Origin of the sequence: Pseudomonas sp. xss_2 (assembly GCF_043104195.1) — a bacterium.
Taxonomy (GTDB): Bacteria; Pseudomonadota; Gammaproteobacteria; order Pseudomonadales; family Pseudomonadaceae; genus Aquipseudomonas; species Aquipseudomonas urmiensis.
The window spans coordinates 57294-109605 of record NZ_JBICKL010000091.1; the positions used below are offsets into that span (position 1 = coordinate 57294).

Annotated in this window: 50 protein-coding genes (1 of these 50 running past the window's edge); 25 read left to right on the forward strand and 25 right to left on the reverse strand. The window is 62.6% G+C overall.

Features of this window, described 5'->3' with window-relative positions; all coding sequences use genetic code 11:
- The 8 genes from gltB to pilM form a co-directional block, all read right to left on the reverse strand.
- Positions 1-1250, reverse strand: the start of a protein-coding gene (gene gltB / locus ACF8K2_RS23320; protein WP_186556574.1) for a glutamate synthase large subunit. The gene continues 3196 nt to the left of window position 1, outside the view; the window shows 1250 of its 4446 coding nt (coding positions 1-1250); it begins with the start codon at positions 1248-1250; its stop codon lies beyond the left edge, outside the window.
- Positions 1251-1624: 374 nt separating this feature from the next.
- Positions 1625-3241 carry an AAA family ATPase gene (locus ACF8K2_RS23325; RefSeq protein ID WP_186556573.1) on the reverse strand — a complete coding sequence of 539 codons (1617 nt, stop codon included), beginning with the start codon at positions 3239-3241 and terminating at the stop codon, positions 1625-1627.
- Positions 3242-3256: 15 nt separating this feature from the next.
- Positions 3257-4354 carry a 3-dehydroquinate synthase gene (gene aroB / locus ACF8K2_RS23330; protein WP_392467889.1) on the reverse strand — a complete coding sequence of 366 codons (1098 nt, stop codon included), beginning with the start codon at positions 4352-4354 and terminating at the stop codon, positions 3257-3259.
- Positions 4355-4452: 98 nt separating this feature from the next.
- The gene (aroK, locus tag ACF8K2_RS23335; RefSeq protein ID WP_186556571.1) at positions 4453-4971 is read right to left on the reverse strand and encodes a shikimate kinase AroK; all 519 of its coding nucleotides are present in this window, start codon (positions 4969-4971) and stop codon (positions 4453-4455) included.
- Between the two features lie 4 nt (positions 4972-4975).
- Positions 4976-6247: a type IV pilus secretin PilQ family protein gene (locus ACF8K2_RS23340; protein WP_312151418.1), complete on the reverse strand. Its 1272-nt coding sequence runs from the start codon at positions 6245-6247 to the stop codon at positions 4976-4978.
- Positions 6165-7166 (reverse strand): pilus assembly protein PilP, encoded by a 1002-nt coding sequence (locus ACF8K2_RS23345; protein WP_392467892.1) that lies wholly within the window; start codon positions 7164-7166, stop codon positions 6165-6167. Before ACF8K2_RS23345 ends, ACF8K2_RS23340 begins: the two co-directional genes overlap by 83 nt.
- Before the next feature lie 11 nt (positions 7167-7177).
- Positions 7178-7714, reverse strand: a complete 537-nt coding sequence (locus ACF8K2_RS23350) for a PilN domain-containing protein (protein WP_392467940.1) — start codon at positions 7712-7714, stop codon at positions 7178-7180.
- The gene (pilM, locus tag ACF8K2_RS23355) at positions 7714-8598 is read right to left on the reverse strand and encodes a type IV pilus biogenesis protein PilM (RefSeq protein ID WP_392467894.1); all 885 of its coding nucleotides are present in this window, start codon (positions 8596-8598) and stop codon (positions 7714-7716) included. The genes ACF8K2_RS23350 and pilM overlap by 1 nt, the downstream gene beginning before the upstream one ends.
- Positions 8599-8760: 162 nt before the next feature.
- On the opposite strand from pilM, the gene ACF8K2_RS23360 reads away from it, so the two are divergent.
- Positions 8761-11217 (forward strand): penicillin-binding protein 1A, encoded by a 2457-nt coding sequence (locus tag ACF8K2_RS23360; RefSeq protein WP_368972847.1) that lies wholly within the window; start codon positions 8761-8763, stop codon positions 11215-11217.
- 122 nt (positions 11218-11339) lie between these two features.
- Here the strand turns inward: ACF8K2_RS23360 and ACF8K2_RS23365 are convergent, their stop codons facing one another.
- The 3 genes from ACF8K2_RS23365 to rpmE form a co-directional block, all read right to left on the reverse strand.
- Entirely contained in the window at positions 11340-12608 is a 1269-nt protein-coding gene (locus tag ACF8K2_RS23365; RefSeq protein WP_186556568.1) for a malic enzyme-like NAD(P)-binding protein, read from the reverse strand.
- 179 nt (positions 12609-12787) lie between these two features.
- Positions 12788-13609, reverse strand: coding sequence for a thermonuclease family protein (locus ACF8K2_RS23370; protein WP_392467899.1), 822 nt, complete (start codon positions 13607-13609; stop codon positions 12788-12790).
- 2 nt (positions 13610-13611) lie between these two features.
- Positions 13612-13827, reverse strand: a complete 216-nt coding sequence (gene rpmE / locus ACF8K2_RS23375) for a 50S ribosomal protein L31 (RefSeq protein WP_029614303.1) — start codon at positions 13825-13827, stop codon at positions 13612-13614.
- A gap of 179 nt (positions 13828-14006) precedes the next feature.
- Between rpmE and ACF8K2_RS23380 the strand changes: the two genes are divergently transcribed.
- From ACF8K2_RS23380 to ACF8K2_RS23390, 3 genes are all read left to right on the forward strand, one after another.
- A complete protein-coding gene (locus ACF8K2_RS23380; RefSeq protein WP_186556566.1) occupies positions 14007-16226 on the forward strand; it encodes a primosomal protein N' in 2220 nt (739 codons plus the stop codon).
- A 202-nt stretch (positions 16227-16428) separates the two neighbouring features.
- Positions 16429-18165, forward strand: coding sequence for an arginine--tRNA ligase (gene argS, locus ACF8K2_RS23385; protein WP_392467902.1), 1737 nt, complete (start codon positions 16429-16431; stop codon positions 18163-18165).
- 1 nt (position 18166) lies between these two features.
- The gene (locus tag ACF8K2_RS23390) at positions 18167-18865 is read left to right on the forward strand and encodes an SPOR domain-containing protein (protein WP_186556564.1); all 699 of its coding nucleotides are present in this window, start codon (positions 18167-18169) and stop codon (positions 18863-18865) included.
- A 41-nt stretch (positions 18866-18906) separates the two neighbouring features.
- Here ACF8K2_RS23390 and ACF8K2_RS23395 read toward each other — a convergent pair whose 3' ends face one another.
- Complete coding sequence (locus ACF8K2_RS23395) at positions 18907-19326, reverse strand: NINE protein (RefSeq protein WP_368972850.1); 420 nt, start codon at positions 19324-19326, stop codon at positions 18907-18909.
- Positions 19327-19495: 169 nt separating this feature from the next.
- On the opposite strand from ACF8K2_RS23395, the gene ACF8K2_RS23400 reads away from it, so the two are divergent.
- Entirely contained in the window at positions 19496-20125 is a 630-nt protein-coding gene (locus tag ACF8K2_RS23400) for a C40 family peptidase (protein WP_186556562.1), read from the forward strand.
- Positions 20126-20223: 98 nt separating this feature from the next.
- Here the strand turns inward: ACF8K2_RS23400 and ACF8K2_RS23405 are convergent, their stop codons facing one another.
- Positions 20224-21222, reverse strand: coding sequence for a type IV pilus twitching motility protein PilT (locus ACF8K2_RS23405; protein WP_392467905.1), 999 nt, complete (start codon positions 21220-21222; stop codon positions 20224-20226).
- A gap of 65 nt (positions 21223-21287) precedes the next feature.
- Here ACF8K2_RS23405 and ACF8K2_RS23410 point away from each other — a divergent pair, with 65 nt between their 5' ends.
- From ACF8K2_RS23410 to ACF8K2_RS23450, 9 genes are all read left to right on the forward strand, one after another.
- Complete coding sequence (locus ACF8K2_RS23410) at positions 21288-21974, forward strand: YggS family pyridoxal phosphate-dependent enzyme (RefSeq protein WP_186556560.1); 687 nt, start codon at positions 21288-21290, stop codon at positions 21972-21974.
- Between the two features lie 38 nt (positions 21975-22012).
- On the forward strand, positions 22013-22831 hold the full coding sequence (proC, locus tag ACF8K2_RS23415; RefSeq protein WP_392467907.1) for a pyrroline-5-carboxylate reductase: 819 nt from the start codon (positions 22013-22015) through the stop codon (positions 22829-22831).
- 10 nt (positions 22832-22841) lie between these two features.
- Positions 22842-23432 (forward strand): YggT family protein, encoded by a 591-nt coding sequence (locus tag ACF8K2_RS23420; RefSeq protein WP_186556558.1) that lies wholly within the window; start codon positions 22842-22844, stop codon positions 23430-23432.
- 87 nt (positions 23433-23519) lie between these two features.
- On the forward strand, positions 23520-24659 hold the full coding sequence (locus tag ACF8K2_RS23425; protein ID WP_186556557.1) for a homoserine O-acetyltransferase: 1140 nt from the start codon (positions 23520-23522) through the stop codon (positions 24657-24659).
- A 7-nt stretch (positions 24660-24666) separates the two neighbouring features.
- Positions 24667-25287 carry a methionine biosynthesis protein MetW gene (gene metW, locus ACF8K2_RS23430; RefSeq protein WP_186556556.1) on the forward strand — a complete coding sequence of 207 codons (621 nt, stop codon included), beginning with the start codon at positions 24667-24669 and terminating at the stop codon, positions 25285-25287.
- 26 nt (positions 25288-25313) lie between these two features.
- A complete protein-coding gene (locus tag ACF8K2_RS23435) occupies positions 25314-25748 on the forward strand; it encodes a DUF4426 domain-containing protein (RefSeq protein WP_392467911.1) in 435 nt (144 codons plus the stop codon).
- Positions 25745-26341 (forward strand): RdgB/HAM1 family non-canonical purine NTP pyrophosphatase, encoded by a 597-nt coding sequence (rdgB, locus tag ACF8K2_RS23440; protein WP_186556554.1) that lies wholly within the window; start codon positions 25745-25747, stop codon positions 26339-26341. Before ACF8K2_RS23435 ends, rdgB begins: the two co-directional genes overlap by 4 nt.
- Complete coding sequence (gene hemW / locus ACF8K2_RS23445) at positions 26338-27552, forward strand: radical SAM family heme chaperone HemW (protein ID WP_392467913.1); 1215 nt, start codon at positions 26338-26340, stop codon at positions 27550-27552. Before rdgB ends, hemW begins: the two co-directional genes overlap by 4 nt.
- 9 nt (positions 27553-27561) lie before the next feature.
- The gene (locus ACF8K2_RS23450; RefSeq protein WP_016393360.1) at positions 27562-27888 is read left to right on the forward strand and encodes a DUF3392 domain-containing protein; all 327 of its coding nucleotides are present in this window, start codon (positions 27562-27564) and stop codon (positions 27886-27888) included.
- A gap of 261 nt (positions 27889-28149) precedes the next feature.
- Here the strand turns inward: ACF8K2_RS23450 and trmB are convergent, their stop codons facing one another.
- From trmB to ACF8K2_RS23470, 4 genes are all read right to left on the reverse strand, one after another.
- Positions 28150-28872 (reverse strand): tRNA (guanosine(46)-N7)-methyltransferase TrmB, encoded by a 723-nt coding sequence (gene trmB / locus ACF8K2_RS23455; RefSeq protein ID WP_186556553.1) that lies wholly within the window; start codon positions 28870-28872, stop codon positions 28150-28152.
- Between the two features lie 9 nt (positions 28873-28881).
- A complete protein-coding gene (locus tag ACF8K2_RS23460) occupies positions 28882-29676 on the reverse strand; it encodes a thiazole synthase (RefSeq protein ID WP_186556552.1) in 795 nt (264 codons plus the stop codon).
- 52 nt (positions 29677-29728) lie between these two features.
- Positions 29729-29929 (reverse strand): sulfur carrier protein ThiS, encoded by a 201-nt coding sequence (gene thiS, locus ACF8K2_RS23465; protein ID WP_099814494.1) that lies wholly within the window; start codon positions 29927-29929, stop codon positions 29729-29731.
- A 102-nt stretch (positions 29930-30031) separates the two neighbouring features.
- Entirely contained in the window at positions 30032-30403 is a 372-nt protein-coding gene (locus ACF8K2_RS23470) for a DUF423 domain-containing protein (protein WP_392467916.1), read from the reverse strand.
- Between the two features lie 64 nt (positions 30404-30467).
- Between ACF8K2_RS23470 and mtgA the strand changes: the two genes are divergently transcribed.
- Positions 30468-31178, forward strand: coding sequence for a monofunctional biosynthetic peptidoglycan transglycosylase (gene mtgA, locus ACF8K2_RS23475; RefSeq protein ID WP_392467918.1), 711 nt, complete (start codon positions 30468-30470; stop codon positions 31176-31178).
- A gap of 154 nt (positions 31179-31332) precedes the next feature.
- Here mtgA and rpoH read toward each other — a convergent pair whose 3' ends face one another.
- From rpoH to ftsY, 4 genes are all read right to left on the reverse strand, one after another.
- Positions 31333-32187, reverse strand: coding sequence for an RNA polymerase sigma factor RpoH (gene rpoH, locus ACF8K2_RS23480; protein WP_186556549.1), 855 nt, complete (start codon positions 32185-32187; stop codon positions 31333-31335).
- Positions 32188-32299: 112 nt separating this feature from the next.
- The gene (gene ftsX, locus ACF8K2_RS23485; RefSeq protein ID WP_312152797.1) at positions 32300-33325 is read right to left on the reverse strand and encodes a permease-like cell division protein FtsX; all 1026 of its coding nucleotides are present in this window, start codon (positions 33323-33325) and stop codon (positions 32300-32302) included.
- Entirely contained in the window at positions 33322-33993 is a 672-nt protein-coding gene (gene ftsE, locus ACF8K2_RS23490) for a cell division ATP-binding protein FtsE (protein ID WP_186556547.1), read from the reverse strand. The genes ftsX and ftsE overlap by 4 nt, the downstream gene beginning before the upstream one ends.
- Entirely contained in the window at positions 33990-35561 is a 1572-nt protein-coding gene (gene ftsY, locus ACF8K2_RS23495) for a signal recognition particle-docking protein FtsY (protein WP_392467921.1), read from the reverse strand. Before ftsY ends, ftsE begins: the two co-directional genes overlap by 4 nt.
- 232 nt (positions 35562-35793) lie before the next feature.
- Here ftsY and ACF8K2_RS23500 point away from each other — a divergent pair, with 232 nt between their 5' ends.
- The 5 genes from ACF8K2_RS23500 (at position 35794) to ACF8K2_RS23520 (ending at position 43105) form a co-directional block, all read left to right on the forward strand.
- On the forward strand, positions 35794-37149 hold the full coding sequence (locus ACF8K2_RS23500) for a pitrilysin family protein (RefSeq protein ID WP_186556545.1): 1356 nt from the start codon (positions 35794-35796) through the stop codon (positions 37147-37149).
- On the forward strand, positions 37142-38638 hold the full coding sequence (locus ACF8K2_RS23505) for a M16 family metallopeptidase (RefSeq protein WP_392467922.1): 1497 nt from the start codon (positions 37142-37144) through the stop codon (positions 38636-38638). Before ACF8K2_RS23500 ends, ACF8K2_RS23505 begins: the two co-directional genes overlap by 8 nt.
- Entirely contained in the window at positions 38638-39240 is a 603-nt protein-coding gene (gene rsmD / locus ACF8K2_RS23510; RefSeq protein WP_392467924.1) for a 16S rRNA (guanine(966)-N(2))-methyltransferase RsmD, read from the forward strand. Before ACF8K2_RS23505 ends, rsmD begins: the two co-directional genes overlap by 1 nt.
- A 94-nt stretch (positions 39241-39334) precedes the next feature.
- Positions 39335-42052 carry a M16 family metallopeptidase gene (locus ACF8K2_RS23515; RefSeq protein WP_392467926.1) on the forward strand — a complete coding sequence of 906 codons (2718 nt, stop codon included), beginning with the start codon at positions 39335-39337 and terminating at the stop codon, positions 42050-42052.
- A gap of 60 nt (positions 42053-42112) precedes the next feature.
- The gene (locus ACF8K2_RS23520) at positions 42113-43105 is read left to right on the forward strand and encodes a hydrolase (RefSeq protein WP_392467929.1); all 993 of its coding nucleotides are present in this window, start codon (positions 42113-42115) and stop codon (positions 43103-43105) included.
- 37 nt (positions 43106-43142) lie between these two features.
- On the opposite strand, the gene ACF8K2_RS23525 is transcribed toward ACF8K2_RS23520, so the two are convergent.
- Together ACF8K2_RS23525 and ACF8K2_RS23530 are read right to left on the reverse strand one after the other, a co-directional pair.
- Positions 43143-43997 (reverse strand): sulfurtransferase, encoded by an 855-nt coding sequence (locus ACF8K2_RS23525; RefSeq protein ID WP_392467931.1) that lies wholly within the window; start codon positions 43995-43997, stop codon positions 43143-43145.
- 35 nt (positions 43998-44032) lie between these two features.
- Positions 44033-44698 carry a TetR/AcrR family transcriptional regulator gene (locus ACF8K2_RS23530; RefSeq protein WP_392467933.1) on the reverse strand — a complete coding sequence of 222 codons (666 nt, stop codon included), beginning with the start codon at positions 44696-44698 and terminating at the stop codon, positions 44033-44035.
- 147 nt (positions 44699-44845) lie between these two features.
- Here ACF8K2_RS23530 and ACF8K2_RS23535 point away from each other — a divergent pair, with 147 nt between their 5' ends.
- From ACF8K2_RS23535 to ggt, 4 genes are all read left to right on the forward strand, one after another.
- Positions 44846-46276 carry a coniferyl aldehyde dehydrogenase gene (locus ACF8K2_RS23535; RefSeq protein WP_392467934.1) on the forward strand — a complete coding sequence of 477 codons (1431 nt, stop codon included), beginning with the start codon at positions 44846-44848 and terminating at the stop codon, positions 46274-46276.
- Between the two features lie 220 nt (positions 46277-46496).
- Positions 46497-46976 (forward strand): pantetheine-phosphate adenylyltransferase, encoded by a 480-nt coding sequence (coaD, locus tag ACF8K2_RS23540; protein ID WP_186556538.1) that lies wholly within the window; start codon positions 46497-46499, stop codon positions 46974-46976.
- A 110-nt stretch (positions 46977-47086) separates the two neighbouring features.
- The gene (locus ACF8K2_RS23545) at positions 47087-47338 is read left to right on the forward strand and encodes a YfhL family 4Fe-4S dicluster ferredoxin (protein ID WP_011531711.1); all 252 of its coding nucleotides are present in this window, start codon (positions 47087-47089) and stop codon (positions 47336-47338) included.
- Positions 47338-49020, forward strand: coding sequence for a gamma-glutamyltransferase (ggt, locus tag ACF8K2_RS23550; RefSeq protein WP_392467937.1), 1683 nt, complete (start codon positions 47338-47340; stop codon positions 49018-49020). The genes ACF8K2_RS23545 and ggt overlap by 1 nt, the downstream gene beginning before the upstream one ends.
- Positions 49021-49165: 145 nt before the next feature.
- Here the strand turns inward: ggt and mutM are convergent, their stop codons facing one another.
- Positions 49166-49978: a bifunctional DNA-formamidopyrimidine glycosylase/DNA-(apurinic or apyrimidinic site) lyase gene (gene mutM / locus ACF8K2_RS23555; protein WP_186556536.1), complete on the reverse strand. Its 813-nt coding sequence runs from the start codon at positions 49976-49978 to the stop codon at positions 49166-49168.
- A gap of 3 nt (positions 49979-49981) precedes the next feature.
- Positions 49982-50800, reverse strand: coding sequence for an HDOD domain-containing protein (locus ACF8K2_RS23560; protein ID WP_186556609.1), 819 nt, complete (start codon positions 50798-50800; stop codon positions 49982-49984).
- Positions 50801-51093: 293 nt separating this feature from the next.
- On the opposite strand from ACF8K2_RS23560, the gene ACF8K2_RS23565 reads away from it, so the two are divergent.
- Positions 51094-52290 (forward strand): class I SAM-dependent rRNA methyltransferase, encoded by a 1197-nt coding sequence (locus tag ACF8K2_RS23565; RefSeq protein ID WP_312155971.1) that lies wholly within the window; start codon positions 51094-51096, stop codon positions 52288-52290.
- Positions 52291-52312: the final 22 nt, after the last annotated feature.

Here is a 52312-nt window from a genome sequence, read left to right on the forward strand (position 1 = left end):
TTGTCGATGGCGTCGGTGTCGAGGATCTGCCCGGTCTCGGTGTCCACGGCAAAGATCTGCCCCGGACCAACCCGGCCCTTGGCGACCACGTCCTCTGGTTTGTAGTCCCACACGCCGATTTCCGAGGCGAGGGTGATGTAGCCGTTGCGCGTGGTGACCCAGCGCGCCGGGCGCAGGCCGTTGCGGTCGAGCAGGCAGACGGCATGGCGACCTTCGGTCATGACGATACCGGCCGGGCCGTCCCACGGCTCCATGTGCATGGAGTTGTATTCGTAGAAGGCGCGCAGGTCGGCGTCCATGGTCTCGACGTTCTGCCACGCTGGTGGCACCAGCATGCGCACGCCGCGGAACAGGTCGATGCCGCCGGTGACCATCAGTTCGAGCATGTTGTCCATGCTCGAGGAGTCCGAACCTACGCGGTTGACCAGCGGGCCAAGCTCTTCGAGATCGGGAATCAGGTCGTTGGCGAATTTGGTGCGACGGGCCATGGCCCAGTTGCGGTTGCCGGTGATGGTGTTGATCTCGCCGTTGTGGGCGAGGAAGCGGAACGGCTGGGCCAACGGCCATTTCGGCAGGGTGTTGGTCGAGAAACGCTGGTGGAACACGCAGATCGCGGTTTGCAGGCGTGGGTCATCGAGGTCTGGATAGAACGCCGCGAGATCGCGCGGCATCATCAGGCCTTTGTAGATGATGGTCTTGTGCGAGAAGCTGCAGATGTAGTGGTCGCTGTCGTGGGCGTTGGCCACAGACGAGCGACGACGGGCACTGAACAGCTTGATGGCGAACTCTTGGTCGCTCAGGCCTTCACCGCCGATGAATACCTGCTCGATCTGCGGCAGGCGCTCCAGGGCCAGGCGGCCGAGCACGCTGGTGTCGATCGGCACTTTGCGCCAGCCGACCAGCTTCAGGCCAGCGGCGAGGATCTCGCGGTCCATGTTTGCGCGCGCGGCTTGCGCTTTAACCGGGTCCTGGTTGAAGAACACCATGCCTACCGCGTACTGCTTGGGCAGCTCGACGGCGAAATGCTCTTGGGCCACGGCGCGCAAAAACTGATCGGGCTTCTGCATGAGCAAGCCGCAACCGTCGCCGGTCTTGCCGTCGGCGTTGATCCCACCGCGGTGGGTCATGCAGGTCAACGCCTGCATGGCAGTTTGCAGAAGGTGGTGACTTGGCTCGCCCGTCATATGGGCGATCAGGCCGAAACCACAGTTGTCCTTGAATTCTTCCGGATGGTACAGACCTGTTTTCATAGACACATTCTCACCAGGTTCACCTCTCGACGGAGGCAAATCTCTTTTTAGTACAACCACTTACCATCCACACCGGTCGAATGCCAGCTTTTTTGCGGGGGGCAACGTGAAACCATTGTTGCACAGCGACAGTGAAGCTCACAAATTCTAACGACGAATCGTTGTAAATTTATGTCGCAATTTTGAATGTTTTTGACCTGTCACCGTGGTACGGCATTGATCGGAGTCTGAAGCGTTTCAGCCTGGACTGCAAGAGAGGGCTTGTGGCCGGCAGTCTGGGACAGAAAAGCCTGCCGCGTTTGAACGCAGCAGGCTAGACGAAAGTCAGGAGTCGCTCAGCATCTGGGCAGCGGGGTGGTGCCGCCCGGAAGGTATCAGCGAGCCGTAGCCAGCTCTTGTTGGACGCTGGCAACGGTACGTGGCCAAGGTTTACCAGCCTGGACCTTCGCTGGCAAGTTCTTGATTGCCGCAACCGCTGCATCACGGTTGGCGAAGTTGCCGTAAGTGACGACGTACAGTGGCTTGCCCTGCAGGGTTTTCTTGAAGTAGCGATAGTCGCCACCCTGCGCTTTGACGAACGATTGGGCCGATGCCTCGGAGCTGGTGCCGAGGATCTGCACCACGTAATTGCCTGGTTTCTGGCCCGAGTACCAGCCGCTGTTGCCACTGCCACCGGCAGCAGGTTTAGCCGCAGGCTTGGCGGTTGCAACCTGAGTCGGAGCTGGCGCGGGCTTGGCAGGCGCTACCGGTTTGGCCGGCTGGGTTGCAACAGGCTTTGGCGCAGGCGCAACCGGCTGGCTTGGCGCGCTGGCGATTGGCTGCGCAGGCGCCGCAGCTGGCCCCGCAGGAACACCTTCAGGCGGCGCAATGGTGGTAACGGTCGGCGGGTTGGCGGGTTGTAACGCAGTGTTGCCAGCTGGACCGCCCTCTTCGCCATCGCCCATGCCTGCGGCCTGGGCTAGCGGCTCGCGCATGACCGGCTGCGACTGACCTACCAGCGGCAGTGGCATTGGCTGGGAGGAGCCGGAGAACTCGATGGCAGGGTTGCCATTGTTGGCCTGGGCGTTGCCCGGCTGGCCTTCACCCAACGGCAGCTGGGCCTGGGCCGCAGGCGCGTCGGTAGGGGCTTTATCGGCGCCCTTCTTGGGCATCAGGACCGCCGCAGCAACGGCGACCACTACGACAGCAGACAGCGCGAGCACGTGTTTTTTAGGCATTTTGAACCCCATGGATGGTCGCTTCGCCGTACTGCGGGTGGCGATCATGGCTTCGATCAAGGTATCGCGGGCGACCTGGTTGATAGTGCCAGGCCAGCCGTCCGAATGTTCATGGATATCGACGATCTGTTCAGCGCTGAACACCTCGATGCCCCGGCCAGCGCCCTCCAGGCGTTGCTCCAGATACTCGCGGGTTTCTTCCTCGCTGTAGGGGGCAAGCTCGATGACGTGGAAACGATCACCATCAGCATTGAGCTCATCCAACCCTGCGATCAGCGAGGGCTCACCGAACAGGAACACGTGCGGACGCCCTTCCGGAACCCCCGCCGCCAACTCCAGCAACGCTTGGAGTGCCGACTCGCCGAGTTGTTCCGCATCGTCCACCAACAGATAGACTTCCTGGCCGGTCAGCGCCAGTTGTACCACCTGGGACAGAATGGCTTGCACCTCGGCCTGGGCTACCCCAAGCGCCTGGGCCACCTGGCCGAGCACGCTGGCAGCATCGCTGGCGCCACGGGCAGAAACCACCACGCTCTGTACCGACTGTTTGTTGGTGCTTGCCACCAGCGCCTGGCGCAGCAGGGTCTTGCCGCTGCCCACCGGGCCGGTGACTACCAGCATCAGCTGGCTGTAGCGGGCCAGGTGATGCAGTTGCCCCAACACCGGCTTGCGCTGGGCGGGGAAGAACTTGAAGCCGGGCACACGCGGCGCGAACGGATCGTGGCTCAGTTGGTAATGGTCGAGAAACGCCTCATCGGCATGCAAACTGGTCATTGCGCTGTCACAACCTCAAAGCTGGGCCACGATCGCGCGGTAATCCGCTGCCAGCGTGGCCTGAAGGATCTCTTTCGGATAGTCGTCGGTAATCACGGCTTCGCCCAGCTGGCGCAACAGCACCAGGCGCAAGCGACCGTCGAGAACCTTTTTGTCGACCGCCATATGCTCCATGAAATGCGCCGGGGTCATTTCCTGTGGGGGCACCACCGGCAATCCTGCGTCCTGCAGCAGGCGAATAGCGCGATCACGCGCCGGCTGGTCGATCCAGCCCAGGCGCATGGACATTTCCAGGGCCATTACCGTGCCTGCTGCCACGGCTTCGCCGTGCAGCCAGACGCCGTAGCCCATGTGGGTCTCGATGGCATGGCCAAAGGTATGACCCAGGTTGAGGGTCGCACGCACGCCAGACTCACGCTCGTCAGCCCCGACCACCGCAGCCTTGGCCGCGCAGGAGCGGCGAATGGCCTCGGTCAGGGCAGCGTTATCCAGGCCACGCAGGGCCGTCATATTTTCTTCGAGCCAGTCAAGGAACGGCTTGTCGCAGATCAGGCCGTACTTGATGACTTCGGCAAGCCCTGCCGACAGCTCGCGCTCTGGCAGGGTCTTGAGGGTAGTGGTGTCGATCAGCACCGCATTGGGCTGATAGAAGGCACCGACCATGTTCTTGCCAAGCGGGTGGTTGATGCCGGTCTTGCCGCCAACCGAGGAATCGACCTGGGACAACAGCGTGGTCGGCACTTGAATGAAATCGACACCGCGCTGATAGCAAGCGGCAGCGAAACCCGCCATGTCACCGATCACCCCTCCGCCCAGTGCGACCACGGTGGTACGCCGATCATGGCGTGCGCTGAGCAGGCCATCGAAGATCAGTTGCAGGGTTTCCCAGTTCTTGTAGGCTTCGCCGTCGGGCAGCACCACATGCACCACCGAGTAGGCGCCCAGGGTGCGACTCAAGCGTTCGAGATACAGCGGCGCGACGGTCTCGTTGGAAACGATGGCGACTTGCCGGCCGGCAATGTGCGGTGCCAGCAACTCAGGCTGGTCCAACAGGCCTTCGCCAATGTAGATCGGGTAGCTGCGTTCGCCCAGATCGACCTTTAGTGTCTGCATGTATCCCCACAATGTGCTTGGGCGCGGCATCGCCAGTGCAATCCGCGCGGTAACGTTGAACCCTGCCTCGGCATTGGCTGCCGAGGATAGTCCCCGGCTCAGCGGGGCGGCAACTTCTCCAGGCGCTCGAGGATGTCGAGCACCACCATGCGCGGTGGCCGTTCGTCGGTTTCCACCACCAGGTCAGCGATCTCGCGGTAGAGCGGATCGCGCGATTCCAGCAGCGCACGCAAGGTCGCCTCGGGATTGGCTGTGCGCAACAGCGGGCGATTGCGATCACGTGCGGTGCGGCCGACCTGCTGCTCCACCGAGGCGTGCAGGTAGATCACTCGTCCGCCGGCGTGCAGTGCCTGGCGATTGGCCTCACGCATCACTGCGCCGCCACCGGTGGCCACCACCACGCCGTCCAGCTCGCAGAGTTCGGCGATCATCGCCTCTTCACGATCACGGAAACCCGGCTCGCCTTCCTTGTCGAAGATCCACGGGATATTGGCGCCGGTTCGCAGCTCGATTTCCTTGTCGGAATCCTTGAACAGCAAACGCAGCTCTTTGGCCAAAAGGCGACCGATGGTGCTTTTACCAGCACCCATGGGGCCTACAAGTATCAAATTTCGCACAGAATCAACGACTCACAGCAATCGCCTGGTCACTCATGATACGCGGAGTCAGGAAGACCAGCAGCTCGGATTTTTTCTCTTGTAATGCATCGCGTCGAAACAGCCGCCCAACATACGGCAGATCGCCGAAAAATGGCACCTTGTCGACTACATTGTTTTGCGAAGTCGAGTAGACGCCACCGATGACAATGGTTTGGCCATCAGCCACCCGGACCTTGGCATTGACCTCGTTCTTGCGAATCGGCGGTACGTTGTTCAAGGCATTGACGAAGTCTGGCTCGTCCTTGGTCACCTTGACCGTCATGATAACGCTACCGTCTGGCGTAATTTGTGGGGTGACCTCCAGCGACAACGATGCCTCGCGAAAGGAGATAGAGGTCGCGCCGTTTCTGCTGGTCTCCTGATAGGGCACCTCGGTGCCCTTGAGGATGCGGGCAGTCTCCTTGTCTGCCGTAACCACTTTGGGCTGGGAAATGATCTCGCCATTGCCGCTTTTTTCCATGGCACTGAGCTCAAGATCGAGCAACGTATCGCCACGCAGCAACCCCAAACCCACACCGGATGTGGCGCGATCGACGCCAAGGTCGACAAACAGGCCGTTAGTCAGCTGCGCATCGCCCGCCGAGAATGACGCGCCCCAACGCACACCCAGGCTTTTCTCGTAATCGACATTGGCCTCGACGATGCGCGCCTCGATCATGACCTGACGCACAGGCACATCCAGTTGCGCGACCAAGCGTCGCAACTCTTTGAGTCGCGCTGCCGGCTGGTGGGCAACCAAGGTGTTGGTGCGCACATCCACGCTCAGGCTGCCGCGCCCAGCTTCTCCCGCTTCGGCGAGCGTGGCCCGCAACAGCTCGGCAAGTTCGCTCGCCTTGGCGTGATGGATGGGCAGCAGCTCGCGAACCAGCGGCTGCAACTGTGCATCGAGCTCCAGCCCCAACTGCGCCTCGCGTGACTGCCCCGCCAACTCGGCCACTGGCGCTACCAGCAGGACACTCCCCTCTTGGCGCCGGGCCAGCCCCTTGCTGCGCAGTACCAGGTCCAAGGCCTGATCCCAGGGCACCTGCTCCAGCCGCAAGGTGATGTTGCCAGTGACCGAGTCGCTGACCACCAGATTGATCCCGGCGTAGTCAGCCAGCACTTGTAGGATCGAGCGCACTTCTACGTCCTGGAAGTTCAACGACAACGGTTCACCCTCGTAAGTCGCCGCTGACGCCCCCTGAATCCACAGGATCATTGCCACTACCCACACCGACAGCTGCTTCACGCTCATCCTTGACCCCTTTGCCCGCGCGCTTCCTGAGCGCGAGATACGTCGACCGGTGCTGCCAGGCACCCCCGAGGAACACTCGTTCAAGCACTTCTATCTGGCGCTCATCGATGCGCGTGACGACGCCCTCATCCCTGCCCAGGGGATCGCCCACCTTGACCCGATAGATTCGGCCCGCTGACCACACCAGCGCCTGCGATTGGCCAGCACGCGAAAGGCTGCCGACCATTTCCAGTTGTGCCAGCGGCACCCTGGCCAAACCATCCACTGCGAGCCTCGATGACCAAGATTGGAACGGATCTGAGCGAGGCGCCTCGGTGGCTTCCCGGGCTGGTTCATGAGCCAGCGACAATGGCAGCGGCAGCGTCTGCCCGGCGTGATAAGCCTGAACCTGCAGACGCATCCGCAACACGCCTGTGCGGCCCTGCGCTGCTTCCAGGCGCAGCCCTGAGGGGCGCAACAAGCGCATTTGCCCCAGCCACTCGTCGAGCCACATGCGCAACGCCGAATAGCTACCCATGACTTCAATCTGCAAAGGCGCAACCCAATAGTCGCTGGCCTGGACCTCCTCCAGCACATCGAGCCGTTCGAACGACAGTCCATGGGCGTGTCCGGAACTGGCCAATTGGTCGAGCAGATCACTCATGCCCTCTCCCGCCGCGAGGCGCCAACGGGCGTCTTGTAGCTGGACTTGGCTATCAGCCAGCGCGGCCTTGATAGTCGGCAGATCCTGCATCTGCTGCGACTTTTGCGCGTGCGCCCGCGCCAACTCGACGAGCACCTCAGAACCCTGCCGATACGATTGCTGTGGCTCTTGCAGTCGTAACAGCCAGCCCAGGCCCAACACCAGCAAGGCGGGAGCAGCCAGGGCCGCTACCTTGAACGCTCGAGAACTGACAGCAAGCCCCTGCCATTCGGGCAACCACGCGCCAATCACCTGGAAAGCGCCGGCAAACGGGCCAGCAGCAGGAACTCATCGCCCTGGGAATGCGCCTTGATTTGCTTGAGTTCCAACCCTTCAAGTAGCCGTGACTGTTGCAGTTCGCGCATAAACTGAGCGACCACAGCCGAAGACGCCGCCAGCCCGGTCAATTCAAGCTGCCCGTCTTGCAAGGACAGGTCGGTGAGTTGCAGCCCGGCCGACAACGCCCTTTCCAACTCGGCGAACAGTCTTGGCAGTACGCCCTGGTCCACCCTCAAGGCCGCCAGGGCGGCTGATTGTGCCAGCGTGCGCTCACGCGCCTGGCGCAACTGAGCAAGGCTCTCCAGTTGTACATCCAGCTGCGCGAGGCCAGCTTGGCGCTCAGCAATCCTTGAGGCTTGCTGGAGCCCACGCTGACGCGCCATATGGTCCAGCACCATGACCGCGCAAAGCGCGAACAGCAGGCTAACCACTAGACCACGCTGAAACCGTCGCACTGCCGCCAGTCGCTGTCGCTCACGCCAGGGCAATAGATTGAGGCGAACCATCATTGCCCTCCTCCCAGCGCCAAGCCGCAGGCCAGTGCCATGGACGGCGCGAACAAAGAGAGTTCTTTTACATCCGCCCGCACCCCATGTAGAGCGCGGAACTGATCGCAAGGTATCCCCAAGCGCTGCTGTAAGCCGTCGATCCAGCCAGGCTCTATAGGTTGCGTTGCAACCATCAGCCCCTGGGGGGTGGCACCACGGAAAAGCTGGGCAGCCCGCGCCAGACGCGCTTCGCAAGGTTCAGATGGAGCAAAGCGCACCTCCTGACGTTGCGGCAAGCCCGTGTCAGACCAGGTATGCAGAGCTGCACCAGCCGATTCAATCCGCAGCAAAGCGTGGTTGCCAGCCGGTAGAACCCGTCGCAGGGCGATACTGTCGACCTCCACCGCTACGGCCTGCAAACCTGCCTCTTCAAACACCTGCTCCAACAGCTCGAGTGAGCGCTGACGACAGGCAGCCACCAGGACATCCACATGCCCCTCAGCCTGCGGCGAAGCGCCCATTACCTGAAAATCCATGGCCAGGTCTTCGAGTGGAAAAGGAAACAGCCGCTCTGCGTCTGCGAGCAGCCGCTCCTCCAGCTGCGCGGCGGTCAGCCCTGCCGGTAGAGAGCAAACCTTGCAGATCACCTCAGCACCAGGCAGCGCTACGGCGACTTGCTGGCGCTTGCAGCCACTGCGCAGATAGGCGCTGCGCAGCGCTTTGATCAGTGGCTGATAGTCTTTTGACCAATCTGCGTGCAATGGCACGTCCAGCGCTTCTTGCGCCCAGGCGAGTACCCGGTAGCGCCCTTGTCGACGCTGCACTTGCAGCATGCGTATCGAATCATGGGCTATTTCCACCCCCAGTAGTGAACCGGCATCCTTGCCAAAGCGTCCAAGCATCGCTGCCTCCCTGCTCCATCGTCGCCAAACCGCGCCCACCGATCCGGCGGCCAGGGCCGGCCGGTCGCCCGGAAAGGCGAAAAATGCTTATAATGCCCAGCGTTTTTTTCTGTCCGCCGGACCCGCGTGCAATCCACTTCTCAATCTGGACACCCCAAAGCCTTGATACGCCTGCTGAAGTTTTTCTGGTGGTCTTTCGTCGCAGTCATCTGTGCGCTCGTACTCGGTCTGAGCGGTGCGTTTCTGTATCTTAGCCCCAGCCTGCCTTCGGTCGAGTCGCTACGAAGCATCCAGTTGCAGATCCCCCTGAGGGTGTACAGCAGCGATGGCAAGCTGATTGCCGAGTTCGGCGAAATGCGGCGGTCTCCAATCCGTTTTGCGGAAATTCCCCCACAGTTCATTCAGGCGCTTCTGTCAGCCGAGGACGACAATTTCCTCAATCACTATGGCGTCGATCCGAGCAGCTTGATGCGCGCCGCGACCCAGTTGGTGAAGTCTGGTCACATCCAGACTGGCGGCAGCACCATTACCATGCAGGTGGCGAAGAACTTCTTCCTCACTAGCGAGCGCAGCTTCTCGCGCAAGACCAACGAAATTCTCCTGGCCCTGCAGATCGAACGTGAGCTGACCAAGGACGAGATCCTTGAGCTGTACGTCAACAAGATCTACCTGGGCAACCGCGCCTACGGCATCGACGCCGCCGCACAGGTCTACTACGGCAAATCGATCCGCGATGTCAGCCTGGCGCAGATGGCCATGATCGCCGGCCTGCCCAAGGCGCCGTCACGTTTCAACCCGCTGGCCAATCCGGTGCGCGCCAAAGAGCGCCGCGACTGGATCCTGGGCCGCATGTACAAGCTGGGCAAAATCGACGAAGCCAGCTATCAGGCCGCCTTGGCCGAGCCGCTCAACGCCAGCTATCACGTGCCAACCCCGGAAGTGAACGCGCCCTACATCGCCGAAATGGCCCGCGCCGAAATGGTTGGCCGCTATGGCAGCGATGCCTACACCGAAGGTTTCCGCGTGACCACCACGGTGCCGAGCGACATGCAGAACATGGCCAACAATGCCGTGCTCAATGGCTTGTCCGACTATGACGAGCGCCATGGCTACCGCGGGCCGGAATCGCGCTTCCCCGGCAAGACCCATGCAGCCTGGCTGCAAGAGCTGAGCAAGCAGCGTACCCTCGGCGGCCTGGAGCCGGCCATCGTCACCCAGGTCGACAAGGCTGGGCTGAAGGTACTGACCCGCAACGGCGAAGAGCAGGATGTCGCCTGGGAGACCATGAAATGGGCCCGGCCGTATCTGAACAACAACGCCCAGGGCCGTGCACCGCAGTCGCCGGCAGACGTGGCCCAGATCGGTGACCTGATCCGCGTCCAGCGCCTGGAAGAAGGCAAGCTCAAGTTCAGCCAGGTGCCTGCCGCGCAGAGTGCCCTGGTCACCCTCGACCCTTATAACGGTGCTATCCGCGCCCTGGTCGGCGGCTTCTCGTTCGAGCAAAGCAACTACAACCGCGCCATGCAGGCCAAGCGCCAACCGGGCTCGAGCTTCAAGCCGTTCGTTTATAGCGCGGCCCTGGACAACGGCTACACCGCCGCCAGCCTGGTCAACGACGCACCGATCGTGTTCGTCGACGAGTACCTGGACAAAGTCTGGCGACCGAAGAACGACACCAACACCTTCCTCGGCCCGATCCGCATGCGTGAGGCGCTGTACAAGTCGCGCAACCTGGTGTCGATCCGCCTGCTGCAAGCGATGGGCGTAGACCGCACCATCGATTACATCGCCAAGTTCGGTTTCAACAAGCAGGACCTGCCGCGCAACCTCTCGCTGGCGCTGGGCACTGCGACCCTGACGCCCATGGAGATCGCCACCGGCTGGAGCACCTTTGCCAACGGCGGCTACAAGATCAGCCCGTACCTGATCGAGCGCATCGAGAGCCGCAGCGGTGAAACCCTGTTCACCGCCAACCCGGCTCACGTGCCGCAAGGTGGTGGCGAAGACCAGGCCGGCATTGCCGCGCCAGAGCAGCCGATCAGCACCGTCGCCATGCCGGGCGAAGCGCCGTCGGCCCTTGGCCAGGTCGCGCCTGCCCCGCAGACACCGGTGATTGCCGAGCAGATCATCGATGGGCGCACCAGCTACATTCTGACCAGCATGCTTCAAGACGTGATCAAGCGCGGTACCGGGCGCCGCGCCTTGGCGCTGGGCCGTACTGACCTGGCAGGCAAGACCGGTACCACCAACGAGTCCAAGGACGCCTGGTTCTCTGGCTATAACGCTGATTACGTGACCACTGTGTGGGTCGGCTTCGACCAGCCGGAAACCCTGGGCCGGCGTGAGTACGGTGGTACGGCAGCGCTGCCGATCTGGATGAGCTTCATGGGCGCCGCCCTCAAGGACAAACCGAACCATCCACCTGCCGAGCCTGAGGGCATTCTCAGTCTGCGGGTCGACCCGGTCAGCGGTCGTGCGGCTACGCCGAATACGCCCAATGCCTACTTCGAGCTATTCAAGGCTGAAGACTCGCCGCCGTCGGTGGATGAGCTGGGCAATGGTGCAGCGCCGGGCAGCCCGCTGCCAGCGGATGAAGCGGCGCCGATGGATTTGTTCTGATACCGGCCCGGCCTCTCCTTATCAAACGACGCTAGTATTTGGGGCTGCTTTGCAGCCCCAAAATCCCCACAAAAAAGCCCCGGCTCTCGCGAGCCGGGGCTTTTTCATGACGCTACGGACAATCAGCCGTTGAACACGTCATCCACGCTTTTCAGCGGGTAGTGCTGCGGGTACGGCAGGGTCGCCACGCCGCTTTCGATCGCGGCCTTGGCCACGGCATCGGATACCAGAGTGATCAGGCGTGGGTCCATTGGCTTCGGAATGATGTACTCTCGACCGAATTCCAGGGCCTGAACGCCGTAGGCCTCGCACACTTCCTTCGGCACTGGCTGCTTGGCCAGGTCTTTGAGGGCGATTGCAGCGGCGATCTTCATCTCTTCGTTGATGCGCTTGGCGCGAACGTCCAGGGCACCACGGAAGATGAACGGGAAGCCCAGTACGTTGTTGACCTGGTTCGGGTAGTCGGAGCGACCGGTAGCCATGATCACGTCATTACGCGTGGCGTGGGCCAGCTCAGGCTTGATCTCTGGGTCCGGGTTCGAGCAAGCGAACACGATCGGGTTGGCAGCCATCGACTTCAGGCCTTCAGGGCTCAGCAGGTTCGGGCCGGACAGGCCAACGAACACGTCTGCGCCTTGCAGGGCGTCGGCCAGGGTGCGCTTGTCGGTAGCGTGGGCGAACTGGGCTTTGTACTGGTTCAGGTCGTCGCGGCCAGCGTGGATCACGCCGGTACGGTCGATCATGAAGATGTTCTCGACCTTGGCACCCATGCTGACCAGCAGCTTCATGCAGGAGATAGCGGCAGCACCGGCGCCGAGGCAGACGATCTTCGCCTCTTCGAGGGTTTTACCAGCGATTTCCAGGGCGTTGATCATGCCGGCCGCGGTGACAATGGCCGTGCCATGCTGGTCATCGTGGAAGACCGGGATGTCGCACTGCTCGATCAGGGTGCGTTCGATTTCAAAGCACTCAGGCGCCTTGATGTCTTCCAGGTTGATGCCACCGAAGGTGATCGAGATGCGGCGCACGGTGTCGATGAACGCTTGCGGGCTTTCCGACTCGACTTCGATGTCGAATACATCGATACCTGCGAAACGCTTGAACAGCACGCCCTTGCCTTCCATGACCGGTTTGGAGGCCAGTGGGCCGAGGTCACCCAGGCCAAGAATGGCGGTACCGTCGGAAATCACTGCGACCAGGTTGCCCTTGCCGGTGTACTTGTAGGCCAGCTCTGGATCACGACCGATCTCGCGCACGGGTTCGGCGACGCCCGGGCTGTAGGCCAGGGACAGGTCACGCGCGGTGGCGGTCGGTTTGGTGAGCTCGACGCTCAGTTTCCCCGGACGAGGCTGAGCATGGTATTCGAGAGCGGCGGTTTTCAGGTCTGACATGGTGGGCAATTCCGCTATTTACTGTTCTGACGGACCGCCGAGGATACGCAAAGAGCCGGGGGGCGACAAGACTGCCCGGTCACTTGTGTCAAGGCCCTTGGCCTACGACTTTACGCTATAACCCACGGGGCATGCGGGCTTCAGTGTGTACAATCCAATATTGAAATGTCTACAATTTTTTAGTCAGAAGTGCGCTCCAGCATGCTCGGGTCGGTCAGCGGCAAAACCCAGCGCCGCTGTCCGGGCTGCAAACCACCCTTGCGGGAACGATCCAGCACCCAGCCGCGCGCTTCGACCTCGCGCCCTTTGAGGTTATCGAAGAAGCTGGTGGGGAAGTTGCGTTGCAGACGAGCGGGTACTTGCAGCACCAGAGCATCGTCGAGTTCCAACCAGACTCCGCCACGATTGCGCTGGATACCTTGAATTTTGCCGCCGATAACCGCAAAGCCCGATTGTTGGATATCGCGGTCGCGCTGCACCGGTGATTGCCGCCAAAGCCCTGCACGGACAGCGCGGGCAGCCTGTTCGGCATCCTGCTGACAGCCGGCAAGGCTGACATTAGGGGCCACTGCAACGCGGTAGCCGAGCCCCTCACTGAGCAGCACAGCCTCGAAATTGTCGCCACGCTTGCCGTAGATGTGGGCCAGGGTCCGCCCATATTTGTCTTTGGCTTCTACCCCAGGGACCAAGCCCACCTGGCCATCACTGGCTTTCACCAAGGCCTGGAGACGCCGCTTGGCCGCCTCGGCATAGGGCTCGCTGGTGCGCCCCTTGCGGCCGATCTCAGGGGCGTTGATGCCAATCAGGCGCACGCTGCGCCCGTCGTTCAGGCGCAGGGTATCGCCATCCACCACCTGGCGAACGGCTACCCGTTGGGGCTGCTCAGGCAGCGGACAAAATGCCAGGGCTGGCAACTGCCAGATCGCGCCCACAAAAAAAGCGCCCACAAGGGGCGCCTTTTTTAGCAGCAGCGCGAAACCCGAAGGGTTCGCCATGCGCATAATTACTTCTTGGTACCGAACATACCGAAGCGATCGGCGAACTTCTGTACGCGACCACCGGTGTCCAGGACTTTCTGCTTACCAGTGTAGAACGGGTGGCACTGGGAGCACACGTCGATCGCCAGCGGTTTGGCCAGGGTCGAACGGGTTTCGAATTTGCTGCCGCAGCTGCAGGTGACTGCAACTACTTCGTAGTTCGGATGAATATCTGCTTTCATGGTCACTTCCTCGAGCTGCGTGCCGCCACCCAACACCTATTGTTGAATACCGCACGTAATTAGGCGGCGAATAATACCAGAGCTCAGCCTCAGCGCAAGTTGTCGCTTGCACCGACTGTCGTCTGCTAGGCTCGGCGCATTCCGTACCCGTCCCCAAATGCCCTTCAGAGACCTTCTGCGTGTCCGACGTCATCCTGCGCCTTGCCCTGCCCTCGCCCCTGCGTCGCCTGTTCGACTACCGGGCCACGGCCGCGATGGCGCGCCTGCCGCTGACGCCGGGAATGCGCTTTCGGGTGCCATTTGGCCGGCGCGAGATGATTGGCGTGCTGGTGGAGGTGTGCGACAAGAGCGAAGTGCCCGCCGACAAACTCAAGCCCGCCAGCGCCCTGCTCGACCCGGTCTCACCGCTGCCGCCAGCACTGTTCAAGCTGTGCCTGTGGACTGCCCAGTACTATCAGCACAGCCTGGGCGACACCTTGAGCTGGGCCTTGCCGGTGCTGCTGCGCCAGGGCGAGCCGGCCGAGATACGCCAGGAGCGCTTCTGGCAGGTGACCCCGGGCGCGCGCCTGGAAGATCCGCGCATCGCCCGCGCACCGCGCCAGCGTGATGCCCTCAAGACCTTGTCCCAGCACCCGCACGGCGTGGCTCATAGCCTGTTGAGCAAGCTGGGGCTGAACAAAGACAGCCTCGACCTGCTGCTGGCCAAGGAGCTGGTCCAGCTGGAAGTGCGCCGGCACCTGCCGGCCGCGCGCCATGAACACTGGCTGGCCCAGCCTGAACTGCCGCTCAACGAAGAGCAGCTGGCCGCATTCGAAGCCGTGCGTTCCGGCTTCGGCAGTTTCCACGCATTTCTCCTCGCTGGGGTCACCGGCAGCGGCAAGACCGAGGTCTACCTGCAACTGATCCGCGAAACCCTGGAGGCCGGCAAGCAGGCGCTGATCCTGATCCCGGAGATCAACCTCGGCCCGCAAACCCTGGCGCGCTTCGAGCAGCGCTTCAACGCGCGCATCGCGCTGCTGCACTCGGCGGTCAACGACCGCGAGCGCCTGGATGCCTGGCTGGCGGCCCGCGACGGCGAGGCCGATATCATCATCGGCACGCGCTCAGCGTTGTTCACACCGATGAAAAACCCCGGCCTGATCATCATCGACGAAGAACACGACGGCTCGTATAAACAGCAAGAAGGCCTGCGCTATCACGCCCGCGACCTGGCGCTGGTACGCGCACACCAGGAAAACATCCCGATCCTGCTCGGCTCCGCCACGCCGTCGCTGGAAAGCCTGCACAACGCCCATACCGGGCGCTATGGCCTGCTGCGCATGAATCAACGCGCCGGCGGCGCCCGGCAGCCACGTTTCATGCGTCTGGACGTTCGCAGCCGGCCGCTGGACAGCGGCATCAGCGGCCCCTTGCAGCAGGCTATCGGCCAGACCCTGCAAGCCGGGCAGCAGGTGCTGGTGTTTCTCAACCGCCGTGGCTTCGCCCCGACCCTGTTGTGCCACGACTGCGGCTGGCTGTCCGAATGCCCGCGCTGCGATGCGCGAATGACCGTGCACCAGCGCTCCAATGTGCTGCGCTGCCACCACTGCGGTTACGACGAACGGCTGCCGCTGCAGTGCCCCAAGTGCGCGCATGTCGACCTGCGGCCGGTCGGCGCTGGCACCGAACGCGCCGAGGAGCGGTTGAAGATTCTGTTCCCGGACTACCCAGTCCTGCGCGTCGACCGCGACAGCACCTCGCGCAAGGACGCCATGCACAACCTGTTCACCACCATCCAGCGGGGCCAACCGAGCATCCTGGTCGGCACCCAGATGCTAGCCAAGGGGCACCACTTCCCTCGGGTGACCCTGGTGGCCATTCTCGATGCTGACGGCGGGCTGTTCTCGGGCGATTTTCGCGCCAGCGAACGCATGGCTCAGCTGATCGTCCAAGTCGCGGGCCGCGCCGGTCGCGCCGAAGAGCCCGGCAAGGTGATCATCCAGACCCACCTGGCCGAGCATCCCTTGCTGGTCCAACTGACCGAGCAAGGCTACTTCGCCTTTGCCGAGCAAGCGCTGAGCGAGCGCCGCGCTGCCGGCCTGCCGCCGTTTGCCCACCTCGCCTTGCTGCGCGCCGAAGCGCACAAGCCAGGCCAGGCCGAAGGGTTCCTCGATGAGGCGTGCAGCGCTGCCGAGCGCATCGTGGCGGAACAAGGCCTGCAAGGCATCGAACTGCTCGGCCCGGTGCCCGCCCCGATGGAGCGACGAGCGGGGCGTTTTCGCGCGCAACTATTGCTCCAGGCCAATGCCCGAGCGCCCTTGCATCGACTGATCAGTGCCTGGTTGCTAGTGTTGGAGCAGATGCCAGCAGGGCGCCAAGTACGCTGGTCGCTAGACGTGGATCCAGTCGATCTCTATTGACGCCATGGGAGCGGGCTTGCCCCGCGTTTACCAAGCATCGTTCACCTCCGCAATCGCGGGTCAAGCCCGCTCCTACACGGCACCCGCTCAGCCGGACATGCCCTGAAAGGTTGGCAACCGCGGCCCAGCCACGGATAATGCTCAGTTTTTCCACCTGCGCATCGAAGCGCCCCGCCGCGCTTGCGGTCGAAAAGAGAATCTCATGAAAGACACCATTCGCCAGCTGATCCAGCAAGCCCTCACCCAACTCGTCACCGACGGTGTGCTGCCTGAAGGGCTGACGCCGGCGATCCAGGTGGAAAACGCCCGTGACAAGACCCACGGCGACTTCGCCAGCAACATCGCCATGATGCTGGCCAAGCCAGCCGGCATGAAGCCGCGCGACCTGGCCGACAAACTGATCGCCGCCTTGCCTGCCAGCGCCGACATCAGCAAGGTCGAGATCGCCGGCCCCGGCTTCCTCAACTTCTTCCAGAACACCGACGCCCTGGCCAATCGCCTCGACGCCGCCCTGGCAGACGCCCACCTGGGCGTGCGCAAGGCCGGCCCGGCCGAGAAAGTCGTCATCGACATGTCGGCGCCAAACCTTGCCAAAGAGATGCACGTTGGCCACCTGCGCTCGACCATCATCGGCGACAGCGTTGCCCGCGTGCTGGAGTTCCTCGGTGACAACGTCATCCGCCAGAACCATGTTGGCGACTGGGGCACTCAGTTCGGCATGCTGATGGCCTACCTGCAAGAAAACCCGATCACCAGCGACGAGCTGTCGGACCTGGAGAATTTCTACCGCGCGGCGAAAAAGCGCTTCGACGAGTCCGAAGAGTTTGCCACCCGGGCCCGTGGCCTGGTGGTCAAGCTGCAGGCTGGCGACGCGGAATGCCTGGCCTTGTGGACGCGCTTCAAAGACATCTCGCTGTCGCACTGCCAGAAGACCTACGAGCTGCTCAACGTCAAACTGACCATGGCCGACGTGATGGGCGAGAGTGCCTATAACGACGACCTGGCCAACGTCGTCGCCGACCTCAAGGCCAAGGGCCTGCTGGTCGAGAGCCAAGGCGCCCAGTGCGTATTCCTCGACGAATTCAAGAATGCCGAAGGCGAACCGCTGCCAGTGATCGTGCAAAAGGCCGACGGCGGCTACCTGTACGCCACCACCGACCTGGCGGCTGTGCGCTATCGCAGCAACACCTTGCAAGCCGATCGCGCCCTGTACTTCGTCGACCAGCGCCAGGCCCTGCACTTCAACCAAGTGTTCGAAGTGGCCCGTCGTGCCGGCTTCGTCGGCCACCCGATGCAAATGGAACACATGGGCTTCGGCACCATGAACGGCGCCGATGGCCGTCCGTTCAAGACCCGTGACGGCGGCACCGTCAAGCTGATCGACCTGCTCACCGAAGCCAAGGAGCGCGCCTACGCCCTGGTCAAGGAAAAGAACCCGAGCCTGGCCGAAGACGAGCTGCGCCATATCGCTGAAGTGGTTGGCATCGGCGCGGTCAAGTACGCCGACCTGTCCAAGCACCGCACCAGCGACTACAGCTTCAACTTCGAGCTGATGCTCAACTTCGAAGGCAACACCGCGCCTTACCTGCTGTACGCCTACACCCGTGTGGCAGGCGTGTTCCGCAAGCTGGGCAAGGGCTACGACGAAGTCGACGGCCACATCGTATTGCAGGCAGCTCACGAGCAGGACCTCGCGGCGCGCCTGGCGCAGTTCGGCGAAGTGCTCAACAACGTGGCTGAAAAAGGCACTCCACACGTGCTGTGCAGCTACCTGTACGACATCGCCGGTTTGTTCTCCAGCTTCTACGAGAACTGCCCGATCCTCTCCGCCGAAACTGCCGAACAGCAGCAAAGCCGCCTGCGCCTGGCTGCGCTGACCGGTCGTACGCTCAAGCAAGGCCTGGAGCTGCTCGGCCTGGAAACCCTGGAGCGTATGTAAGTTGGCTGCCAAGAAAAAACCCGCACCCAAGCGCGGCGCCAGCCGCCAACAGGCGCCGGCCAAACAGCCGATCCCAGGCTGGGTTTGGCTGGCTGTCGGCCTCACCGTGGGCGCGTTCATCGTCTTCCTGATGAAGCTTGAGCCCGGCGGCGATGACATCAAGCGCGCCAAGCCTGAACAGCAGAAGCCGGCCAAAGTCGCCGAAACGGCGAAAAACACCGCCCCGACGCCACAGCAGCCGGTCAAGCCGAAGTACGACTTCTATACCCTGCTGCCAGAGTCGGAAGTGATCGTGCCGCCTGAAGCGGTGCCGGAGAAAACGCCGCCCGTGCCTGCCCAACCGGTCACCCCCGTGACGCCGGCGGAAGCGGCCAAGATCGATACCGCTCGCGCCCAGGCTGCGCTGCTGGGGCAAACCCCACCACCGCCACCACCGGTGATCAAGCCGGCAGCGACCACCCTGTTCTTCCTCCAGGCCGGCTCATTCCGCAAGCAGGCCGATGCCGACAAGGTCCGCGCACAGATCATTCTGCTCGGCCAGGCGGTGAAGGTGGAGTCGGGAACGGTCAAGGAAGAGACCTGGTACCGGGTTCTGGTCGGCCCGTTCAGCAACCGCGAACAGCTGACCGTGGCGCAGAAGCAGTTGGCCGGCGCAGGCTTCAGCAACCTGCTCTTGCAACAGCGACAGACCCGCCAGTAATGAAAAGGCCTTGCTGCTCCCGTGCGACAAGGCCTTTTTTCTTAAGCTCTACCAGCGTTGACTTCGGAAACCTGCCGGTTCAGCGTCCAGAAGTCGTAGAGCACACCCAGCAGGAACAACCCACCGGTGAAGAAGTAGATGATCGCGCTGATCCACTTGCCCTGGTACAGCCGGTGCGCGCCGAAGATGCCGAGGAAGGTCAACAGGATCCAGGCCAGGTTGTAGTCCACCCGCCCGGCCTGGAAGCGCATATCGGCCTCACGATCCATCGACGGGATCAGGAACAGGTCAATCAGCCAGCCAATTCCGAGCAGCCCCAAGGTGAAGAACCAGATGGTCCCGGTAATCGGCTTGCCGTAGTAGAACCGGTGCGAGCCGGTGAAGCCGAAAATCCACAGCAAATAGCCGAGGACCTTGCTGTGGGTGTCGTGAAACGGCGCCCCTTGTTGATAACTGTTCATTCTTAGCCCTCGTGGCTTAGCCAAAAATTTTCCAAGAAAAAATGTGACTTTTTCGTGTGAAGTCGACGTGTGGCACCCTGCCAGTCGACCAACGGATCATTTTTTGAGCAAAAAGCTGTTATAAAGTTGCGCGCCAATACCTAATTCAAACATATCAAGAGCTTCAACTATGCCGCCTTTGTTCAAGACATGGCTGACCCTCTGCCTATTATTGCCCCTGGCCGCCCACGCCACCAACCGTGAGCAACGTCTTCCCAACGGCTTCACTGGCTATACCACCAACGCCACCGTGAAGCGCGCTCCGGTCAAGCATGCCAACACCCTGCGTGCTCGCCCAAGCAATGCCGCCAAGGCTCGTGACGGCTTGCCTGCCGTCGCCATGTCGGCCAAGCAAAGCAGCGATGTACTCAGCCGCGCCGTCAATGTCCTCGGTACCCCCTATCGTTGGGGCGGCAGCAGCCCAAGTAAAGGCTTCGACTGCAGCGGGCTGGTCAAATATGCCTTCAACGACGTGGCTGACGTCGACCTGCCGCGCACCTCCAATGCCATGGCCCAAGGCCACGGGGTCAAGGTGGCACGCAGCGATCTCAAGCCTGGCGACCTGATCTTCTTCAACATCAAGAGCCGCCGGGTCAATCACGTTGCCATCTACCTGGGCAACGACCGCTTCATCCACGCACCGCGCCGTGGCAAGCGAGTGAGCATCGATCAACTGAGCAAGCCGTATTGGCAGAAGCACTATGTAGTGGCCAAGCGAGTGCTGCCTAAAGACCAGCAGCTGAGCCTGGCCAAACGCTGATCATTTTCACCTCATCGCGGGGCAAGCAAGCCCGCTCCCACGCAACTCGACCTCACGCGTGGGAGCGGGCTTGCCCCGCGATAAGGTCGCTGCTCAAATCAGAGCGACTCAATGACACCCTGCGCACGCAAACACTGCAACGCCGCATCCATCGTCTGCATCCCCGCCGCCCCACCCGCCTGCATCACTGAATACAGCTGCGCCATCCGCCCCTCGCGAATCAGGTTACGCACCGCAGCAGTGGCCACTAGCACCTCCCTGGCCGCCACCCGCCCGCCACCAACGCGCTTGACCAGCACCTGCGCCACCACCATACGCAGCGACTCGGCGAGCATGGCCCGTACCAGCGGCTTCTCCTCGGCAGCGAACACCTCTACCAGCCGGTCGATGCTGTTGACCGCAGAACGCGTATGCACGGTGGCCAGCACCAAATGACCCGTCTCCGCAGCCCGCAACGCCAGGCGGATGGACTCAAGATCACGCAGCTCGCCGATCATGATCACATCAGGGTCCTGGCGCAGGGCACTGCGCAGCGCCTGGGCAAAGTCGCGACTATCGCGGCCAATCTCACGCTGGGTGAGCAAGCTGCGCTGGCCGCTGTGGATAACTTCGACGGGATCTTCAAGGGTGATGATGTGCAGCGAGCGCTCGCGATTGAGCCAATCGATCAGCGCGGCGAGGGTGCTCGACTTGCCACTGCCGGTCGGCCCACCCACCAGCACCAGCCCGTCCGTGCAGTGCGCAATAGGTTGAAACACATCAGCCAAGCCCAGTTCATCCAGCGTCGGCACGCCACTGGGAATCAGCCGGAAACTGGCCGCCAAGCCATTGCGCTGGCGAAACAGATTCACGCGCAGGCGACCCAGTTGGGGCAGGCTCAAGGCCAGGTCGAGCTCATCGCCCGCCAGCCATTGGCGCCGCTGCTCCTGCTCTAGCCAAGGGGCCAGGCCCTCCTCCAGCTGGCAGGCCTGCAACGGCGGTAGCTGCATACGCTGCAATTGCCCATCCAGGCGCAGCATCGGTTTCTCGCCCACGGCCAGGTGCAAGTCGGATGCCCTTGCAGCAGCGGCGTGGGCCAACAGGTCAGTCACGTCCATGAGACTCCCCAAAGGCCTTCAAGCAGGTAGAATGCCGCAGACCCCTGAGCCGTCGGCATTGATCCATGTCCACCATAGCAGACAACCTTTGCGCGCTCGCCGCACGCATCAGCCAGGCAGCGCAAGCCTGCGGGCGCGATCCAGCCAGCATCCAGTTGCTGGCCGTGAGCAAGACCAAACCCGCCGCCGCCGTACGCGAGGCCTACGCTGCCGGCGTGCGCGACGTCGGCGAAAACTACCTGCAAGAAGCCCTGGCCAAGCAGCAAGAATTAACCGACTTGCCCTTGACCTGGCACTTCATCGGCCCCATCCAGTCGAACAAGACCCGTGCAATTGCCGAACATTTCGACTGGGTACATTCCGTGGATCGCTTGAAGATTGCCCAACGCCTGTCAGAGCAACGCCCTGCCGAGCTGCCAGCGCTGAACATCTGCCTGCAAGTCAACGTCAGCGGCGAGGACAGCAAGTCTGGCTGCGCACCGGCCGACCTGCCGGCGCTGGCCGCTGCCGTTGCGGCCCTGCCCGGCCTGCGTCTGCGCGGACTGATGGCGATCCCCGAACCGACTGATGACCGCGCCGCCCAAGAAGCTGCCTTCGCTCGCCTGCGTGAGTTGCAAGAGCAACTCACGCTCGGCCTGGACACCCTTTCGATGGGCATGAGCCACGACCTGGAAGCGGCGATCGCCCAGGGTGCGACCTGGGTACGCATCGGCACCGCCCTGTTTGGCGCGCGTGATTACGGGCGCGCCTGAAACCATGCTTTACTCACTCTTTCCCTCAAGGACCTGACATGAGCAACACACGTATTGCCTTTATCGGCGCCGGCAACATGGCCGCCAGCCTGATCGGTGGCCTGCGTGCGCAGGGCCTGGATGCCACGCAGATCCGCGCCAGCGACCCGGGCGCAGAGACCCGCAGCCGCGTCCACGCCGAGCACGGCATCGAGGTATTCGAAGACAACGCCCAGGCTGTCGCTGGCGCGGACGTAATCGTCCTGGCGGTCAAGCCACAGGTCATGAAGAGCGTCTGTCAGGCCCTGCAGCCGAGCCTGCACGAAGGCCAACTGATCGTTTCCATTGCCGCCGGCATTACCTGCGCCAGTCTGCAAGATTGGCTGGGCGCCCGCCCGGTGGTGCGCTGCATGCCCAACACGCCGGCGCTGCTGCGCCAGGGCGTCAGCGGCCTGTACGCGACCGCCCAGGTGTCGCCGGCGCAACGCCAGCAGGCCCAGGAGCTACTCTCGGCCGTGGGCACTGCCTTGTGGCTGGACCAGGAGCAGCAACTGGACGCCGTCACGGCTGTTTCCGGCAGTGGCCCGGCCTATTTCTTCCTGCTGATAGAGGCCATGACCGCTGCTGGCGAGAAACTCGGCCTGCCGCGTGAGACGGCCTCCCAGCTGACCCTGAAAACCGCTTTGGGCGCCGCACACATGGCCGTGGCCAGTGATGTCGACGCTGCCGAACTGCGCCGCCGGGTGACCTCGCCAGCCGGCACCACCGAGGCGGCAATCAAGTCCTTCCAAGGCAACGCTTTCGAGGCCATCGTGGAACAGGCGCTGCAGGCTGCGGCTACCCGTTCCGCCGAGTTGGCCGAACAATTGGGCAAATAAGGAGCTGTTGATGAATGCACTGTCCGGCGCCGCGATCTTCGTGGTGCAAACCCTGGTCAGCCTGTACCTGGTGATCGTCCTGCTGCGCTTCGTCCTGCAGCTGGTCAAGGCCGATTTCTACAACCCGCTGAGCCAGTTCGCGGTGCGCGCCACCCAGCCACTGCTCAAGCCGATCCGCCGGATCATCCCGAGCATTGCCGGCCTGGACACCTCGTCGCTGTTGCTGGCGATCCTGATCCAGGCGTTGCTGATGGCCTTCGTGCTGATGGTCAGCTACGGCACTTTCGGCGATGTCCTGCACCTGCTGCTGTGGGCGATCATTGGCATCACCTCGCTGTTCCTGAAGATCTTCTGGGTGGCGATGATCGTCATGGTGATCGTTTCCTGGGTCGCCCCAAACAGCCACAACCCCGCTGCCGAGCTTGCCTACCAGATTAGCGAGCCGGTGCTGGCGCCGTTCCGCCGCCTGGTGCCGAACTTGGGCGGCATGGACATTTCGCCGATCTTCGCCTTCCTGGCGATCCAGGTGATCCAGTCGTTCGTCATGCCGCCGCTGGCTGCCTATGCCGGCATGCCGCAAGAGCTGTGGCGGATGATTTGACCCACATCCCCCTAGCGGCAAGCCTTTGCTTGCCGCTAGGGGGAGTGCTCTTTAGACTTACGCCTCCGTCAAGCGTGAGCAGGGTCGATGTCCACTGTCCTTCCCGAAGATTCCGTCGGTCTGGTAACACCGCAGATCGCCCGGTTCGATGAACCGCTGGCCCTGGCCTGTGGCCGATCGCTGGCCAGCTACGAGCTGGTCTATGAAACCTATGGCACGCTCAACAGCACGGCCAGCAACGCTGTGCTGATCTGCCATGCGCTGTCCGGCCATCACCATGCCGCAGGCTACCATGCCGACACCGACCGCAAGCCCGGCTGGTGGGACAGCTGCATTGGCCCCGGCAAGCCGATCGATACCAATCGCTTCTTCGTGGTCAGCCTGAACAACCTCGGCGGCTGCAATGGCAGCACCGGTCCGAGCAGCGTCAACCCGGCCACCGGCAAGCCCTATGGCGCCGACTTCCCGGTGCTGACCGTGGAAGACTGGGTGCACAGCCAGGTGCGCCTGGCCGACCGCCTGGGCATCGGCCAGTGGGCTGCGGTGGTCGGCGGCAGCCTGGGTGGCATGCAGGCGCTGCAATGGACCATCACCTACCCGGATCGAGTGCGTCACTGCGTCGACATCGCCTCGGCGCCAAAACTGTCGGCACAGAACATCGCCTTCAACGAGGTGGCGCGCCAGGCGATCCTCACCGACCCGGAGTTTCACGGCGGCTCGTTCCAGGACCAGGGCGTGATCCCCAAGCGCGGCCTGATGCTGGCGCGCATGGTTGGCCACATCACCTACCTGTCGGACGACTCGATGGGTGAGAAATTCGGTCGTGAGCTCAAGAGCGACAAACTCAACTACGACTTCCACAGCGTGGAATTCCAGGTCGAGAGCTACCTGCGCTATCAAGGTGAGGAGTTCTCCGGGCGCTTCGACGCCAACACCTACCTGCTGATGACCAAGGCCCTGGACTACTTCGACCCGGCCGCAGCGCACGCTGGCGATCTTGCCGCGACCCTGGCCCACGTTAGCGCCGACTACTGCATCATGTCGTTCACCACCGACTGGCGGTTCTCGCCGGCCCGCTCGCGGGAGATCGTCGATGCCCTGATGGCGGCGCGCAAGAACGTCTGTTACCTGGAAATCGACTCCCCCTACGGGCACGATGCCTTCCTGATCCCCACGCCTCGCTACATGCAGGGATTCTCGAACTACATGAACCGCATCGCCATCTGAGGACAGCATGAGAGCCGACCTGGAAATCATCCACGACTGGATCCCCGCCGGCAGCCGGGTACTTGACCTTGGCTGCGGCAACGGCGAGCTGCTGGCTTCGTTGCGCGACCGTAAAGGCGTTACCGGCTACGGCCTGGAAATCGACGCCGACAACATCGCCGCCTGCGTGGCCAAGGGCGTCAACGTCATCGAGCAGGACCTGGACAAAGGCCTGGGCAACTTCGCCAGCAACAGCTTCGACGTAGTGGTCATGACCCAAGCGCTGCAGGCCGTCGAGTATCCCGACCGGATTCTCTCGGAGATGCTGCGAGTGGGCCGCGAGTGCATCATCACCTTCCCCAACTTCGGCCACTGGCGCTGCCGTTGGTACCTGGCGACCAAAGGCCGCATGCCGGTCTCGGACTTCATGCCGTATACCTGGTACAACACGCCGAACATTCACTTTTGTACCTTCGCCGACTTCGAGAACCTGTGCCACGAGCACCGGGCCAAGGTCCTCGACCGTTTGGCGGTCGACCGTTTGCACCGTAATGGGTTGGGCGGGCGGGTATGGCCTAATCTTCTAGGTGAGATCGGCATCTATCGCCTCAGCAGCCCGGGCCTGACGGAACATCAGGTCGCGGTCTGATCTGCCCACCCCGGAGGAATGGCACCATGCGTCGTCTAGCTCTTTTCCTAATCAGCCTGTGCCTGGCCCTGCCAGTGCTGGCTGCCGATGCTGCCAAGCCTGAGCGCAAGCAGGACTTCGGCGACGTCACGGTGCACTACAGCGCCTTCACCTCGAGCATGCTGCAGCCAGAGATCGCCGACGCCACCGGCCTGATCCGCAGCAAGAATCAGGGCGTACTGAACATTGCCGTGCTCAAGGCCGGCAAGCCGGGCATGGCGGTGGTCAGCGGCACCGTCAAAGACCTGACCGGACGCAGCAGCCCACTGTCGTTCAAGCAGATCGCTGACAAGGGCGCGGTGTACTACATCGCGCAGTTCAAGATAGACCAGGCAGAAACCCTGACCTTCGACTTGAACATCGAGACTGGTGGCGTCAGTCATAAACTCAGCTTCAACCAGGAAGTGTTCCCAGGCGAATGATGAATTTTCAGCAACTCGTATTGGCCAGCCATAACGCTGGCAAGCTCAAGGAGCTCCAGGCCATGCTCGGCGCGTCCGTGCAGCTGCGCTCGATCGGTGAATTCAGCCAGGTCGAGCCGGAAGAGACCGGCCTGTCGTTCGTCGAGAACGCCATCCTCAAGGCCCGTAACGCTGCGCGTATTTCCGGCTTGCCGGCGCTGGCCGATGACTCGGGGCTGGCGGTGGACTACCTTGGCGGCGCACCGGGGATCTACTCGGCTCGCTACGCTGACGGCAAGGGCGACGCGGCGAATAACGCCAAGCTGCTCGACGCCCTCAAGGATGTCCCGGACGATCAGCGCGGCGCGCAGTTCGTCTGCGTCCTGGCCTTGGTTAGGCATGCCGACGACCCGCTGCCTATCCTCTGCGAAGGCCTGTGGCACGGCAGCATCCTGCATGCCGCCAGCGGCGAACACGGCTTTGGCTATGACCCGCTGTTCTGGGTTCCGGAGCGCGAGTGCTCCAGCGCCGAGTTGAGCCCTGTCGAAAAGAACCAGCTCAGCCATCGCGCCCGCGCCATGGTCCTGCTGCGTCAGCGTTTGGGACTGGCATGACCGAAAAGCCGTCCATCCAGCTGCTCCACCCCGGAGCGGCTGGGGCCAATCTGCACGTGCCACGCCTGGCACTGCCGGAACTGCCGCCGCTGTCGCTGTACATCCATATCCCCTGGTGCGTGCGCAAGTGCCCTTACTGCGACTTCAACTCGCACCAGGCCGGCCCACAGCTGCCAGAGGCTGAATACGTCGACGCCCTGCTGGCCGATCTCGATCAAGAGCTGACTGCCGTTCAGGGCCGAGCGATCAGTTCAATCTTCTTTGGTGGCGGCACGCCGAGCCTGTTCAGCGCCGATGCGCTGGGGCGCCTGCTGCGCAGGGTGGAGCAACGTATCCCGTTCGCTGCGGATATCGAGATCACTCTAGAAGCCAACCCCGGGACCTTCGAGCAGGACAAGTTCAAGGCCTACCGGCAGACCGGTATCAATCGGCTGTCGATTGGCGTGCAGAGCTTCCAGCCAGCCAAGCTTCAGAAGCTGGGCCGCATCCATAATGGCGACGAAGCAATTCGGGCAGCCGGCATGGCCCGTGCAGCGGGCTTCGACAACTTCAACATGGACCTCATGCACGGCCTGCCTGAGCAGTCGCTGGACGACGCCCTGGGCGACCTGCAACAGGCCATCGACCTCGGCCCCACGCACTTGTCCTGGTACCAGCTGACCGTGGAGCCGAACACGGTGTTCTGGAACCAGCCACCGGAGCTGCCCGAAGACGATATTCTTTGGGACATCCAGGAAGCCGGCCAGGCGCTGCTCGCCCAGCACGGCTTCGCTCAATACGAAGTCTCAGCCTATGCCCAGCCAGACCGGGCAGCGCGGCACAACCTCAATTACTGGCGCTTTGGCGACTTCATCGGCATTGGCGCGGGTGCCCACGGCAAGCTGTCGTTCGCCGATGGGCGCATCCTGCGCACCTGGAAGACCCGCCTGCCCAAGGACTACCTGAACCCGGCCAAGCCGTACAAAGCTGGCGAGAAGCTGCTGCCAGTCGATGAGCTGCCGTTCGAGTTCCTGATGAACGCCCTGCGCCTGACCCACGGAGTGGAAGCCGAGCTGTTCAGCCGCCGTACCGGCCTGCCGTTGGAGCAGCTTGCCCAAGCCCGGCGCGAGGCCGAACAAAAGGGCCTTTTGCAGGTCGAACCGGATCGACTGGCCGCTACCCCACACGGCCAGTTGTTCCTCAATGACCTGCTGCAGTATTTCTTGACCTAAGGATGACCCATGGACCTGGTACTTGACCTGCTTGCGACCGTATCGCGCTGGAGCCGCAGCAATTTGTCGGAGATTTCCCTGGCACTGGTAGGCTGCCTGCTAGTGCTGTTCGGCACTGATATCAAGGCATGGGTAGAACAGCGCCTGGGCGGCCTGGCTGGTGCGCTGCGCGTGCCGTTCATGGCACTGCTGGTGATGATCGGCAGTGGCGCGGCGCTGATCTATGCGACGCCGTGGGTGGTGAAGGGGCTGAGCCAGTTCAACAACTATGCGTTGGCGCCAGTGCTCTTGGTGGTGCTGGTGTTGATTGGCGTGGTGGCTGATCGGCGTGGATGAAGCCAGCGCGCGGGATAGGCCAACGCCACCCCCTGTAGGAACGGGCTTGCCCGCGAAGAGGCCGGTACATACCCATTGATGTAAGGAGAGGGCTTTACCCTCGTTCGCGGGCAAGCCCGCTCCCACAAGGGCCAACTCAATCAGTTAGCTGGCATTGATTCTGCTGAGGCCGGATCAAAAAAAACCGCCCCTCGCAGGGCGGTTTTTTTACCTGCGCTACAGCAGGTTCTGCCATCCAAAGGCCGGCTTGCAGCCCAGCGATCAGCTCAGCTTCTCGAACTTCAAGTCCCACACCCCATGCCCAAGTCGCTCGCCGCGGCGTTCGAACTTGGTGATCGGGCGCTCTTGCGGGCGCGGCACATAAGCACCATCGGCCGCCTGGTTGCGGTAGCCCGGCGCGGCGCTCATCACTTCCAGCATGTACTCGGCATACGGCTCCCAGTCGGTAGCCATATGGAATACACCGCCCGGCTTGAGCTTGCGTCGCACCAGCTCAGCGAACTCCAGCTGGACGATCCGGCGCTTGTGGTGGCGCGCCTTATGCCATGGGTCGGGGAAGAACAGCATCAACCGATCCAGGCTGTTGTCGGCCACACAGCGGTTAAGCACTTCGATCGCGTCGCAGTCGTACACACGCAGGTTCTTCAGACCCTGGGTCAGCACGCCATTGAGCAGCGCGCCGACACCTGGACGGTGGACTTCGACACCGATGAAGTCCTGCTCAGGCGCGGCAGCAGCCATCTCCAGCAGCGAATGGCCCATGCCAAAGCCGATCTCCAGGGTGCGCGGCGCCGAGCGGCCGAACACTTGGTCGTAGTCCACTGGGCTGTCAGCCAGGGGCAGGATGAACAGGGGGCCGCCCTGGTCCAGACCACGTTGCTGGCCTTCGGTCATGCGCCCGGCGCGCATCACGAAACTCTTGATGCGGCGGTGTGGGCGCTCTTCGCCGTCAGCGGTGATCGGCGTTTCTTGCGATTCAGTCATCAGGGGCTCTTACTTGATCAGACCATCCAGCGGCGACGAGGCGCTGGCATAGAGTTTCTTCGGCATGCGCCCAGCGAGATACGCCAGACGACCAGCTACGATTGCATGCTTCATGGCTTCAGCCATCAACACCGGCTGCTGAGCGTGGGCAATGGCGGAGTTCATCAGCACAGCCTCACAGCCCATTTCCATGGCAATGGTGGCGTCAGAGGCGGTACCCACGCCTGCGTCGACCAATACCGGCACCTTGGATTCTTCGAGGATGATCTGCAGGTTGTACGGATTGCAGATGCCCAGGCCGGTACCGATCAGGCCTGCCAGCGGCATGACCGCGATGCAGCCGATCTCGGCCAATTGACGGGCAATGATCGGATCGTCGCTGGTGTAGACCATCACGTCGAAACCGTCCTTGACCAGCACTTCGGCGGCCTTGAGGGTTTCGATGACGTTAGGGAACAAGGTCTTCTGGTCGGCCAGTACTTCGAGCTTGACCAGGTTGTGGCCATCGAGCAGCTCGCGGGCCAGGCGGCAGGTACGCACGGCTTCGACCGCGTCGTAGCAGCCTGCGGTGTTCGGCAGGATGGTGTAGCGATCTGGTGGCAGCACGTCGAGCAGGTTCGGCTCGCCCGGATTCTGGCCAAGGTTGGTGCGGCGCACAGCAACGGTGACGATCTCGGCACCCGAGGCCTCAATGGCCAGGCGGGTTTCTTCCATGTCACGGTACTTGCCGGTGCCGACCAGCAGGCGCGACTGGAAAGTGCGCCCGGCCAGGGTGAAGGGCTTGTCGCTACGAACGTTGCTCATCTGTGTTCCTCTGGAAAGGTTGCGGGGCGTTCAGTGAATTGCCGGGGCAGGCTTAACCGCCACCAATGGCATGGACCACTTCGACCTGGTCACCCTCGCTGAGCTGGGTGCTGTCGTGCTGGCTGCGCGGCACGATATCCAGGTTGAGCTCCACCGCCACCCGGCGACCGGTCAGCTCCAGCCGAGCGAGCAAGGCGGCAACGCTCTCGCCAGCGGGCAATTCGTAGGGTTCACCGTTCAGTTGAATGCGCATGCGCACGGCCACCATTGTTCTTTGGGGCCCGCATTCTAGCCCCGATCCACCGTTGAACCCAAGGGTGGCGGGCACCATTAGTCGCGATTGTGGACCAGTCGGTCAGCCCAGACGCCAAGCTGCCAGGCCCAGGCACAGCCAGCCTGCGAGGAAGCACAGGCCACCGATCGGGGTAATGATGCCCAGCTTGCCCAAGCCGCTCAGGGTCAACAGGTACAGGCTACCGGAGAACAGCACGATCCCCAGCGCGAACAGACCGCCGGCCCAGCCCACCAGGCGCCCCGGCAGGTGCGCGGCGAGCAGCGCAACACCAAAGATCGCCAAGGTATGCACCAGTTGATAGGTCACCCCGGTATGAAAGATGGCCAGGTACTCGGCGCTGAGGCGGTTCTTCAGACCGTGGGCAGCGAACGCACCCAGGGCGACACCGGTGAATCCGAAAAACGCGGCGAGCATCAGGAAGCTGCGAAGCATGGGACGACTCCTCGGAAGGGGTCTGTATAATGGCCCCTTCCATCGGTCCGGCCAAGCCATCGCCATGCTGTCATCTTTTTTCCGCCGCGTTGTCCGCGCCCTGCTCTGGTTTGCTGCTGGCAGTATCGTGCTGGTTCTGGTGCTGCGCTGGATACCGCCACCGGGCACGGCGCTGATGGTCGAGCGAAAGGTGCAGTCCTGGTTCAGTGGCGAGCCGATTGACCTGCAGCGCGACTGGGAGCCGTGGGAGCGCATTTCCGATGACCTGAAAGTGGCGGTGATTGCCGGCGAAGACCAGAAATTCGCCAATCACTGGGGCTTTGACATTCCAGCGATCCAGGCCGCACTGGCGCATAACGAGCGCGGTGGCAACATTCGCGGGGCCAGTACCTTAACTCAGCAGGTGGCCAAGAACCTGTTCCTGTGGTCGGGTCGCAGCTGGTTCCGTAAAGGGCTGGAGGCCTGGTTTACCGCATTGATCGAGCTGTTCTGGTCGAAGGAGCGGATCCTTGAGGTGTATCTGAACAGCGTCGAATGGGGGCCTGGGGTGTTTGGCGCCCAAGCGGCGGCGCGTTATCACTTTGACGTGGATGCCAGCCGCCTTACTCGCCAACAGGCTGCGCAATTGGCGGCGGTGCTGCCGAGCCCACTCAAATGGAATGCTGGCCGGCCCAGCGCCTATGTCGCGAGCCGGGCGGGGTGGATTCGGCGGCAGATGAGCCAGTTGGGCGGCACCAGCTATCTGATGCAGCTGGAGGCTTCACGGGGGCCTTGAGGCTCTATCGCGGGGCAAGCCCGCTCCCACGTTCTGTCCGGCACGTTCTGTCTCTCGTGGGAGCGGGCTTGCCCCGCGATAGCACTAGCACTGCCCCAAAAAAAACCGCCTGCCCCGTAAGGGACAGGCGGTTTTTTAACAGCCTGGCAACCAATCAGATGGCAATCAGCGCCTTGACCTTGTTCATCGCGTTCTTCTCCAGCTGACGAATACGCTCAGCCGACACGCTGTACTTCTCTGCCAGCTCATGCAGCGTGGCCTTTTCTTCGGCCAGCCAGCGCTGATAGAGGATGTCCCGGCTACGCTCGTCCAGGCCACTCAAGGCCTCGTGCAGGTTGCTGGTGGAGTTGTCGCTCCAGTCGGCATCCTCAAGCTGCATGGCCGGGTCGTAGCGGTGGTCTTCCAGGTAATGCGCAGGCGACTGGAAGGCGCTGTCGTCATCAGCCTCTGCGGCCGGATCGAAGGCCATGTCCTGACCGCTCAGGCGGCTTTCCATCTCGCGCACTTCACGTGGCTCGACGCCGAGGCTCTCGGCAACCCGATGCACTTCGTCGTTGTTCAGCCAGGCCAGGCGTTTCTTCTGGCTGCGCAGGTTGAAGAACAGCTTGCGCTGGGCCTTGGTGGTAGCCACCTTGACGATGCGCCAGTTGCGCAGGATGAATTCGTGGATCTCGGCCTTGATCCAGTGCACCGCGAAGGACACCAGACGCACGCCCATTTCCGGATTGAAGCGTTTTACCGCCTTCATCAGGCCAACGTTGCCTTCCTGAATCAGGTCGGCCTGGGCCAGCCCGTAGCCGGCATAGCTGCGCGCGATATGCACGACGAAACGCAGGTGGGCCATTACCATTTGCCGAGCGGCCTCAAGATCCTGCTCGTAAAAGAGACGCTCGGCCAGTTCACGCTCCTGCTCGGGCGTCAGCAGGGGAATGCTGTTGACCGTGTGCACATAGGCTTCCAGGTTTGCCCCGGGAACCAAAGCATATGCAGGTTGCAACGAAGTGGTCATTCAAGAACCTCCGACTCACTGGACTCGTGCCTTGTGGGCACTGCCAACATTGACCGGGAACCACGAAACAAGTTCCCAGAACGGTAAGAAAGTCAATGCTGGCGCAAAAACATTATCGTGGGGCCAGCTCATTCAAGTGGCGGGCCACCGCAATCCATGCACCGATATACCCTAACAACACTGCACCAATCAAGAGCGATAGACCATCGGACGCTGGCACTCCGCCAAGTGCGAAATCACTACCATACAGGCCAGAAAGGCCGACTACCGCGTCGTTGAGCCAGTCCAGCCCGAACGCCAGGATGCCCCAGGCCAACAGCCCGGCACCCAGTCCATACAGCGCCCCCATGTACAGGAAAGGCCGGCGCACGTAGCTGTCCGTGCCGCCTACCAGCTTGATCACTTCGATCTCGACACGGCGGTTTTCAATATGTAGACGAATTGTGTTACCGATTACTAACAGCAAGGCAGAAATCAGCATCACGGCCAAACCGAAGACGAACCGGTCGCCCAGCTTGAGAATCGCCGCCAGACGCTCGACCCAGACCAGGTCGAGCTGCGCCACTTCAACCCGTGGCAGCTCCGAAAGGCGCTGACGCAGGGCTTCCAAAGCCGGCTTGTCGACTTCGGTCGGGGTCACCACGACGACACCCGGCAAGGGGTTGTCCGGCAACTCACGCAGTGCTTCGCCCAAGCCGGACTGTTGCTGGAACTCTTCCAACGCCTGCTCGCGGCTGACGTATTGGGCATCGGCCACCCCGGGCATGCCCTTGATTTCATCGCGCAGCGCCTCACCTTCGCGGCTACCGGCATCGAGCTTCAAGTACAGCGAAATCTGTGCAGCACGCTGCCAGGAACCGCCCAGTTGCTCGACATTCTTCAGCAGCAGCGACAGGCCCATCGGCATGCTCAAGGCCACAGCCATCACCAGGCAGGTGAAGAAACTACCGATAGGCTGCTTGCCCAGTCGGCGCAGGCTGTCGGCCATGCTCGCCCGGTGGCTTTCCAGCCAGGCATTGAACAGGGTGCGAAAGTCCGGGCCGTCGTCATCGTGGCCGCCGCGCTTCTTGCTCGGCTGCGGATCAGCAGGCTTGGGCGCGACGCGCTCGGAAACCTTTGGTGTACGTGTGGTGCTCATTGCCCGGCCTCCCCATCGCCGATCAGACGGCCGCGTTGCAGGGTCAGCATGCGGTGACGCATGCGCGCGATCAGGGCCAGGTCGTGACTGGCGATCAAGACCGTGGTGCCCAGGCGATTGATGTCCTCGAACACGCCCATGATCTCCGCCGCCAGGCGTGGATCGAGGTTACCGGTCGGTTCGTCAGCCAGCAGCAAAGCTGGCTGATGGACGATGGCGCGGGCGATACCGACCCGCTGCTGCTGACCAGTGGACAAGTCTGCCGGGAACAGCTCGCCTTTGTCGCTCAACGACACGCGCTCGAGCGCCGAATCCACACGCTTGGCGATCTCGGCCTTGGACAAGCCGAGAATCTGCAGCGGCAGGGCGATGTTGTTGAATACCGTGCGATCGAACAGCAATTGGTGGTTCTGGAACACCACGCCGATCTGCCGACGCAGGAACGGGATCTGCGAATTGCTGATCTGGCCAAGGTCTTGCCCTGCCAGCAGCAGCTTGCCGCTGGTCGGACGCTCCATGGCCAGCAGCAGGCGCAGCAAGGTGCTCTTACCGGCGCCAGAGTGGCCGGTGACGAACAGGAACTCGCCCCGGCGCGCGCGGAAACTCAGTTCATGCAGGCCGACGTGGCCATTTGGGTAGCGCTTGGCAACCTGTTCGAATCGAATCATGAATGCTCCCGCTCGGCAAACAGGGCTTTGACGAAAGGCTCGGCCTCGAAGGTGCGCAGATCGTCGATGCCTTCACCGACGCCAATGAAGCGAATCGGCAGCTTGAACTGCTTGGCCAGGGCGAAGATCACCCCGCCCTTGGCGGTGCCGTCCAGCTTGGTCAGGGCCAGGCCGGTGAGCTCGACGCTCTGGTTGAAGTACTTGGCCTGGCTGATAGCGTTCTGGCCGGTACCGGCATCGAGCACCAGCAGCACTTCGTGCGGCGCGTCGGCATCGAGCTTGGCAATGACCCGGCGGACTTTCTTCAGCTCTTCCATCAGGTTGTCTTTGGTATGCAGGCGACCGGCGGTATCAGCGATCAGTACATCCGCGCCACGGGCCTTGGCGGCCTGCACGGCGTCGAAGATCACCGAGGCCGAATCGGCACCGGTGTGCTGGGCGATGACCGGAATCTGGTTGCGCTCACCCCAGACCTGCAACTGCTCGACCGCTGCGGCGCGGAAGGTGTCACCGGCGGCCAGCATGACTTTCTTGCCATCGAGCTGCAGCTTCTTCGCCAGCTTGCCGATGGTGGTGGTCTTGCCGGCGCCGTTCACGCCGACCACGAGGATCACGTAGGGCTTGTTCTGCGCTTCGACTTTCAGCGGCTGCTCGACCGGGCGCAGCAGTGCAGCCAGTTCCTCTTGCAGCGACTTGTACAACGCGTCAGCGTCAGCCAGCTGTTTACGGGCAACCTTCTGGGTCAGGTTCTGGACGATGGTCGAGGTGGCCTCAACCCCAACGTCAGCGGTCAGCAGGCGGGTCTCGATCTCGTCGAGCAGGTCGTCGTCGATGACTTTCTTGCCCAGGAACAGGCTGGCCATGCCTTCGCCGATGCTGGCACTGGTCTTCGACAGGCCTTGTTTGAGGCGAGCGAAGAAGCCGAGCTTGGACTGCTCATTGGCAACCCCCGCTGGGGCCTGCTCAGGTTCAGGCTCGGCGACGATCGGCGCGGCTTCCACAGCGAGCGTTGGCTGCGCTTGGAGCACTGGCGCCACGACAACCGGCTCTGGCTCAGCTACGGCAGCAGTAGCAACAACAGGCTCGACAGGCTGCGGCTCGATGACCGGAGCCACGGCGACAGCTTCAGGCTGCAGCGCAGCGGGCTCGGGCGCCTGCACCACCGGGGCCACAGGTTCGACAGCCGGGCGCAGCGGGATCGCCGGGGGCTCCATAGGCTCAAGGTCAGGAACCAGCGCCACAGGCTCTTCGGCCACCGGCAAAACCAGCGAGCTGACAGGGGTGTGAGCGGGCTCGGCAGTCGGCGCCACGGCCGCGGCCACAGGGTTCTGTGGTGGCTGCTCGATTTCTGCCGCTGGCGAGCTCTGCACAGGGGCAGGCTCGGGCTGCGTCACCTGCGCGTCCGGAGCAGGCAGCTCAACGGGCACAATCGGCTCGGCAGCCTGAGGCTCAGGCGTTTGCGGCTGTTCGGCGACAGCTTGCTGCGGTTTCTTGCGGAACCAGCCGAACAGGCCTTTCTTCTCGCCAGCCTCGGCCGGCGCTTTTTTGTCGTCGTTGGAACCAAACATGGAAGACGGCTATCTCAGGGTAGCGATGGGCCATTAGCGGCGCATCTGGAATTCTCTATCACGCAGAACAGACTATCTTGAATCCGGCTGGTTCATGCGCAACGTTTTGTCGTAGGTCCTGCGGGCCAGAACGGCGACAGGCATGGTCGCCAGGCAACCGGATCAGTATCCTAGCACCTCCTGGCCCGCCGACGCTAAACCGAAGCGGGCCGCCGTACAGGTTAATCAACGTATGAATGCTCTAGCCCGCCGTGCCGCTGGCCTGTTGCTCAGCACGCTCTGCCTGCCGCTGGCAGCCCTCGCCGCCGATCCGCAACCGACCCACGAGTTCATCCTCGACAACGGCCTGAAAGTGGTCGTGCGCGAAGACCATCGCGCGCCAGTGGTGGTCTCGCAGATCTGGTACAAGGTCGGTTCCAGCTACGAGACCCCGGGCCAGACCGGTCTGTCGCATGCCCTCGAACACATGATGTTCAAAGGCAGCGCCAAGCTTGGCCCTGGTGAAGCCTCGCGCATCCTGCGTGATCTGGGCGCGGAAGAAAACGCCTTCACCAGCGACGACTACACCGCTTATTACCAGGTTCTGGCCCGTGATCGGCTGCCGGTCGCCCTGGAGCTTGAGGCCGACCGCCTGGCCAGCCTGCGTCTACCGGCCGACGAATTCAGCCGCGAGATCGAGGTCATCAAGGAAGAGCGCCGCCTGCGCACCGACGACCAGCCCAATGCCAAGGCGTTCGAGCTGTTCAGCGCCATGGCCTACCCGGCCAGCGGCTACCACACCCCAACCATCGGCTGGATGGCCGACCTGGACCGCATGAAGGTCGAGGAGCTGCGCCACTGGTACGAGTCCTGGTACGCGCCGAACAACGCCACCCTGGTGGTGGTCGGCGATGTCACCGTCGATGAGGTCAAGGGCCTGGCGCAAAAGTACTTCGGTGCCATTCCCAAGCGCACGGTGCCGCCTTCCAAGCTGCCGCTGGAATTGGCCGAGCCTGGCCTGCGCCAACTCACCCTGCATGTGCGCACCCAGCTGCCGAACCTGATCTACGGCTTCAACGTGCCGGGCCTGGCCACTGCCAAGGACCCACGTAGCGTGCACGCCCTGCGCCTGATCTCGGCGCTGCTCGACGGCGGCTACAGCGCACGCATGCCCGCGCGCCTGGAGCGCGGCCAGGAGCTGGTGGCCGGTGCATCCTCCGGTTACGACGCCTTCACCCGCGGCGACAGCCTGTTCCTGATCTCGGCCACGCCAAACGTGCAAAAGCAGAAAACCCTGGCGGATGTGGAAAAAGGCATCTGGCAGCTGCTCGACGAGCTCAAGACCACCCCGCCGACTGCCGAAGAGCTTGAGCGCGTGCGCGCCCAGGTCATCGCCGGGCTGGTGTATGACCGCGATTCCATCAGCAGCCAGGCCACCACCATTGGCCAGCTGGAAACCGTGGGCCTGTCCTGGAAGCTGATCGACAGCGAACTGGATGAGCTCAAGCGCGTGACCCCGCAGGACATCCAGGACGCCGCCCGCACCTATTTCACCCGCGAACGCCTGAGCGTTGCCCATGTACTGCCCGAGGAGTCCGCTCATGAGTGATCGCAGCGCCCCACGCTATACCCTGATCGGCCTGGGCATCATCGCGCTGGTAGTGGCTGCAGCCTTCCTGCTGGCCCGCCCGGCCCAATCGGACAACGCGGGCAAGGCCGACAGCGCTGCCGCCCGCCCGACCAATACCCTGCAATCGCTGGCCGAGCTGGACGGCAAGACGCCCAGCCGACGCGAGCTGAACATCCAGAACTGGACCACCGCCGAAGGCGCGCGAGTGCTGTTCGTCGAAGCACGCGAGTTGCCGATGTTCGACCTGCGCGTGACCTTCGCCGCCGGTAGCAGCCAGGATGGCGACGTCCCTGGCCTGGCCACCTTGACCAACGCCATGCTCAACGAAGGGGTCGCCGGCAAGGACGTGACCGCCATCGCCGAAGGCTTCGAAGGCCTGGGCGCGGACTTTGGCAACGGCTCCTACCGGGACATGGCGGTCGCTACCCTGCGCAGCCTCAGTGCCCCGGACAAACGTGAACCGGCACTGAAACTGTTCGCTGAAGTCGCCGGTAAGCCGACCTTCCCTACCGACGCCCTCAAGCGTATCCAGAACCAGCTGTTGGCCGGTTTCGAGTACGAAAAGCAGAACCCAGGCAAGATCGCTGGCAAGGCGCTGTTCGCCAACCTGTATGGCAGCCACCCTTACGCGCACCCGAGCGACGGCACCGCCCAGAGCATCCCTGGGATCACTCAGCAACAGCTGCGCGACTTCCATGCCAAGGCCTATGCCGCAGGCAATGCGGTGATCGCCTTGGTCGGTGATCTGAGCCGTAGCGAAGCCGAAGCCATCGCCGCTCAAGTCTCCGCCGCGCTGCCTAAAGGTACCGCCCTGGCCAAACCAGCCGAGCCGAGCGAGCCCAAGGCCGGCGTCACCCATATCGACTTCCCGTCCAAGCAGACCCACCTGATGCTCGCCGAGCTGGGTATCGACCGCCAGGATCCAGACTGGGCTGCGCTGTCGCTGGGCAACCAGATCCTCGGTGGCGGTGCTTTTGGCACCCGGCTGATGAGCGAAGTGCGGGAAAAACGCGGCCTGACCTACGGCGTCTACTCGGTGTTCAGCCCGATGCAGGTGCGCGGCCCGTTCATGATCAACTTGCAAACCCGCGCCGAACTGAGCGAAGGCACCCTCAAGCTGGTGCAGGATATCCTCGCCGACTACCTCAGCAATGGCCCCACCCAGCAAGAGCTGGACGACGCCAAGCGCGAACTGGCCGGCAGCTTCCCGCTGTCCAATGCCAGCAACGCCAGTATCGTCGGCCAGCTGGGCGCGATCGGCTTCTACAACCTGCCGCTGACCTGGCTCGAAGACTTCATGCAGCAGTCGCAGAGCCTGACCGTCGAGCAGGTCAAGGCAGCCATGAACAAACACCTGGCGGCGGACAAACTGGTGATCGTCACGGTTGGCCCGAAAGTGCCGCAAAAACCACTGCCACCGCCTACTGACAAACCCGCCGAGCAGCCGCTTGGCGTACCGGAGCATTAATGGCCAAGCCATCCACCCCCGCTCGCGCCGCCCAGGGCGCGAGCCAAGGCCAGGGCCACCTGCGCATCATCGCTGGCGAGTGGCGTAGCCGTCGCCTGGCGGTGCCTGCGGGCCCAGGCCTGCGCCCAACCCCTGATCGCGTGCGCGAAACCGTGTTCAACTGGCTCGCCCCCTACATCGAGGGCGCCCAGGTGCTCGACGCTTTCACCGGCAGTGGCGCCCTGGTCCTTGAAGCGTTGTCTCGCGGCGCCGAAGATGCCGTGGCACTGGACAGCAACCCGGCAGCCATCAGCAACCTCAAGGACAACCTGGAACTGCTGCGCTGCCCGCGCGGGCAGATCCTGCAGACCGATGCCCTGCGCTATCTGGACGGCGAGGCGAAAAAGCAGTTCGACGTGGTGTTCCTCGACCCACCGTTTCACCAGGACCTGCTGGCCACCACCTGCAACCTGCTCGAACAGCATCAGTGGCTACGTGAGCGCGCCTGGATCTACACCGAAAGCGAAGCCGCGCCATCCTCGCTGCAGATGCCAGCCAACTGGCGCCTGCACCGCGAGAAGAAAACCGGCCAGGTGCATTACGCCTTGTGGCAACGCGGCTGAGCCCCCTACCCGCCTGCGTAACTAAGTAACGCAGGCGGGTGCCTCGATTGATTGAAGCTGCTGCGCTCCTACTGTTTCCCGGAGCTCATCAATCATGGCTACCCCCGATCCGTTGCAAGCCAGCCTCGCCTCCCTCCTCAGCCGCGCCCAGCTACCCATAGAACAGTTCACCTTGGACAACGGGCTCAAGGTTTACTTGCAGCAGGACCCTAGCAGTCCATTGGCCTGTGTTCAGCTGTGGTACCACATCGGCTCCAGTCACGAGCCCGCTGGCCATACAAACCTCAGCCATGTTCTGGAGCACATGCTGTTCGAAGGCAGCCGCAAGCTCGCCCCCGGCCAATACTCGAGGATCATCGACCGGCTGGGCGGCACCAGCAATGCTTCGACCCGGGATGATGCCACCGTGTACGAAGCGATCCTGCCCTCGTCTCAGCTGGAAGCGGCGCTGGAGATAATGGCCGACACCATGGCCAATGCCAGTCTTGATCAGGCAGCCTTGGTCAAGGCTGTCGAGGCGGTGAAGAACGAGCGCAGGCTCAAGGTCGATAACAATGCGTTGATGCAGGCCTTTGAGCGTCACAAATGGCTGGCCCATGGCGGCAACGCGTACGCTGCGCCTAGTTATGGTGAGGCGCACGACCTGGAGAGCCTGAAGCTTGAAACCGTGCGCACGTGGTATCGAACCTGGTACCACCCCAACAATGCAACGCTGGTGGTGGTCGGCGACGGCGACCGGCGACTTCTAGAAGAATGGGTACAGCGCCATTTTCAAGGCTGGCCAGCGGCCCCCTTGGCGTCATCGTCTGCTCCCCGGCAACCTGCGCAACTGAATGAACGCCAGGAGGTGCTTTCGCTACCGGGATTGCGAGACGGCTTCCTGATGTCTTTCAACGTGCCCAGCCGTAACTCCGCTGCTTCAGAAAAAACCGTTCCGGCGTTGACTCTAGCTTTGCAGATGCTCTGCAAAGGCCCGGGCTCATTGCTTTATGGCACCCTCGTGCGCGACGCACAGATACTCAGTGGCATCGACGGCCAATACGATCATCACCTTCGTGGCGACACCTTGCTGAGCTTGTATGCCTACAGCAATGCCGCCAACGTCACTCCCGAACAAGCCAGCGAGCGCGTCTGGAACAGCATAGAAGCGTTCAAGCAGTCGCCTCCCGCGCTGGAGGCGCTCGAACAACTCAAATTGCAGTTGCTGACACGCCAGCTTGCCAAACACAGCGCTTTTGCCGATAAGGCTGAAACCATAGCCACGCGTGCCATCAGCGGCATATCACCTACTCAATTGGACCAAGAGCTGCAAACCCTCATCGCGCTCACCCCGCAGGAGGTCCAACAGGTTGCGCAAGCGTTCTTGACCCGAGAGCGGCTGAGCACTACTCACATGCTCGCACCACGCACCCAGCCCATCACCCCGCTAACACCTTTGCGCTGTACCGATCTCGCTCCAACTGCTAGGGCCGCTGACCTCTCGGCACTCACCGCGATGGCCCGGATCGACATCGACCGCATCGACTCACCCAGGCGCCAAATCCGCATATGGCGGACCCGCCAAGGGGGGAAAGCGTGTTTCGTCCCGACAGAAGGCTCGTCGCTATTCGACCTGCAACTACGCTTCAACGCAGGAGCAGGCGCCGACGGCGATACCCCTGGCGTTGCCGCATTAACGCTGTACATGCTTGACCAAGGCACCGGTGCACTTGATGCCCAGCAGTTTGCCGAGCAGCTTGGCGGGCTTGGAGCGAGCATGACTCGGTCGATCTCTCACGATCATGCCACCGTCACAGTTAGCGGTCTCAGCACAGCCGCCTTACGCTCCAAAACGCTTGCCTTGCTCATCGAGATGATCGCGCGACCAGCGTTCAACCCAACAGCGCTCGGCGCAATGAAGGCGCGATTAGTCGCTTACCTGCAACGGCGGGAGGCAAGCCCGGCAGCCAGGGTCGACAGAGAAATCCTCAGTCGCCTGTTTGCCGGTCATCCCTACGCAACAGAAGTCGCAGGCACCTCAGAAGGCATTGCAAAGCTGGACCGGGGCATGCTGCAGGCCTTTCACCAACGCGCGTATACCGCTGCAAATGTCGAGATCACCCTGGTCGGTGACCTGAACCGCACAGAGGCTGAAACCCTCATCGATGCGATCTCGCACGCACTGGCGCAGGGCGCAGCCATGGCGCCGCTCCCTGTCGCAACACCGCTTCACGAAGCTAAAGTGCTGGCAATCAAAGAGCTTGCGAGCAACACCAGCGTGAAGCTGGCCCTGCCGCTGAGCCTGTCGCCGGGCAATGCCGACTATCCTGCGACGATGGTCGCGAATCAGATACTTGGCCGGGGGGCCGAATCTCGGCTGGCCACTGAGTTGCGCGAACGGCGATCACTGACGTACAGCATTTACTCGGACCTGAGGATGTACAAGGCCGGTAGCTTCTTGTACATCACCTGGGATGTGCAACCTGCCTACCTTCAGGCCTCGGTAGAACTGGTCAGGTTGATTGTCCGATGCTTCATCGAACACGGGCCAAGCCAGGCAGAGCTGGAGCTTGCCGTGGCGCAACTCAAGGGTGAACTGTTGCGCACCTTTGCCGATGACACTCAGCTGTCGGAGAAAATTGCAGAACTCAATACGCATGGGCTTTCAGCGACCCATTACGAAGATTACCTTGCACGGCTTTCGCAACTCACCAGCGAAGAGGTTCGCAGCGTGGCTGCTCGGCTGATCGATCTCGACCACATCGTGTGCGTCAGTGTCGGCCCCGCGACCGAGCAAGAAAACTTGCCACCGCTACCGGCAGCCGACCAATAGCGTAGGTACAGCGGCGGTGTTCCATGGCACTCTAGGCAGGCACACAAAGAGTCGCCCAGCATGCCCAGCCTCACCGCCACGTTCCGCCCCGCCACCGGGATTTCCAACCCCCACCTGCAAACCTTGTGGGGGCCGCTCTGGCGCAAGATGCCCGATTTGCAGCGCAGCCGAGAGCGACTCTGGCTGGCCGATGGCGACTTCCTCGACCTCGACTGGCACGGCCCGCATCAGCATGACGCACCGCTGGTGCTGGTCCTCCACGGCCTGACCGGCTCATCCAACTCACCTTACGTCAAAGGCTTGCAGCAAGCCTTGCTGGCGCGTGGCTGGGCCAGTGTCGCGGTGAACTGGCGTGGCTGCTCGGGCGAGCCGAACCTGCTGGCCCGCAGTTATCACTCCGGCGCCAGCGAAGACCTCGCCGAAGCCATCAGCCATCTGCGTGCCCAGCGGCCACTGGCGCCGCTGTATGCAGTTGGCTATTCACTGGGCGGCAATGTGTTGCTCAAGTATCTGGGTGAACGCGGCTCGGCCAGCCAACTGCAGGCAGCGGTAGCGGTGTCGGTGCCGTTTCGTCTGGACGAGTGTGCCGACCGCATCGGTCAGGGCTTTTCCAAGGTCTACCAGGCGCACTTCATGCGTGAAATGCTCGCCTACGTGCAGCACAAGGAGCGGCATTTGCGCGCTAACGGCCACCACGAAGGGGTGGCGGCGCTGGAGCGCCTCGGCACTCTGCGCAATTTGCGCACGTTCTGGGATTTCGATGGCAAGGTGACCGCGCCGCTCAACGGCTTCCGCGATGCGCACGATTACTACCGGCGCTCATCGAGCCGCTATTACCTGGGCGAAAATCGCACGCCAACGCTGATCATTCATTCCAGCGACGACCCGTTCGTGTTCAGCCACAGCTTGCCCACGGCGGACGAACTGGCGCCGCAGACGCACTTCGAGCTGCACAGCCGTGGCGGGCATGTCGGATTTGTCGACGGCAGCCTGCGCAATCCGGGGTATTACCTGGAGCGACGGATTCCGCAGTGGCTGGTAGAGGGAGGCTGAGCCCGAATCGTTGGCCAGCCTCCACTTGAAGTCAGGTTCAGTCGCCTGTCGCAACCCCATGTTGCGGATCATTGATCCACTCGCTCCACGACCCCGCATACAGCCTACCTAGCGGATACCCCGCCAATGCCAAGGCGAACAGGTTGTGACAAGCTGTCACCCCTGAGCCGCAATACGCCACCAACTGCTCGGGCGCACGTCCCGCCAGTTTCTCGTCAAAGCGCTGCTTGAGCTGATCAGCAGGTAAAAAGCGCCCATCTGCGCCTAGATTGTCAGTAAATGCAGCGCATTGAGCGCCCGGAATATGCCCAGCCACCGGATCGATCGGTTCGACTTCACCGCGAAAACGCGGCAGACCGCGGGCATCGATCAGGGTCAACTCTGGTTTTTTCAGCGTCTTGGCCAGCTGTTCGGCATCGATCAACAGGTGCACGTCTGGCTCGCCGCTGAAGGTGCCTTCGCGCTTGGGTGCAGGATCCAGACTCAACGGTAGGTGCGCCGCGTGCCAGGCCTTGAGGCCGCCATCGAGAATCGATACCCCATCGCGCTTACCCAGCCACGCCAGCAACCACCAGGCACGGGCCGCGAAGGCGCCGGGACCATCGTCATACAGCACCACCTGGCTGTCGTTATCCACACCCCACTCGCGCAAGCGTTCGACCAGGCGCAGCGGCTCGGGCAGTGGATGACGACCGGTCACGCCCTTGACCACCTTGCCACTCAAGTCCCGTTCCAGATCAGCAAAATGCGCCCCGGCGATATGTCCCTCGGCATAGCTGCGTTGGCCGTAGTCCACGTCTTCCAGGGCGAAACGACAATCGAGGATCACCAGTTTGGGCGAGTCGAGTTGCTCGGCCAGCTGTTGCGGGGTGATCAATTGCGCAAGGGGCATGACAATCTCCTGATCAATGGCACGAAAGCCCTGGCTCACTGCTCCAGGGCTTGGTTGAACGGTATGTGGAATTCCTGGCACAGCGCGTCCACGGCAGTGCGGGCGCCAGCGGTGACGAAGCCGAGCTCCAGTACCAGCACCTGATAGACGCCGCGCTTGAAGGCTTCTTCACCCATGTGCGCGGTATGTTCGCGAGTGGTACTGAGAAACCGTACCCAAGAGGTCAGCACAATCCAGGCGTTGATGGTCAGCGACTCAATCTGCGCAGGCTCCATGGCCAGAATCCCGGCATCGACGAACCCACGGTAGATCGCTTGGCCCTGCTGCAGGCAGCGTTGGGAAAAACGTCGATAGCGCGCAGCCAGCTCCAGGTCGCTTTCAAGCAGGTGCTCAAGATCACGGTGCAGGAAGCGAAAATTCCACATCGCGGCCAGCAAGGCCTTGAGATAGAAACGCTTGTCCTCAACCGTCGCGGCGCGGCCCTGGGGCGGTCGCAGGAAACTGTCGACCAGCTCTTCGTACTGGCTGAACAGCACGGCGATAATCGCCTGCTTGTTAGGGAAGTGGTAATACAGGTTGCCGGGAGAAATCTCCATGTACGCGGCAATGTGATTGGTGCTGACGCTACGTTCGCCCTGTTGGTTGAACAGCTCCAGGCTGTTCTGCACGATGCGCTCACGGGTCTTGATGCGCGGGGCCATGCTCAGCTCCAGTCTGCAGGCTTGTAGATAGCTGCATCTTACGGTTAATCGCGACCAAGATGCACCGTTGCAGCAGGGGGAAAAACTCCAGCCAAGCGCCGCTTTAGAGTATAGGCTCTAGGGGTTGTGCAGCCTCTTGGAGCTCCCATGACTTCGTCTTTTTCCCTGCCCCCTGTGCATTCGGACCTCGACCTGCAGGCGTTGTTCGCCAGCCAGCGACAGGCGTTCGCCAGCCACCCGATGCCACCCGCAGCCCAGCGCCGACAATGGCTGAAAAGCCTGCGCGAAGCGTTGTTGGCGGACCAAGATGCACTGATCGAAGCGATTGACGCCGACTTCGATGGACGCAGCGCCGATGAAACCTTGCTTGCTGAGCTGTTGCCGTCGGTGCAGGGCCTGCGCCATGCCGAGCAACACCTGCAGCGCTGGATGAAGCCCGCGCGGCGCAAGGTAGGCCTGGCATTCCAGCCGGCGACCGGGCGCGTGCTGTACCAGCCGTTGGGCGTGGTCGGGATTATCGTCCCGTGGAACTACCCGCTGTTTCTCGCCATCGGCCCGCTGACCTGCGCCCTGGCGGCCGGCAACCGGGTGATGCTCAAGCTCAGCGAAGCCACGCCGGCCAGTGCGGCGGTGCTCAAAGCGCTGCTGGAGCGGGTATTTCCCGCTGATCTGGTCAGTGTCGTGCTCGGCGAGGTGGAAGTTGGCCAGGCCTTCGCCCGCCTGCCTTTCGATCACCTGCTGTTCACCGGTGCCACCAGCATCGGCCGCCAGGTGATGCTGGCCGCCGCGCACAACCTGACGCCGGTAACCCTGGAGCTGGGCGGTAAATCACCCGCTATCGTCTCGCCCAGCGCAGCGCTGGACGGCGCCGCCGAGCGCATCGCCTTCGGCAAGACCCTCAACGCCGGGCAAACCTGTGTCGCGCCCGACTATGTGCTGGTGCCTCGCGACCACTTGGGTGCATTCGCCGAGGCCTATCGACGTGCGGTCCGGCGCCTGTACCCAAGCATTGCCGACAACCGCGACTACAGCGCGATCATCAACCCGCGCCAGCTGCAGCGCCTTGAGCGGCTACTGGCCGATGCCAGCGACAAGGGCGCGCAGGTGCTCGATCTGTATGCCGACGAAACACGCCAGGGTCGGCGCCTGCCCCCGCATTTGCTGTTCGATGTGAGCGATGACATGCAGGTGATGCAGGACGAAATTTTCGGCCCATTACTGCCGCTAGTGCCTTATGACCGTCTTGAGGACGCCTTGGCCTACATCAACCAGCGTCCCAGACCACTGGCGCTCTACTATTTTGGCTACAACCGGGCCGAGCAGGACTACGTGGTGCATCACACCCACTCCGGCGGAGTGTGCCTGAATGACACCCTGCTGCATGTTGCCCAGGATGATCTGCCATTTGGCGGCATCGGCCCATCCGGCATGGGCCACTACCATGGCCAGGATGGTTTTCTGACCTTCAGCAAGGCCAAGGCCGTGCTGGCCAAGCAAAGGCTCAATGCTGCGCGGTTGATTTATCCGCCATATGGCAGGACGTTGCAGCGCCTGGTCTACAAGTTGTTCATCCGCTGAGCCTGAACTGGACCGATCGCGGGGCAAGCCCGCTCCCACGAATCCTGCGCCGATGGGCGTGGGAGTGGGCTTGACCCGCGATTAGGCCAATACAGGCAAGCCACATGACAACCCATACCCGTACTGTCTATAGTGCCTTCGTCAGGCCGCACCGCTTGGCCGGGCGCAATCGCTGCGCTACCATCCGACTCCCCAACGCACTCCAAGCCAGGATGACGCGATGAACCGAGTGTTGTACCCGGGTACTTTCGACCCTATTACCAAGGGCCACGGCGACCTGGTCGAGCGCGCTTCGCGTCTGTTCGATCACGTGATCATCGCTGTGGCGGCCAGCCCCAAGAAAAACCCATTGTTCCCCCTGGAACAGCGGGTTGAGCTGGCCCGTGAGGTCACCAGGCACCTGCCCAATGTCGAAGTCATCGGCTTCTCCAGCCTGCTTGCGCATTTCGCCAAGGAGCAGAATGCCAATGTGTTCCTGCGTGGCCTGCGCGCGGTCTCGGATTTCGAGTACGAGTTCCAACTGGCGAACATGAATCGCCAGCTGGCACCAGACGTCGAGAGCCTGTTCCTGACGCCGTCGGAGCGCTATTCGTTTATTTCCTCGACCCTGGTCCGGGAAATTGCCGCATTGGGCGGTGACATCACCAAGTTCGTCCATCCGGTGGTGGCCGAGGCCCTGACCGAACGCTTCAAGAAGTGATCTACACGACCTGAGCGTCGCGCCCGCGTGCACTGCGGGCGCGATTGCGGCACAATTGTGCCCATTAGGTCTGAAACATGCCCGGGCCCAGAGCCCCGGCCGGAGCCCCCATGTCCCTGATCATCACCGACGATTGCATCAACTGCGACGTCTGCGAACCCGAGTGCCCGAACGCCGCCATCTCCCAGGGCGAAGAGATCTACGTGATCGACCCAAACCTGTGCACCCAGTGCGTGGGCCATTACGACGAGCCGCAGTGTCAGCAGGTTTGTCCGGTCGACTGCATCCCCTTGGATGAAGCTCACCCGGAAACCGAAGACGAACTGATGGCCAAATACCGTCGGATCACCGGCAAAGCCTGATGCCGTTCGTCGGCGCGTTTCGCAGCGCAGCCCTGGGCGCCGTTCTGGCGCTGCTGGCAACTGCGGCCCACGCCCAAGGCCCTGGCCGCGCGGCAATCGCCAGCCCGCATGCGCAAGCCACTGCGGCGGCAGGCCAAATCCTTGCGCAAGGTGGTAACGCTTTCGATGCGGCAATTGCCGTCAGCGCTGCGCTGGCGGTGGTCGAGCCTTATGGTTCGGGGCTCGGCGGAGGTGGTTTCTTCCTGCTGCGGGAAGCCGGCGAGCCACCGCGCTACCGCTTCCTCGACGCCCGCGAGCGCGCACCTGGCGGCGCAACCGAGGACATGTACCTCGAACAGGGCAAAGTCAGCCCGGGGCTTTCGATCAATGGTGCGTTGGCCGCGGCCATTCCCGGCCTGCCTCAAGCCTTGGCCGAACTCGCTGCGACTCACGGCAAGCTGCCGCTCAAGGACAGCCTTGCCCCAGCCATTCGCCTGGCGAACCAGGGCTTTACCGTGGACCGCATCTATCGCGACCGCGCCACCATGCGCCTGAGTGCGCTGCGTGACGATCCGGAAAGCGCACGGTTATTTCTGCTGAGCAACCAAGTCCCGCCGCTGGGCGCGGTCATCCGCCAGCCAGAGCTGGCCCGCACCCTGCAACGCATAGCCGATGACGGCCGTGAGGGCTTTTACCGAGGCGTGCTGGCCGAACAGTTGGTAAATGGAATCCGCCAGGCGGGCGGTATCTGGACCCTCGATGACTTGGCCAACTACCGCACCGTCTGGCGCGAGCCGTTGCGTTTCAACCTGGCCAACCAACGCCAATTGATCAGCAGCCCACCGCCCTCGGCAGGTGGCGTGGCCTTGGCGCAAAGCCTGGCGATGCTCCAGCGCCTGCCCTGGCAAAGCGCCGAGCCGGTCCAGCGCAGCCATTACGTGATTGAAGTGCTGCGCCGGGCCTATCGAGATCGTGGACTACTGGGCGACCCGGATTACGTCAGCAACCCGATCAATCGCCTGCTGGCGCGCAACTACCTGACCGGGCTTGCCGACAACATCGACGTTTATCAGGCCACACCCAGCAGCGCCTTGGCTCCCGCCCCGGCATGGCGCGAAGGCGATCACACCACGCACTTTGCGGTGATCGACGCCGACGGCAATGCGGTGTCAGCCACCCTTTCGGTCAACTTGCCATTCGGCGCGGCCTTCACCGTGCCAGGCAGTGGCGTGGTGCTCAACAACGAGATGGACGACTTTGCCGCCGATCCGCACGGCAGCAACAGTTATGGGCTCGCTGGCAGCCAGGCCAATGCCGTAGCGGCGGGCAAGCGCCCCCTGTCGAGCATGAGCCCCAGCTTTATCGAGAGCCCGACCCAGCTGGCCAGCTTCGGCACGCCGGGTGGTAGCCGGATTCCGAGCATGGTGCTGCTGTCGGTGATGGGTTTTCTTGAGGGCCGACCGGTGAGCGAATGGCCGGCGACGGCGCGGTATCACCACCAGTATCTGCCGGACGTGGTTGAGCATGAGCCGGGGACGTTCAGCGCTGTGCAAAAAGCTGAGCTGGAGGCTCGCGGGTATCGCCTGAAGGACCTGGGGCGTAGCTACGGCAACCAGCAGGTGCTGTATTGGGACAAGGCGGCGGGGACGCTAGAAGCGGCAAGTGATCCGCGCGGTGTGGGCGAGGCTTTGATCGCTCCTTAACCTGGAGCAGGAAAATCGCGGGGCAAGCCCGCTCCCACGCCGTCTCAGTATCGAAGAATGAGCTGCGCCCCAGATGTTGGACACCCATCCATCATATGGGGCGCAGCTCAGAACTGCGTGGGAGCGGGCTTGCCCCGCGATAGCGTCAGCGCTGACAACGCGGGCAATAGACACTAGCGCGTTGCCCCAGCTTCAGCTCACGCAAAGGGGTACCGCACAGCTTGCACGGCATCCCACCGCGCCCATAGACAAACAGTTCCTGCTGGAAGTACCCCGGCTGCCCATCGCCACCGATGAAGTCGCGCAAGGTGGTACCACCGCGCTCGATGGCCGCCGCCAGCACCCGCTTGATCTCGATCGCCAGCTTCAAATAGCGCGCCCGGGAAATCCCACCCGCCTCACGCCGTGGATCGATCCCAGCGGCGAACAACGCCTCGGTCGCATAGATATTGCCCACGCCAACCACCACCGCGTTGTCCATGATGAACGGCTTGACCGCCATCGAGCGGCCCCGCGACAGCTGGAACAACCGATCGCCGTCGAACAGATCGGTCAGTGGTTCCGGCCCCAGCCGCAGTAGCAGCTCATGGTTCAGCGGGTCGAGCGACCAAAGCATCGCGCCAAACCGACGCGGATCGGTGTAGCGCAGGGCCAGCCCCGACTCCAGCTCGATATCCACATGCTCGTGCCTGGCCGCGGGCAAGCCCAGCTCAACCAGGCGCAGGTTGCCCGACATACCCAGATGACTGATCAACGTCCCCACCTCGGCATTGATCAACAGGTACTTGGCCCGCCGCTCCACCGTGACGATGCGCTGGCCGGACAGGCGCACATCCAGATCCTCCGGAATCGGCCAGCGCAAGCGCCGCTCACGCACCACCACGCGGCTGACCCGCTGGCCCTCCAGATACGGCGCAATACCGCGCCGGGTAGTCTCGACTTCGGGCAATTCAGGCATCGGTCAGTGCCCGCCCAGTTCGCGTATGGTCTGCTTGAGGTTTTCGAAGTCGTACTCCGACAAACCGATGTAGTCGAGCACCAGTGGACCAACCACATTCCACTCATGGTCGACGTTCTGATTGCCCAGCACCCGATAAGAGGCGCAGATGTGCTCGGCCATCTTCAACACCGCCAGCAGGTTCTTCAGCTGGGTCTGGGTGTTGCGCGAGGACTCATCGCGGAACACCGCCAAGGCATTGTGGTGGTTGGCGATCGCCGCGCTGATGTGCTCTGGCAAGCGCCAGGACTTGGCGGTGAAGTACCCCACCACCGAATGGTTGGTGTTGAACACCCGGTTCTCGGTATCGACCACGCGGGTTTGTTCACTCGCCGTGGCATAGGCGTCTTCCAGCACGTCCATGTAATTGGGGAAGCGCTTGAGCATCAGCGGCACGCCGCAATCGTGGAACAGGCCCAAGGTGTAAGCCTCGTCTGCCGCCTGGATACCGGTGCGCTTGGCCAGGGTCAGGCAGGTCATCGCCACATCCTGGGCAGTGTCCCAGAAGCGGTTGAGGGTGACGATGGTCTCGTCGCTCATTTCGCCCTTGATCGACTGGGCGTTGATCAGGTTGATGATCGAACGGCTGCCCAGCAGATTGACCGCCCGCTGGATCGAACCAATCTTGTTGGAAAGGCCGAAGTGCGGCGAATTCACCAGCTTGAGCAAGGCACCGGAGAGGCCCGGGTCCTGGGCGATCAGCTTGGCGATGGTCTCCAGATCCGGATCGGGCATGTACTGCTCGAACTGCAGGTCGACCATGATCTGCGGCTGCGGCGGAATGGTGATGCCTTGCAAGGCTTGTTGGATCTGTTCGGGGCTGAGTTCCTGGGACATTGGGCACACACTCGGTAAGGACATGGGATTCTAACCCTGTACTCCGGCAGGGCACCAATCACTGGATCGTTCGAACGGCGCTTAACTTTATACCTGAGATGTCCGCAGCGACCTGCGCGTGCTGTGAGTCTTGGCGTGATTGCGGCTAAACACGCGAACCCGCCCGCGCTTTGTCGCGCCCCACAGCGAAGCTGGGGCCAACACGTTATACTCCCGCTCTTTTTTCCCGGAGCGACGTCATGTCCCTGCCCAGCCTACGCCTCAAAGCCAATGCCGATCGCCGCCTGCGCGCCGGCCACCTGTGGGTCTACAGCAACGAAGTCGATGTCACCGCGACCCCGCTGCAAGGCCTGCAAGCCGGCCAACAGGCGATCCTCGAGGCAGCCAACGGCAAGCCACTGGGCATCGTCGCGCTGAGCCCGAACAACCTGATCTGTGCGCGCCTGCTGTCGCGTGACATCAAGCTGCCGCTGGACAAGTCGCTGCTGGTGCACCGCCTCAACGTGGCGCTGTCGCTGCGTGAACGGCTGTTCGACAAGCCGTGCTACCGCCTGGTCTATGGCGACTCCGACCTGCTGCCAGGCCTGGTGGTCGACCGCTTCTTCGACATCCTCGTGGTTCAGCTGGCCTCGGCGACCATGGAGCAGCACAAGGACGACGTGATCGCCGCCTTGGTCCAGGTACTCAAGCCAAGCGGCATCCTGTTCAAGAACGACTCCGCCGCCCGCGATGCCGAAGGCCTGCAGCGCTATGTCGAGACCGTCTACGGCGAAGTGCCGGATTGGGTCGCGCTGGAAGAGAACGGGGTGAAATTCGAAGCACCGGTACGTGAAGGACAAAAGACCGGCTGGTTCTACGACCACCGCATGAACCGCGCGCGCCTGGCGCCGTACGTCAACGGCAAGCGCGTGCTGGATCTGTTCAGCTACATCGGTGGCTGGGGTGTGCAGGCCGGCGCCTTCGGTGCCAGCGAAGTGTTCTGCGTCGATGCCTCCGGCTTCGCCCTCGATGGCGTCGAGCGCAACGCAGCGCTGAACGGCATCAGCGAGAAAGTCACCTGCATCGAAGGTGACGTGTTCGAGGCCCTGCGCGAGCTGAAGGCCGCCGAAGAGCGCTTCGATGTGATCATCGCCGACCCACCCGCCTTCATCAAACGCAAGAAAGACCTGAAAAACGGCGAGGCCGCCTACCGCCGCCTCAACGAACAGGCCATGCGCATGCTGACCAAGGACGGCATTCTGGTCAGTGCCTCGTGCTCCATGCACCTGCCTGAAGATGACCTGAACAGCATCCTGCTGACCAGCGCCCGCCACCTGGACCGCAACATGCAGTTGCTCGAGCGCGGCGGCCAAGGCCCGGATCATCCGGTGCACCCGGCCATTGCTGAAACGCGCTACATCAAGAGCATCACTTGCCGGTTGCTGCCTAACAGCTGATCCAGGCCACGCCGCGTGAACG

Bases quoted from the DNA above. Each gene is read 5' to 3' on its own strand.
- ACF8K2_RS23325 (WP_186556573.1), bottom strand. From the start codon at position 3,241: ATGACCAGTTTGCATGCCGATGAGGCGTTTCTCGACCATTACCAACTG.
- aroB (WP_392467889.1), bottom strand. From the start codon at position 4,354: ATGCAGACACTAAAGGTCGATCTGGGCGAACGCAGCTACCCGATCTAC.
- ACF8K2_RS23340 (WP_312151418.1), bottom strand. From the start codon at position 6,247: ATGAGCGTGAAGCAGCTGTCGGTGTGGGTAGTGGCAATGATCCTGTGG.
- ACF8K2_RS23350 (WP_392467940.1), bottom strand. From the start codon at position 7,714: ATGGTTCGCCTCAATCTATTGCCCTGGCGTGAGCGACAGCGACTGGCG.
- pilM (WP_392467894.1), bottom strand. From the start codon at position 8,598: ATGCTTGGACGCTTTGGCAAGGATGCCGGTTCACTACTGGGGGTGGAA.
- ACF8K2_RS23365 (WP_186556568.1), bottom strand. From the start codon at position 12,608: ATGTCAGACCTGAAAACCGCCGCTCTCGAATACCATGCTCAGCCTCGT.
- ACF8K2_RS23370 (WP_392467899.1), bottom strand. From the start codon at position 13,609: ATGCGCATGGCGAACCCTTCGGGTTTCGCGCTGCTGCTAAAAAAGGCG.
- rpmE (WP_029614303.1), bottom strand. From the start codon at position 13,827: ATGAAAGCAGATATTCATCCGAACTACGAAGTAGTTGCAGTCACCTGC.
- argS (WP_392467902.1), top strand. From the start codon at position 16,429: ATGAAAGACACCATTCGCCAGCTGATCCAGCAAGCCCTCACCCAACTC.
- ACF8K2_RS23395 (WP_368972850.1), bottom strand. From the start codon at position 19,326: ATGAACAGTTATCAACAAGGGGCGCCGTTTCACGACACCCACAGCAAG.
- ACF8K2_RS23400 (WP_186556562.1), top strand. From the start codon at position 19,496: ATGCCGCCTTTGTTCAAGACATGGCTGACCCTCTGCCTATTATTGCCC.
- ACF8K2_RS23405 (WP_392467905.1), bottom strand. From the start codon at position 21,222: ATGGACGTGACTGACCTGTTGGCCCACGCCGCTGCTGCAAGGGCATCC.
- ACF8K2_RS23410 (WP_186556560.1), top strand. From the start codon at position 21,288: ATGTCCACCATAGCAGACAACCTTTGCGCGCTCGCCGCACGCATCAGC.
- proC (WP_392467907.1), top strand. From the start codon at position 22,013: ATGAGCAACACACGTATTGCCTTTATCGGCGCCGGCAACATGGCCGCC.
- ACF8K2_RS23420 (WP_186556558.1), top strand. From the start codon at position 22,842: ATGAATGCACTGTCCGGCGCCGCGATCTTCGTGGTGCAAACCCTGGTC.
- ACF8K2_RS23425 (WP_186556557.1), top strand. From the start codon at position 23,520: ATGTCCACTGTCCTTCCCGAAGATTCCGTCGGTCTGGTAACACCGCAG.
- metW (WP_186556556.1), top strand. From the start codon at position 24,667: ATGAGAGCCGACCTGGAAATCATCCACGACTGGATCCCCGCCGGCAGC.
- ACF8K2_RS23435 (WP_392467911.1), top strand. From the start codon at position 25,314: ATGCGTCGTCTAGCTCTTTTCCTAATCAGCCTGTGCCTGGCCCTGCCA.
- rdgB (WP_186556554.1), top strand. From the start codon at position 25,745: ATGATGAATTTTCAGCAACTCGTATTGGCCAGCCATAACGCTGGCAAG.
- hemW (WP_392467913.1), top strand. From the start codon at position 26,338: ATGACCGAAAAGCCGTCCATCCAGCTGCTCCACCCCGGAGCGGCTGGG.
- ACF8K2_RS23450 (WP_016393360.1), top strand. From the start codon at position 27,562: ATGGACCTGGTACTTGACCTGCTTGCGACCGTATCGCGCTGGAGCCGC.
- trmB (WP_186556553.1), bottom strand. From the start codon at position 28,872: ATGACTGAATCGCAAGAAACGCCGATCACCGCTGACGGCGAAGAGCGC.
- ACF8K2_RS23460 (WP_186556552.1), bottom strand. From the start codon at position 29,676: ATGAGCAACGTTCGTAGCGACAAGCCCTTCACCCTGGCCGGGCGCACT.
- thiS (WP_099814494.1), bottom strand. From the start codon at position 29,929: ATGCGCATTCAACTGAACGGTGAACCCTACGAATTGCCCGCTGGCGAG.
- ACF8K2_RS23470 (WP_392467916.1), bottom strand. From the start codon at position 30,403: ATGCTTCGCAGCTTCCTGATGCTCGCCGCGTTTTTCGGATTCACCGGT.
- mtgA (WP_392467918.1), top strand. From the start codon at position 30,468: ATGCTGTCATCTTTTTTCCGCCGCGTTGTCCGCGCCCTGCTCTGGTTT.
- rpoH (WP_186556549.1), bottom strand. From the start codon at position 32,187: ATGACCACTTCGTTGCAACCTGCATATGCTTTGGTTCCCGGGGCAAAC.
- ftsX (WP_312152797.1), bottom strand. From the start codon at position 33,325: ATGAGCACCACACGTACACCAAAGGTTTCCGAGCGCGTCGCGCCCAAG.
- ftsE (WP_186556547.1), bottom strand. From the start codon at position 33,993: ATGATTCGATTCGAACAGGTTGCCAAGCGCTACCCAAATGGCCACGTC.
- ftsY (WP_392467921.1), bottom strand. From the start codon at position 35,561: ATGTTTGGTTCCAACGACGACAAAAAAGCGCCGGCCGAGGCTGGCGAG.
- ACF8K2_RS23500 (WP_186556545.1), top strand. From the start codon at position 35,794: ATGAATGCTCTAGCCCGCCGTGCCGCTGGCCTGTTGCTCAGCACGCTC.
- ACF8K2_RS23505 (WP_392467922.1), top strand. From the start codon at position 37,142: ATGAGTGATCGCAGCGCCCCACGCTATACCCTGATCGGCCTGGGCATC.
- rsmD (WP_392467924.1), top strand. From the start codon at position 38,638: ATGGCCAAGCCATCCACCCCCGCTCGCGCCGCCCAGGGCGCGAGCCAA.
- ACF8K2_RS23515 (WP_392467926.1), top strand. From the start codon at position 39,335: ATGGCTACCCCCGATCCGTTGCAAGCCAGCCTCGCCTCCCTCCTCAGC.
- ACF8K2_RS23520 (WP_392467929.1), top strand. From the start codon at position 42,113: ATGCCCAGCCTCACCGCCACGTTCCGCCCCGCCACCGGGATTTCCAAC.
- ACF8K2_RS23525 (WP_392467931.1), bottom strand. From the start codon at position 43,997: ATGCCCCTTGCGCAATTGATCACCCCGCAACAGCTGGCCGAGCAACTC.
- ACF8K2_RS23530 (WP_392467933.1), bottom strand. From the start codon at position 44,698: ATGGCCCCGCGCATCAAGACCCGTGAGCGCATCGTGCAGAACAGCCTG.
- ACF8K2_RS23535 (WP_392467934.1), top strand. From the start codon at position 44,846: ATGACTTCGTCTTTTTCCCTGCCCCCTGTGCATTCGGACCTCGACCTG.
- coaD (WP_186556538.1), top strand. From the start codon at position 46,497: ATGAACCGAGTGTTGTACCCGGGTACTTTCGACCCTATTACCAAGGGC.
- ACF8K2_RS23545 (WP_011531711.1), top strand. From the start codon at position 47,087: ATGTCCCTGATCATCACCGACGATTGCATCAACTGCGACGTCTGCGAA.
- ggt (WP_392467937.1), top strand. From the start codon at position 47,338: ATGCCGTTCGTCGGCGCGTTTCGCAGCGCAGCCCTGGGCGCCGTTCTG.
- mutM (WP_186556536.1), bottom strand. From the start codon at position 49,978: ATGCCTGAATTGCCCGAAGTCGAGACTACCCGGCGCGGTATTGCGCCG.
- ACF8K2_RS23565 (WP_312155971.1), top strand. From the start codon at position 51,094: ATGTCCCTGCCCAGCCTACGCCTCAAAGCCAATGCCGATCGCCGCCTG.